Annotated in this window: 51 protein-coding genes, 1 tRNA gene and 1 pseudogene; 25 read left to right on the top strand and 28 right to left on the bottom strand. The window is 73.4% G+C overall.

The features are described from left to right. Positions 1-118 precede the first annotated feature (118 nt). Positions 119-556 (bottom strand): hypothetical protein, encoded by a 438-nt coding sequence (locus tag ACYVPE_RS09980; protein ID WP_461033103.1) that lies wholly within the window; start codon positions 554-556, stop codon positions 119-121. A 253-nt stretch (positions 557-809) separates the two neighbouring features. On the opposite strand from ACYVPE_RS09980, the gene ACYVPE_RS09975 reads away from it, so the two are divergent. Then, a complete protein-coding gene (locus ACYVPE_RS09975; protein ID WP_461033102.1) occupies positions 810-1,496 on the top strand; it encodes a TetR/AcrR family transcriptional regulator in 687 nt (228 codons plus the stop codon). A gap of 41 nt (positions 1,497-1,537) precedes the next feature. Here the strand turns inward: ACYVPE_RS09975 and ACYVPE_RS09970 are convergent, their stop codons facing one another. Further along, positions 1,538-1,738, bottom strand: a complete 201-nt coding sequence (locus ACYVPE_RS09970) for a hypothetical protein (protein WP_461033101.1) — start codon at positions 1,736-1,738, stop codon at positions 1,538-1,540. Positions 1,739-2,339: 601 nt separating this feature from the next. Here ACYVPE_RS09970 and ACYVPE_RS09965 point away from each other — a divergent pair. Beyond that, complete coding sequence (locus tag ACYVPE_RS09965) at positions 2,340-2,927, top strand: histidine phosphatase family protein (RefSeq protein ID WP_461033100.1); 588 nt, start codon at positions 2,340-2,342, stop codon at positions 2,925-2,927. A 7-nt stretch (positions 2,928-2,934) separates the two neighbouring features. Here ACYVPE_RS09965 and ACYVPE_RS09960 read toward each other — a convergent pair whose 3' ends face one another. Genes ACYVPE_RS09960 through ACYVPE_RS09950 form a run of 3 tightly spaced genes read right to left on the bottom strand, consistent with a single transcriptional unit; the run spans position 2,935 to position 6,232 of the window. Further along, the gene (locus ACYVPE_RS09960; RefSeq protein ID WP_461033099.1) at positions 2,935-4,512 is read right to left on the bottom strand and encodes a pyruvate, phosphate dikinase; all 1,578 of its coding nucleotides are present in this window, start codon (positions 4,510-4,512) and stop codon (positions 2,935-2,937) included. After that, complete coding sequence (locus ACYVPE_RS09955) at positions 4,509-5,135, bottom strand: transcriptional regulator (RefSeq protein ID WP_461033098.1); 627 nt, start codon at positions 5,133-5,135, stop codon at positions 4,509-4,511. The genes ACYVPE_RS09960 and ACYVPE_RS09955 overlap by 4 nt, the downstream gene beginning before the upstream one ends. Continuing rightward, the gene (locus tag ACYVPE_RS09950; RefSeq protein WP_461033097.1) at positions 5,132-6,232 is read right to left on the bottom strand and encodes a TetR/AcrR family transcriptional regulator; all 1,101 of its coding nucleotides are present in this window, start codon (positions 6,230-6,232) and stop codon (positions 5,132-5,134) included. The genes ACYVPE_RS09955 and ACYVPE_RS09950 overlap by 4 nt, the downstream gene beginning before the upstream one ends. A gap of 123 nt (positions 6,233-6,355) precedes the next feature. Here ACYVPE_RS09950 and ACYVPE_RS09945 point away from each other — a divergent pair, with 123 nt between their 5' ends. Further along, positions 6,356-7,354 carry an ATP-binding cassette domain-containing protein gene (locus tag ACYVPE_RS09945; RefSeq protein WP_461033096.1) on the top strand — a complete coding sequence of 333 codons (999 nt, stop codon included), beginning with the start codon at positions 6,356-6,358 and terminating at the stop codon, positions 7,352-7,354. Beyond that, positions 7,351-8,067 (top strand): ABC transporter permease, encoded by a 717-nt coding sequence (locus tag ACYVPE_RS09940; protein ID WP_461033095.1) that lies wholly within the window; start codon positions 7,351-7,353, stop codon positions 8,065-8,067. Before ACYVPE_RS09945 ends, ACYVPE_RS09940 begins: the two co-directional genes overlap by 4 nt. Here ACYVPE_RS09940 and ACYVPE_RS09935 read toward each other — a convergent pair. Continuing rightward, positions 8,049-8,993, bottom strand: a pseudogene (locus ACYVPE_RS09935) (LysR family transcriptional regulator). The gene ACYVPE_RS09940 and the pseudogene ACYVPE_RS09935 overlap by 19 nt on opposite strands. A 49-nt stretch (positions 8,994-9,042) precedes the next feature. Between ACYVPE_RS09935 and ACYVPE_RS09930 the strand changes: the two are divergent. Next, a complete protein-coding gene (locus ACYVPE_RS09930) occupies positions 9,043-10,185 on the top strand; it encodes an MFS transporter (protein ID WP_461033094.1) in 1,143 nt (380 codons plus the stop codon). Between the two features lie 24 nt (positions 10,186-10,209). Here ACYVPE_RS09930 and ACYVPE_RS09925 read toward each other — a convergent pair whose 3' ends face one another. Continuing rightward, positions 10,210-10,800, bottom strand: a complete 591-nt coding sequence (locus tag ACYVPE_RS09925) for a TetR/AcrR family transcriptional regulator (RefSeq protein ID WP_461033093.1) — start codon at positions 10,798-10,800, stop codon at positions 10,210-10,212. A 52-nt stretch (positions 10,801-10,852) separates the two neighbouring features. Between ACYVPE_RS09925 and ACYVPE_RS09920 the strand changes: the two genes are divergently transcribed. Genes ACYVPE_RS09920 through ACYVPE_RS09910 form a run of 3 tightly spaced genes read left to right on the top strand, consistent with a single transcriptional unit; the run spans position 10,853 to position 13,756 of the window. After that, entirely contained in the window at positions 10,853-11,617 is a 765-nt protein-coding gene (locus ACYVPE_RS09920; RefSeq protein WP_461033092.1) for an SDR family NAD(P)-dependent oxidoreductase, read from the top strand. A 55-nt stretch (positions 11,618-11,672) separates the two neighbouring features. Next, positions 11,673-12,224 (top strand): TetR/AcrR family transcriptional regulator, encoded by a 552-nt coding sequence (locus ACYVPE_RS09915; protein ID WP_461033091.1) that lies wholly within the window; start codon positions 11,673-11,675, stop codon positions 12,222-12,224. Then, positions 12,221-13,756: an MFS transporter gene (locus ACYVPE_RS09910; protein WP_461033090.1), complete on the top strand. Its 1,536-nt coding sequence runs from the start codon at positions 12,221-12,223 to the stop codon at positions 13,754-13,756. The genes ACYVPE_RS09915 and ACYVPE_RS09910 overlap by 4 nt, the downstream gene beginning before the upstream one ends. Before the next feature lie 40 nt (positions 13,757-13,796). On the opposite strand, the gene ACYVPE_RS09905 is transcribed toward ACYVPE_RS09910, so the two are convergent. Continuing rightward, positions 13,797-14,390, bottom strand: coding sequence for a TetR/AcrR family transcriptional regulator (locus tag ACYVPE_RS09905; RefSeq protein ID WP_461033089.1), 594 nt, complete (start codon positions 14,388-14,390; stop codon positions 13,797-13,799). A 111-nt stretch (positions 14,391-14,501) separates the two neighbouring features. On the opposite strand from ACYVPE_RS09905, the gene ACYVPE_RS09900 reads away from it, so the two are divergent. Continuing rightward, positions 14,502-15,509 carry an NADP-dependent oxidoreductase gene (locus ACYVPE_RS09900; RefSeq protein WP_461033088.1) on the top strand — a complete coding sequence of 336 codons (1,008 nt, stop codon included), beginning with the start codon at positions 14,502-14,504 and terminating at the stop codon, positions 15,507-15,509. A 120-nt stretch (positions 15,510-15,629) separates the two neighbouring features. Here ACYVPE_RS09900 and ACYVPE_RS09895 read toward each other — a convergent pair. The 7 genes from ACYVPE_RS09895 to galU form a co-directional block, all read right to left on the bottom strand. Continuing rightward, positions 15,630-15,703, bottom strand: a tRNA-Ala gene (locus ACYVPE_RS09895). 63 nt (positions 15,704-15,766) lie between these two features. Further along, entirely contained in the window at positions 15,767-16,699 is a 933-nt protein-coding gene (gene sepX, locus ACYVPE_RS09890; RefSeq protein ID WP_461033087.1) for a divisome protein SepX/GlpR, read from the bottom strand. Positions 16,700-16,852: 153 nt separating this feature from the next. After that, the gene (locus ACYVPE_RS09885) at positions 16,853-17,476 is read right to left on the bottom strand and encodes a GNAT family N-acetyltransferase (RefSeq protein ID WP_461033086.1); all 624 of its coding nucleotides are present in this window, start codon (positions 17,474-17,476) and stop codon (positions 16,853-16,855) included. Next, the gene (locus ACYVPE_RS09880; RefSeq protein ID WP_461033085.1) at positions 17,473-17,967 is read right to left on the bottom strand and encodes a MogA/MoaB family molybdenum cofactor biosynthesis protein; all 495 of its coding nucleotides are present in this window, start codon (positions 17,965-17,967) and stop codon (positions 17,473-17,475) included. Before ACYVPE_RS09880 ends, ACYVPE_RS09885 begins: the two co-directional genes overlap by 4 nt. Continuing rightward, positions 17,964-18,443, bottom strand: coding sequence for a cyclic pyranopterin monophosphate synthase MoaC (gene moaC, locus ACYVPE_RS09875; RefSeq protein WP_461033084.1), 480 nt, complete (start codon positions 18,441-18,443; stop codon positions 17,964-17,966). Before moaC ends, ACYVPE_RS09880 begins: the two co-directional genes overlap by 4 nt. Before the next feature lie 33 nt (positions 18,444-18,476). Beyond that, complete coding sequence (gene glp / locus ACYVPE_RS09870; protein ID WP_461033083.1) at positions 18,477-19,751, bottom strand: molybdotransferase-like divisome protein Glp; 1,275 nt, start codon at positions 19,749-19,751, stop codon at positions 18,477-18,479. A 13-nt stretch (positions 19,752-19,764) separates the two neighbouring features. Beyond that, positions 19,765-20,676, bottom strand: a complete 912-nt coding sequence (gene galU / locus ACYVPE_RS09865) for a UTP--glucose-1-phosphate uridylyltransferase GalU (RefSeq protein ID WP_461033082.1) — start codon at positions 20,674-20,676, stop codon at positions 19,765-19,767. Positions 20,677-20,828: 152 nt separating this feature from the next. Between galU and ACYVPE_RS09860 the strand changes: the two genes are divergently transcribed. After that, a complete protein-coding gene (locus ACYVPE_RS09860) occupies positions 20,829-21,449 on the top strand; it encodes a 5-formyltetrahydrofolate cyclo-ligase (protein WP_461033081.1) in 621 nt (206 codons plus the stop codon). Positions 21,450-21,521: 72 nt separating this feature from the next. Here ACYVPE_RS09860 and ACYVPE_RS09855 read toward each other — a convergent pair whose 3' ends face one another. Beyond that, positions 21,522-24,302: a penicillin acylase family protein gene (locus tag ACYVPE_RS09855; RefSeq protein WP_461033080.1), complete on the bottom strand. Its 2,781-nt coding sequence runs from the start codon at positions 24,300-24,302 to the stop codon at positions 21,522-21,524. A 235-nt stretch (positions 24,303-24,537) separates the two neighbouring features. Between ACYVPE_RS09855 and ACYVPE_RS09850 the strand changes: the two genes are divergently transcribed. The 3 genes from ACYVPE_RS09850 to ACYVPE_RS09840 all read left to right on the top strand — a co-directional run bounded on the left by ACYVPE_RS09850 (position 24,538) and on the right by ACYVPE_RS09840 (position 27,396). Further along, positions 24,538-26,073 carry a potassium/proton antiporter gene (locus ACYVPE_RS09850; protein ID WP_461033149.1) on the top strand — a complete coding sequence of 512 codons (1,536 nt, stop codon included), beginning with the start codon at positions 24,538-24,540 and terminating at the stop codon, positions 26,071-26,073. Between the two features lie 94 nt (positions 26,074-26,167). Further along, positions 26,168-26,557 carry an FmdB family zinc ribbon protein gene (locus ACYVPE_RS09845; RefSeq protein ID WP_461033079.1) on the top strand — a complete coding sequence of 130 codons (390 nt, stop codon included), beginning with the start codon at positions 26,168-26,170 and terminating at the stop codon, positions 26,555-26,557. Continuing rightward, positions 26,554-27,396 (top strand): S-methyl-5'-thioadenosine phosphorylase, encoded by an 843-nt coding sequence (locus ACYVPE_RS09840; protein ID WP_461033078.1) that lies wholly within the window; start codon positions 26,554-26,556, stop codon positions 27,394-27,396. The genes ACYVPE_RS09845 and ACYVPE_RS09840 overlap by 4 nt, the downstream gene beginning before the upstream one ends. A 60-nt stretch (positions 27,397-27,456) precedes the next feature. On the opposite strand, the gene ACYVPE_RS09835 is transcribed toward ACYVPE_RS09840, so the two are convergent. Beyond that, positions 27,457-27,975 (bottom strand): methylated-DNA--[protein]-cysteine S-methyltransferase, encoded by a 519-nt coding sequence (locus tag ACYVPE_RS09835; RefSeq protein WP_461033077.1) that lies wholly within the window; start codon positions 27,973-27,975, stop codon positions 27,457-27,459. Between the two features lie 160 nt (positions 27,976-28,135). Here ACYVPE_RS09835 and ACYVPE_RS09830 point away from each other — a divergent pair, with 160 nt between their 5' ends. Further along, positions 28,136-28,723, top strand: a complete 588-nt coding sequence (locus ACYVPE_RS09830) for a hypothetical protein (protein WP_461033076.1) — start codon at positions 28,136-28,138, stop codon at positions 28,721-28,723. A 150-nt stretch (positions 28,724-28,873) separates the two neighbouring features. Next, positions 28,874-29,404, top strand: coding sequence for a large conductance mechanosensitive channel protein MscL (gene mscL, locus ACYVPE_RS09825; protein ID WP_461033075.1), 531 nt, complete (start codon positions 28,874-28,876; stop codon positions 29,402-29,404). Between the two features lie 44 nt (positions 29,405-29,448). On the opposite strand, the gene ACYVPE_RS09820 is transcribed toward mscL, so the two are convergent. The 8 genes from ACYVPE_RS09820 to ACYVPE_RS09785 all read right to left on the bottom strand — a co-directional run bounded on the left by ACYVPE_RS09820 (position 29,449) and on the right by ACYVPE_RS09785 (position 39,105). Further along, entirely contained in the window at positions 29,449-30,120 is a 672-nt protein-coding gene (locus ACYVPE_RS09820) for an AMP-binding protein (protein WP_461033074.1), read from the bottom strand. Positions 30,121-30,318: 198 nt separating this feature from the next. After that, positions 30,319-31,275 (bottom strand): acyl-ACP desaturase, encoded by a 957-nt coding sequence (locus ACYVPE_RS09815; protein WP_461033073.1) that lies wholly within the window; start codon positions 31,273-31,275, stop codon positions 30,319-30,321. A gap of 153 nt (positions 31,276-31,428) precedes the next feature. Continuing rightward, on the bottom strand, positions 31,429-33,561 hold the full coding sequence (locus tag ACYVPE_RS09810) for a PTS fructose transporter subunit IIABC (RefSeq protein WP_461033072.1): 2,133 nt from the start codon (positions 33,559-33,561) through the stop codon (positions 31,429-31,431). Further along, positions 33,558-34,517, bottom strand: a complete 960-nt coding sequence (pfkB, locus tag ACYVPE_RS09805) for a 1-phosphofructokinase (protein ID WP_461033071.1) — start codon at positions 34,515-34,517, stop codon at positions 33,558-33,560. Before pfkB ends, ACYVPE_RS09810 begins: the two co-directional genes overlap by 4 nt. After that, the gene (locus ACYVPE_RS09800; RefSeq protein ID WP_461033070.1) at positions 34,514-35,275 is read right to left on the bottom strand and encodes a DeoR/GlpR family DNA-binding transcription regulator; all 762 of its coding nucleotides are present in this window, start codon (positions 35,273-35,275) and stop codon (positions 34,514-34,516) included. Before ACYVPE_RS09800 ends, pfkB begins: the two co-directional genes overlap by 4 nt. A gap of 226 nt (positions 35,276-35,501) precedes the next feature. Continuing rightward, positions 35,502-37,007, bottom strand: a complete 1,506-nt coding sequence (locus ACYVPE_RS09795) for an MFS transporter (protein WP_461033069.1) — start codon at positions 37,005-37,007, stop codon at positions 35,502-35,504. Positions 37,008-37,183: 176 nt separating this feature from the next. Beyond that, on the bottom strand, positions 37,184-37,831 hold the full coding sequence (locus ACYVPE_RS09790; RefSeq protein ID WP_461033148.1) for a TetR/AcrR family transcriptional regulator: 648 nt from the start codon (positions 37,829-37,831) through the stop codon (positions 37,184-37,186). A gap of 260 nt (positions 37,832-38,091) precedes the next feature. Then, positions 38,092-39,105 (bottom strand): sigma-70 family RNA polymerase sigma factor, encoded by a 1,014-nt coding sequence (locus ACYVPE_RS09785; protein WP_461033068.1) that lies wholly within the window; start codon positions 39,103-39,105, stop codon positions 38,092-38,094. A gap of 436 nt (positions 39,106-39,541) precedes the next feature. On the opposite strand from ACYVPE_RS09785, the gene ACYVPE_RS09780 reads away from it, so the two are divergent. From ACYVPE_RS09780 to ACYVPE_RS09770, 3 genes are all read left to right on the top strand, one after another. Then, the gene (locus tag ACYVPE_RS09780; RefSeq protein ID WP_461033067.1) at positions 39,542-40,813 is read left to right on the top strand and encodes a M6 family metalloprotease domain-containing protein; all 1,272 of its coding nucleotides are present in this window, start codon (positions 39,542-39,544) and stop codon (positions 40,811-40,813) included. 116 nt (positions 40,814-40,929) lie between these two features. Beyond that, positions 40,930-42,381, top strand: coding sequence for an FtsW/RodA/SpoVE family cell cycle protein (locus tag ACYVPE_RS09775; protein ID WP_461033147.1), 1,452 nt, complete (start codon positions 40,930-40,932; stop codon positions 42,379-42,381). Positions 42,382-42,421: 40 nt separating this feature from the next. Then, the gene (locus ACYVPE_RS09770; RefSeq protein ID WP_461033066.1) at positions 42,422-43,618 is read left to right on the top strand and encodes a M20 metallopeptidase family protein; all 1,197 of its coding nucleotides are present in this window, start codon (positions 42,422-42,424) and stop codon (positions 43,616-43,618) included. A gap of 734 nt (positions 43,619-44,352) precedes the next feature. Here the strand turns inward: ACYVPE_RS09770 and ACYVPE_RS09765 are convergent. Beyond that, complete coding sequence (locus ACYVPE_RS09765) at positions 44,353-45,714, bottom strand: family 4 glycosyl hydrolase (protein ID WP_461033065.1); 1,362 nt, start codon at positions 45,712-45,714, stop codon at positions 44,353-44,355. Positions 45,715-45,764: 50 nt separating this feature from the next. On the opposite strand from ACYVPE_RS09765, the gene ACYVPE_RS09760 reads away from it, so the two are divergent. The 7 genes from ACYVPE_RS09760 to era all read left to right on the top strand — a co-directional run bounded on the left by ACYVPE_RS09760 (position 45,765) and on the right by era (position 52,267). Then, positions 45,765-46,928 carry a carbohydrate kinase family protein gene (locus ACYVPE_RS09760; RefSeq protein ID WP_461033064.1) on the top strand — a complete coding sequence of 388 codons (1,164 nt, stop codon included), beginning with the start codon at positions 45,765-45,767 and terminating at the stop codon, positions 46,926-46,928. A gap of 162 nt (positions 46,929-47,090) precedes the next feature. Further along, positions 47,091-48,104 (top strand): PhoH family protein, encoded by a 1,014-nt coding sequence (locus tag ACYVPE_RS09755; RefSeq protein WP_461033063.1) that lies wholly within the window; start codon positions 47,091-47,093, stop codon positions 48,102-48,104. 12 nt (positions 48,105-48,116) lie between these two features. Then, entirely contained in the window at positions 48,117-48,614 is a 498-nt protein-coding gene (ybeY, locus tag ACYVPE_RS09750) for an rRNA maturation RNase YbeY (protein WP_461033062.1), read from the top strand. Beyond that, positions 48,611-49,945, top strand: coding sequence for a hemolysin family protein (locus ACYVPE_RS09745; protein WP_461033061.1), 1,335 nt, complete (start codon positions 48,611-48,613; stop codon positions 49,943-49,945). Before ybeY ends, ACYVPE_RS09745 begins: the two co-directional genes overlap by 4 nt. Before the next feature lie 218 nt (positions 49,946-50,163). Then, on the top strand, positions 50,164-50,886 hold the full coding sequence (locus ACYVPE_RS09740; RefSeq protein WP_461033060.1) for a hypothetical protein: 723 nt from the start codon (positions 50,164-50,166) through the stop codon (positions 50,884-50,886). A 68-nt stretch (positions 50,887-50,954) separates the two neighbouring features. Next, a complete protein-coding gene (locus tag ACYVPE_RS09735) occupies positions 50,955-51,302 on the top strand; it encodes a cytidine deaminase (RefSeq protein WP_461033059.1) in 348 nt (115 codons plus the stop codon). Continuing rightward, positions 51,299-52,267 (top strand): GTPase Era, encoded by a 969-nt coding sequence (gene era, locus ACYVPE_RS09730; protein ID WP_461033058.1) that lies wholly within the window; start codon positions 51,299-51,301, stop codon positions 52,265-52,267. The genes ACYVPE_RS09735 and era overlap by 4 nt, the downstream gene beginning before the upstream one ends. A gap of 76 nt (positions 52,268-52,343) precedes the next feature. On the opposite strand, the gene ACYVPE_RS09725 is transcribed toward era, so the two are convergent. Continuing rightward, positions 52,344-52,973, bottom strand: coding sequence for a TerB family tellurite resistance protein (locus ACYVPE_RS09725; RefSeq protein ID WP_461033057.1), 630 nt, complete (start codon positions 52,971-52,973; stop codon positions 52,344-52,346). A gap of 93 nt (positions 52,974-53,066) precedes the next feature. After that, the gene (gene leuA, locus ACYVPE_RS09720) at positions 53,067-54,827 is read right to left on the bottom strand and encodes a 2-isopropylmalate synthase (RefSeq protein WP_461033056.1); all 1,761 of its coding nucleotides are present in this window, start codon (positions 54,825-54,827) and stop codon (positions 53,067-53,069) included. Positions 54,828-55,455 lie beyond the last annotated feature (628 nt).

The raw sequence follows: 55,455 nt of genomic DNA, 5'->3' as shown, positions 1-55,455 counted from the left end.
GAGCGCGGCCGTGGCACACAGGGCCACGGCCAGCGCACGGCGTCGCCAACTCTCCATCACTCCCCCACCTTTCGGGAGTGATCATCATCCCATGGGCACATGCCGGGCCGGCTGGGGCCTAGGCGCAGATCAGCTCCCGCACGCCCTGGAACGCCTCGAACTCCGCCCGCTGCTCCACCGGGAGTTGGTAGAAGGCCGCGGTGATCTTCGGGACCGAGGGGATCACGGTGAGGCGGAACTTCTGGCCGTCCGTGGTCGCGACGTGGAAGCGGCCCTGGAGGTCGCGCTTCTTCACGTTGCCGCGGTTGGCGTCGGTGATCCGCACCGGCGAACCGGCGCTGACCGTGCCGCCGTCCTCGTCGACCGGGACGATCACCAACTCCGTGCCGCCCGGCTTGAAGCCCACCGCGTAGTTGTAGACCTTGGTGCTCTGGAACACGATGTAGTTCCGCTGCCGCATGTCCGACGCGTACACCTTGGTGTAGCTCGCTCCGTCCGGAACGGCGGCGTCGAAGGCGGCGTGGATCGCGGCCTTGAGTTCTTCCTTGCTCGCCACGGTGGGCTCCTTGCGATCGTGAAAAAGAGAGAACGCGCGGGGAGCAGGGCGCTTCGGCGGTCCTCGGACACAGGGCGGGAGGCCGTTTCGCCCGGCGAGGACCGCCGCCCCCCGACGCACGTTGACTGTACAGCCATCCAGTACACCGGGACAATGGGATGCGGGCATCATCACGCAGAGTGCCCGGGTCGGAAGCGGGACAATGGAAGCCGAGGGAGATCGAGAGCCGGGTCAGCGGGAATGGGGTAGCGGAGTGTCACCACGATCGGTGGAGACCAACGAGGAGATGCGGGCGCAGTCGCGGGAGCGGATCCTCGGCGCGGCCCTCGAGGTCTTCGCTGAGAAGGGCTACCACGACGCCACCATCTCCGACATCACCGCCCGCGCGGGCGTCTCGCGGGGGCTGATCACCTATTACTTCGCCGGGAAGCAAAGGCTGGTGGACGAGCTACTCGACCGCTACCTGGACGGGGTCGCCGCCGTCCTCGACGTCACCGGCACGCCCGACGAGCGCCTCGCCGGCATCATCGACCGGATCCTGTACGCGGCCGCCACCACCGTCGGCGTGCAGCGGATGGCGCTGAGCCTGGTCGTCGGCCCCGCCACCCACCCGCTCTTCGCCGCCGCCGAGGCGCGCGCCGAGCAGCGGCTGCTGTTCCTGGAGGACGGGCTCCGCGCCCTCTTCGCCGCCCGCGGCGCCGAGGACCCGGCGCTCGAGGAGGTGCTGCTCCGCAGCGTCCTGGAGGGCGTGATCTTCAAGACCGCCGTCTACACCGACCAGTATCCGACCGAGCGCATCCGCGAGCGCCTCTACACCCTGTACGACCTGCCGCGGCCGAAGTCGCCACTGCTGCACGCAGATCCACCCCCAGTCGGCCGCATGCGGGCGAGCCGGCCGACCGGCGAGGCGCGGTCGGGGGAGGCGTCGCCCCGGTCGTGACGACCGGGGCGACGCCGAAACCGACCAGCGTCGCGCGGCGGTCAGCCGCACCAGCCGAATTCCACCTGCGGGCTCTCGGCGATCTGCCCGTCGGGGGAGATTATCTCGCCCCGATAGGAGACGCATTCCCCGCCGGTCGGCGCGGAGATGGCCGCGAAGTGGCCGAAGGAACCCTGGTCGCGGAAGGTGCCCGAGGCTAAACCGATGAGGCGCGCCTCGGTGCTGCTCGCGACCCCGTGCATTGCGCCCTCTGAGGGTCACGACACAGTTTTCCTGGTAGACGTCGCTCCACAGCAGATATGCCGTGCCGAAGCGCGTACCGCCGCTGGTGGTGATGGCGCCCGAGTCCAGCGTGAGGTAGCTTCCGCTGCTCCAGCCGCAGCCGGTGGACGAGGTGGCGGCCTCGTTCAGGGTGTGCGCCGAGGCGGGGGTGACGGTGGCCACCAGGGCGACGGCGGCCAGCGGCAGGGCGACCGCGGCACGCGTGACGGTGCGTCGCATCCGGGATGTCATGGGAGATTCCCCTTTCTGTGTGAGAACTTCTGGGGGCTACCCGAGATCCCGGCGATCCGCACGGCAGCGGAAATTCTCGGCCAGGTGGAGTGGCGTTCTCGACGGCCTTTCGGAAGGTGTCGATCCGGTTGGAGCCGGCATTGCGCGGGGTGAACTCCCGGTAAATCGACGGCCGCTCGCGGGTGATAAGGATGGGGATGGGAGGAGCGGATTCCGGACTCTTTTCCACGGTTGGAGCGGCCGGAGCCCCGGCGTGGTTCCCTCCTCCCGAGTTAGGGTGATGTCGACATCCGAATGTGGCAAGCATCCGAATCTCGGGAGGCGGCGGCGATGGCGGCACGGCACCTGTACGTGGTGAGGCACGGCGCGGCAGACGCGTTCGGGGAGTTGACCGATGTCGGGCGGCGGCAGTCGGAGCTCCTCGGGGAGCGCCTGGCCGCGCTGCCGGTCGATGCCGTCTGGCACTCGCCGCTGCCGCGGGCGGTGCGCTCCGCGCGGATCATCGGGGAGCGCCTGCCGGGCGTTCCGGTGGGCGAGGCGGCCGAGTTGGTTGACCACGTGCCGCTGGTGCCGGCCGATCCGCCGCCGGCGTGGGCCGGGTTCTTCGACGGTTTCGACGCCGCGGAGGCGGCCGAGGGCGCGCGGCTCGCGGCCGCGCTGCTCGACCGGTTCGCGCGCCCCGCCGCCACCGAGACCCACGAGGTGCTGGTCACCCACGCCTACCAGGTGGCCTGGCTGGTGCGGCACGCGCTGGACGCGCCGCCCGCCAGGTGGTTGGGGCTGAGCTGCGGCAACACGGCGCTGACGGCGATCAGTTACCACTCCGACGCGGCGCCGACCCTGCTGCTCTACAACGACATGGGTCATCTGCCGGCCGACCTGCGGTGGACGGGGTTCGGCCCCGGCGTCCGCCCCTGAGCGAGAATCAGCCGCCGCGGAGCGCGGCATGGGCCGCGGCGAGCCGCCCGGCCTCGTCCCGCCCGGCCGCCTCCGCGTCGCCCGACACCCCGCCCGACACCTCGTCCGCCCAGGCGAGCAGGCGACGCAGGTGCGCGTCGGCCGCGCCCGTCGTGACGCGGGCGCGGCCGAGCACGACCTCGCCGCCGGTGCCGTCGATGGTGACGAGCGTGCCCTCGGCGACGGTGCGCCCGCCGAGCCTGGCCGCACCGCCGGCGGCCCCGAGCCCGAGGCCGGCCACGCCGACCACGGCCGGCTTGCCCAACGCCCTTGCCACGACGGCCGCGTGGCTGGCCGGGCCGCCGCGCGCGGTGACGATCCCCGCCGCCGCGGCCAGGCCCCGCATGTCGTGCGGTGACGTCTCGGGCCGCACGAGGACGACCGGCCCGGCGGCGGCCATCCGCACCGCCGCCTCGCTCGTGGTCGCGACCGCGCCGACCGCGACCCCGGGGCAGGCCCCGACGCCCCGCCCCAGGACGTCGGCCTCCGCGGACGCCGCGACGCGGGGCGTGCGGACGGCCCCGAGGTGCCGCGGCGAGATCCGGAGCAGCGCCTCGGCCCTGCTGATCACGCCCTCGTCGGCGAGGTCGGTCGCCAGCCGCACCGCCGCCGCGCCGACGAACCGGCCCGGCCTGGCCTGCAACAGCCACAACTCGCCGCTCTGGAAGGTGAACTCGACGTAGCAGGCGTCCCGGTGGTGTTCCTCGACGCGGCGCAGCGCGTCGAGCAGCCCGGCCCACACGGCCGGCTCCCGGCCGGCGAGTTCGCGCAGCGGCTGGGTGGGGGAGCGGCCGGAGACGACGTCGTCGCCCTGGTGCCCGAACAGGACGTCGCCGTACGGGGCGGGCTCCCCGGTGTTGGGGTCGCGGCTGAACGCGACCCCGGTGCCGCTGCGGTCGTCGCGGTTCCCGAACACCATCGCCTGCACGATCACGGCGGTGCCGAGGTCGTGCGGGATGTCGTGGAGTTCGCGGTAGGTTCGGGCGCGCGGCGCGTCCCAGGAGGCGAGGACGGCCGCCACGGCCAGCCGCAACTGCCCGACCGCGTCGTCGTCGGGAACCGCCGGGCCGGCACCGGCACTGACACCGGCACTGACACCGGCACCGACGCCGACGTCGGCGAGCGCGGCGGCGAAGGTGGACAGGAACGTGCGCCTGGCGTCCCGCGCGAACCGCGCGTCGCCGGTCTCGGCCGTCAGCCCCGCCGTGGCCTCGGGCGTCAGGCCGAGGTTGAGGATCGTGTTCATCATGCCGGGCATCGAGACGCTCGCCCCGGAGCGCACCGAGACGGCCAACGGCTTCCGCGCCGCGCCGAACCCGCGCCCCGTCGCGGCTTCCAACTCGCCCATGGCCGACGCCAGTTCGTCGTCGAGCCCGGCGGGCAGCCGGCCCGTGCGCCGGAACGCCAGGCACGCCTCGGTGGTGACGACGAACCCGGCCGGCACCGGCAGCCCGAGCCGGCGCAGCGTCACGAGGCCGTGCGCCTTGGCGCCGAGCGACGCCACGGGCTCGCCGACCGCCCCAGCGAGCGGGCGGATCCACCTCACCGCGGTATCCCCAGCGTCGCGAGCAGATCCTCGTGGAGCTCCGCCCACACCGTGTGGTACGAGGCGGTGTGGTCGGCCACATACGTCAACTCGCCCGCGGCGGCCCGGTCGAGCGCCTCGCCCAACCGGGCACGGTAGCGGGCGAATCGGGGCAGCGCGGCGGCCAACTCGGCGCAGACGGCGGCGACCCGGCGGTCCAGGTCGGCGAACCGGCCGAGCACCCGGGCGTCGTACGCCGCGTCGCCGTGGTCGTTGACCGCCAACACGCCGTCGACGGAGCGCAGTTGCCAGGCCGTGCAGAGGTCGAGCAGCTCCGGGTTGAGGACGAGGAAGCGCTCGTAGGCGGCGGTCACCGCCGCCCGGGCGCCGGCTCGCGTCAACGCGTCGGCGGTCCGCTCGGCGTCCGCGACGCGGCCGGCCTCCGTCAGCCCCCAGGCGCCGAACGGGCCCGCCTGGTAGGTGACGAGACCCGCGACGGCGAGGTCGATCAGCGCGGACTCGGCGTCCGAGGCGCCGAGGCCCGTGGTGGCGGCCACCCGGGCGACGCCGGCGTGGCCGCCGCAGCGCAGGGCGTGGAGCACCGCCGACTCGCCGTCGATCACCGGTGGTTCGGCCCGCGTCATGCCGTGGCCTCCCGTGACCTGGCGCCGTCCGCGCTGCTGATTGTGGTGGCGTATCCGGCGCTCCGCCCGCTCGCCCTGGCGACGATCGCGCCGCCCCTGATCCGTACGGCGGCCTCCGTCTCGTCGTCGACGCCGGTCAGCCCGACGGCCGTGGCCACCCGCGCCTCGTCGTCCACGACCAGCCGCAGCCGCCGCCACGCCTCGGGTGGGAAGACGCGGCGCAGGCAGCCGGCCAGGTCGCTGATCCTGAGCCGCACGAGGCCGCCGGTCTCGGCCGGTGCGTCGGTGACCACGACCACCGTGACCTGCTCGCCTGGCGCGGCCGCGCGGACGGCCTCCTCGGTGGCGGCCAGCCGGCCGGCGCCCAGCACCGTCACCAGGCCGTCGACCCCGAGGTCGACCTCGCCCCCGACGATCCGGTCCACCAGACCCGACGGCGGATCCCAGCCGTCCAGGCACGGTTCGGCCGGCGCGACATACGGCAGGTGCGGCGGTGCCCAGACGTCGCCGAGGTCCAGGCCGGCCAGGTGCTCGCAGGCGCGGGTCCGGTCGAAGGGGTCGCCGAAGCCCGGCGCCAGCTCGGCAAGCAGCCCCGAGCCGCCCAGCAGGGTCAGCACCAGCTCGGCGAGCCGCACCCGCCGCGGCGCGGCGCCCGGCTCGACGTCCTCCAAGCCCATCGCCAGCAACAGCGCCTCGAGCCTGGCGATCCCCGTCAGCACCGCCCGGCTCGGCCCGTCGTCGACGACGCCCACCAGCGAGCGCAGTTGCAGCCGGCCGCCCGCCGCCGAGTCGTCGACCAGCGGCAGCCGCTCCAGCCACGCCCTGGCGAACCGGCCGAGCGCGTCGGGCGGCGAGTCGGGGCGGGCGGCCGGCTCGCTCGGGTGGGCGCGCTCGACCATCTCGACCAGCACCGCCAGATACAGCGCGCGCTTGCCGGGGAAGTTCGAGTACACCGCGCCCCTGGTCAACTCCGCCCGCTCGGCGATCCGGTCGACCTTCGCCGGGCCGTAGCCGTACTCGATGAACTCCCGCCGCGCCGCGGCCAACACCGCGGCGCGCGTGCGCGCCTGCTGCTGCACCCGCGTCAGTCGAGCCATCACCGTTCCCTCCCGCTCGTTCCATCCGTTCCCGCCAGGACCGGGATTTAGGATACTCTCAAAATCCGGATGACGTCGTCATCTGAAACGGAGTGCATCCATCGGGAGGGAGAACCCGGACGCATGGACGACTACGCGTTCCGTACCGAAGGGCTGGTCAAGAGGTTCGGCGCGACCACGGCGCTCGCCGGCGTCGACCTCCACGCACGCGCCGGCACCGTGCTCGGCGTGCTGGGGCCGAACGGCGCCGGCAAGACCACGGCCATCCGCGTCCTGGCGACGCTGACCAGGCCCGACGCCGGCACCGCACGGGTCGGCGGCCACGACGTCGTCCGGGACGCCGCGCGGGTGCGCCGGCTGATCGGGCTGACCGGCCAGTACGCCACGCTGGACGAGGAGTTGACGGGCCTGGGCAACCTGGTGCTGCTCGGCAGACTGCTCGACCTGCGCAAACCCGACGCCGTCCGCCGCGCGACGGAACTGCTCGACCGGTTCGGCCTCGCCGACGCCGCGCGCCGGCCGGTGGCCGGCTACTCGGGCGGGATGCGCCGCCGGCTCGACCTCGCGGCCAGCCTCGTCGGCCGGCCCCGCGTCGTCTTCCTCGACGAGCCGTCCGTCGGCCTCGACCCCGGGCGGCGCGAGGAGCTGTGGCGGATCATCCGCGAGCTGACGGCGGACGGGGCGAGCGTGCTGCTGACCACGCAGTACCTGGAGGAGGCCGACGCGCTCGCCGACGAGATCGCGGTGATCGACGACGGGCGCGTCATCGCCCACGGCACCCCGCCGGACCTCAAGCAGATCGTCGGCGGCCAGGCGATCGCCGCCCGCCTCAGGGACCAGGACCGGGCCGACGAGGTGGCCCGGGTGCTCGCCGAGGTCTGCGGCCACCCGGTCGAACGCACCGGCCGGCACGGACTCGTGGTGCCCGTCGACGGCGACCTGACCGTCTTCGAGGTGGCCCGCCGCCTCGACGAACGGGGGATCGCGCTGGCCGAGTTCGCCCTGCGCCTGCCCAGCCTCGACGAGGTCTTCTTCGCCCTGACCGGCGCCCCACGCGACACACCGGAGCCTGCCGAGCCCCAGCCCCAGCCCCAGCCCCGGTCCCCGAGGAGCCGAGCATGACCCCCGCCCCAAGCCCCGCCCCCGCCCTGCCGCCGCTGCTCCGGCACAGCCTCGTCCTCGCCGGCCGCGGCCTCACCAAGTCGGCCCGCAACCCCGGCGCGCTCGTCAACGGGGTCGTCACCCCGACGCTCTTCCTGCTCCTCTTCGTCTACCTCTTCGGCGGCTCCGTCACCGGCTCGACCGACGCCTACCTGGACTACCTCTTCCCCGGCATCGTCGTCATGGGCGCGGGCCTCTCCGGCCTGCTCTCCAGCGGGCTGAGCATCAACATCGACATGCGGAAGGGCGTCTTCGACCGCTTCCGCAGCCTGCCGATCGCCCGGTCCGCGCCGCTGCTCGGCTCGGTTTTGGCCGACCTGGTCCGCTATGTCGTCGCCGTCGCCCTCGCGCTCGCCTTCGGCTTCTGCCTCAGCTGGGTCACGGTGCTCCTCGGCGTCCTCGTCAGGGACGAGAACGCGGTGATGGGCTTCGCGTTCCTCGCCGTCATCCCGCTGATGCTCGGCACCAGCCTCGCGGCCCCCGTCGACACCCTCCCCGGCTGGCTCGCGAGCTGGGCGAACGCCAACCCCGTCAGCCACGCCATGGACGCCGCCCGCGCCCTGCTCACCGGCACCCCGGCCGGCGACTCCGTCGCCTGGACCCTCGGCTGGTCGGCCGCCATCCTCGCCGTCTTCTGCCCGCTCGCCGTCGCCGCCTACGGCCGCGAACGCTGAGGCCCAGGCGCCGCTCCCGCGACCGCCCCGGTGACGAATCCGGCCAGCGCGCGGACCGGCGCCGGGACGTGGCCGCGGCGCGCCACCAGGCCGAGCACCGAGTCGGGCAACCCGGTCACCGGCACGAAGACGACGTCCGCGCGGACGTGGTACTCCGCCATGGGCCGGCACAGCAGCATCGCGCCCTGCCGCGCGGCCACCAGGCTCAACCCCTCCTACAGGGTGCGGGCCCGCGGCCCTGGCCGCGCCGTGGGGGCCTGGGCGCGCCGCCAGTATTCGGGCGCCGGCTCGGCGGGGGCGACGAGCGCCGCGTCGGCCAGGTCGTCCGCCGTCACCGAGGCCCGGTCGGCGAGGGGATGGCGCACCGGGACGGCGAGCAGCTGCCGCTGCCCGGGAAAGCCGGCCAGCAGCTCGAGATCCGGCTCCGCCACGGGCAGCAGCACCACCGCCGCGTCCACCTCGGCGCGGCGCACCGCCCCGAAGGGATCGGCCAGCGGGATCTCGGTCAACTCGACCCTGGCGTCCTGGCCGGCCGCCTCCAAGGCCGCGATGGCGCGCAGCAGCGGGGCCTCCGCCGTGCCCTGGAAGCCGATCCGCACGGCGCCGGCCAGGCCGTTGGCCGCCGCCCTGGCGGACTCGACCGTGCCGTGCAACGCCTCGTAGGCGGGGCGCAGTTCGGCGAGGAAACGCTCGCCGAACGGGGTCAGCGCCACCCGCCGGCTGCTGCGTTCGACGAGCCGGGCGCCGATCCGCCGCTCCAGGGCGCGCAGCAGCTGGCTGACCCGGCTCTGCGAGACGTAGAGACGCTCCCCGGCGCGGCCGAAGTGCAGTTCCTCGGCGAGCATCAGGAAACACTCCAGCTCACGGATCTCCAACCCGCGCACGACGCCCCTCTTCTCCCGCACCGATCGATGAGCCACGCTCATGCAGCGATGAGACCTTCGGCGTTGTTCCCGGCCCCTGCGGTGCCGAGCCTTGAGGGCATGTGCGACTCCTCCACTCGGGCCCGTCCCGGTCGTCGCGGCGGCCACCTTCGCCGTCGTCACCTCGGAGATGCTGCCCGTGGGGCTGCTCACCCCGATCGCCTCGGGACTCGGCGTCTCGGACGGGACGGCCGGTCTCGCCGTCACCCTGCCGGGGCTCGTCGCGGCCGTCGCGGCGCCCCTGCTGCCGCCCGCGGTGCGGCGGACGGACCGCAGGACGGTGCTGGTGGCGTTGCTCGTGCTGCTCGCGGCGGCGAACGCGCTCGCCGCGCTGGCCCCCGGGCTGCCGGTGCTGCTGGCCGCGCGGGTCCTGGTGGGGGTGTGCATCGGCGGCGTGTGGGCGGTCGCCGCGAGCCTGGCCGTGAACCTGGTGGCGCCCGACCGGGTGGGACGCGCGACGGCGGTGATCTTCAGCGGCATCGCGGTGGCCTCGGTCCTGGGGGTGCCCGCCGGCACGATGCTGGGCGAACTCGTCGGCTGGCGCGCCTCGTTCGCCGCCACCGCCGTGCTCGCGCTGGCGGTGGCCGGCCTGCTGCGCCTGGCCCTGCCGCCGCTCCCCACCGTGGCGCCGATCCCGCTGCGCGCCCTCGTCCGACTGCCGCGCACCCCCGCGGTGCGCACCGGGCTGCTGGTCGTCCTGCTGCTGGTCACCGGCCACTTCGCCGCGTACACCTATGTACGTCCGGTGCTGGAGCGGGCGGACGGGCTGGCGGCCGCGGCGATCGGCGCGCTGCTGCTGGCCTACGGGGTCGCCGGCGTCCTCGGCAACTTCCTCGCCGGCACGGCGGCGGCCCGCGATCCGCGGCGGACGCTGCGGGCGATCTCCGCGGCGCTCGCGGCGACGGTCCTGCTGCTCGCGACGACCGGCGGCGGCGTGGTGGCCTCCGCGGCACTGGCGGTGGCGTGGGGGCTGGCGTACGGCGGAGTGTCGGTCACCATGCAGAACTGGCTGATGGCGGCCGCCGCCGACGCGCGCGAGGCCGTCTCGTCGCTCTTCGCCGGCGTCTTCAACCTGGCCATCGGCGCGGGCGCCCTGCTCGGCGGCCGTGCGGTCGAACTGTCGGGACCCGCCGGCCCACTCTGGCTCGGCGGCACCCTCGTCGCCGCCGCACTCCTGGTGACGGCCATCCCCTAGGTCCTGTCCTGTCGCCCGCGCCGCCTATGTCGGGCCGAAGGACGCGGCGAGCGCCCGCTCGATCAGCTCGGGCAGCGGCGTCCGCCCGCCCTCCTCGGCCCAGCGGGTCAGCGCGGTGTGCAGCGCGGCCAGGCAGGCGCTGGTCGCCGCGTGCGCGCGGAACGCGGCGTCGGGGTCGGCCGGGTCGACCCCGAGGGCGTCGACGACGGCCTGTTGCAGCGCGTACTGGCTGTCCAGGTGCCTGGCCCGCAACGCCGGCGTCGCGACCATCAGCCTGAGGCAGTCCAACAGGAACCGCTCCCCCTCCCCGTCGGTCAACGCCGTTCCCGCCTCGACGAGCGCGCCCCCGACGCGCCGCACCACGGGTTCCGTGGCGGCGGACGCGGCGACCCGCTCGGCGACGAGCCGCGCCGGCTGCTCGACGAGGACGAGGTCCTCCTTGGTGGGGAAATGCCGGTACACGGTCATCGCCGAGACCCCGGCGGCCGCGGCGACGTCGGCCACCGTCACCTCGTCGTAGCCGCGGTCGGTGAACAGCCGCACCGCGCGCGCCTGGATCATCCGCCGGGTCTCGGACCGCTGCCGCTCCCGCAGGCTCGGTCGCCGCTCACTCATGTGATAGACACTACCGCAATGTTAGTGACTCACATGAACTGGAGCGGACAGCATGAGCACACTGACCGACAGGACGGCACTGGTGACGGGCGCGTCCCGCGGCATCGGAGCGGCGATCGCGACCCGGCTGGCGGCCGAAGGGGCCACGGTCATCGCGCACTTCAACGGCGACGAGCGCGGGGCGGCGGCGACGGTCGACCGGATAGCCGGCGCGGGCGGCACCGCCCGCGCGGTCCGGGCCGAACTCGGGGTGGACGGCGACGTGGAGACCCTCTTCGCCGGCGTCGAGGCCGCCCTGGCCGGCCGCCCGCTTGACATCCTCGTCAACAACGCGGCGGCCCCACCGGCCGGCCCGCTCGGCACCACGACCCGGGCCGAGTTCGACCACCTCTTCGCGGTCAACGTGTGCGCGCCCTACTTCACCGTCCAGCACGCGCTGCCCCTCATCCCCGACGGCGGCCGGATCGTCACGATCTCCTCGGTGGCCACCCGGATGGCCAACCCCGCCCAGACCTCCTTCGCCATGACGAAGGCCGCGGTCGAGACGATGAGCAGAACCCTGGCCAACCAACTCGGCCCCCGCGGCATCACCGTCAACGCCGTCGCCCCCGGCGCCACCAGAACCCCGACCAACGGCGCCGTCTTCGACGTGCCAGGACTCGTCGACCAGATCACCGCCCTGACCGCCCTCGACCGCCTCGGCGGCCCCGACGACATCGCCGACGTCGTCGCCTTCCTCGCCTCCGACGCCGCCCGCTGGATCACCGGCCAGACCATCGACGCCACCGGCGGCCTCTTCCTCGGCCCCCGCGGCTGAGCGAGCCCATGACCCTCGTGAGACATCGATGTCTCATGAGGTATACCCTTGTCTCATGGCTGTTGATCGTGATCTCGTGCTGCGCACCGCCGCGGCGCTGCTGTCCCGCAAGGCCACGGCGACCATGGACGAGGTCGCCCAGGCCGCGGGGATCAGTCGGGCGACGCTGCACCGCCACTTCGCCGGGCGTGACGCCCTCGTGCGCGCCCTGGAGGCACTCGCCATCGCCGAGTGCGAGGCCGCCCTGGACGCGGCGCGGCTCGACGAGGGGCCGGCCGCCGAAGCGGTGCGCCGCCTGGTCGGCGGAATCGAGCCCTCCGCCGGCCTGCTCGCCTTCCTCTACACCGAGAACCAGCTCTTCGAGGGCACCGGGCAGCACGAGGGCTGGGACAGGATGGACGCCCGGTTGAACGCGCTGTTCCGGCGCGGCCAGGAGGGCGGCGAGTTCCGCATCGACCTCAGCGCCGTCTGGCTCACCGAGGCGCTCTACGGCCTGTTCGCCTCCGCGGCCTGGGCGGTGAGCGACGGTCGGGTGGCCCGCAACGACTTCACCCACCTGATCGTCGAGCTGCTGCTCGGCGGCGCGTCTCGGAGAGAGGCGTCATGACCAGCACCATCAGGCCGACCGCCGACACCACGGGGGCGGTCAACCGCCCCGGCCGCTGGGTGGCGCTCGCCGTCCTCGTCCTCGCCGTGCTGCTGGTCGCCGTCGACGCGACCGTCCTCGGTCTCGCCACCCCGTACCTCAGCGAGGACCTGAGCCCGTCGAGCACCCAACTGCTGTGGATCGGCGACGTCTACTCCTTCGTGATCGCCGGACTGCTCATCTCCATGGGCAGCCTCGGCGACCGCGTCGGCCGCAAGCGCGTCCTGCTCCTGGGCGCCACGGCGTTCGGCGCGATATCCGTGGTCAACGCCTACGCGTCGACGCCCGAGCTGATGATCCTGGCCCGCGCCCTGCTCGGCGTGGCCGGCGCCACCCTGATGCCCGCCACCCTCGCCCTGATCCGCAACCTCTTCCACGACCCGCGCGAACGCAGCGTCGCCATCGGCATCTGGGGCGCCGCCGCCTCCGCCGGCATGGCGATCGGCCCGATCGTGGGCGGTTTCCTGCTCGAGCACTTCTGGTGGGGCTCGGTCTTCCTGATCAACCTGCCCGTGATGGCCGTCCTCGTCCTCCTCGGCGTCAAGCTGCTGCCGGAGTCCCGCAACCCGAACCCCGGCCCGTGGGACCTCGTCAGCGTCGTCCTCTCGCTGGTCGGCATGGTCGGCACGGTGTACGCGATCAAGGAGACCGCCGCGCACGGCCTCGCCTTCGGCTCGATCGCCGCGGGTCTTGTGGGGGCCGCCGCCCTCTACGCGTTCGTCCGGCGGCAGCGGATCCTGCCGACCCCGCTGCTCGACACCCGGCTCTTCCGCAGCCGCGGCTTCAGCGGCGCGGTCCTGGCCGACCTGATGACCATCCTGGGCCTGGCCGGCCTGATCTTCTTCCTCTCCCAGTACCTGCAACTGGTCCAGGACAGAGGGCCGCTCGAGGCCGGCATCGCGGAACTGCCCGCCGCCGTCGGCGCGGTGACCGCCGGCCTGCTCGCCGGGCGCGCGGCCCGGCGGTTCTCGGTCCGTGCCACCGTCTCCGGCGGGCTGGCCGCGGTCGGCGTGGCGCTCGCCGCGCTCACCGTCATCGACCAGTCCACCGGCTATCCGCTGCTCGGCACCGCGCTGCTGGTCGTCGGTCTCGGCTCGGGACTCTCCTTCACCGTCACCGCCGACGTCATCCTCTCCAGCGTCCCCAAGGAGCGGGCGGGCGCGGCGTCCGCGGTCTCCGAGACGGCGTACGAGCTCGGCACCGCCCTCGGCATCGCGCTGCTCGGCTCCCTGGTGACCGGCGTCTACCGGAACTTCACCGGCCCGGCCGGCGCCCCCGACGCGGCCCACGAGTCGTTGGGCGGAGCCGTGGAGGCCGCCTCCCACCTGCCTCCCGACACGGCGGCCGAGCTGCTGGCCGCCGCCCGCCAGTCCTTCGTCGACGGCCTGGGGCTCGCCGCCGGCGCCGGCGCCGCGGTACTGCTGGCCACCGCCGTCGCGGCCTGGTTCCTGCTGCGCGGCCAGCGGCTGGACGACGAGCCCGTCGCACACTGAAGCGCCGGAGTCCTTTCCGCTCGCGCGGGGGCTCCAGCGCTCAGTCGTGGGCGAGCGGTCGGCGTTCCCCCTCCGCGTCGCCGCTCGCCGCGCCGGTCAGGATCGTGCCCGCGACGACGTCGAAGAGATGGCAGGCGCGTGGCGCGAGCGAAGGTTGGTCGCCGAGCCAGGCGAGCGCCGCCACCAGCGCGAACACGTCGGTGCCATCGATGTCGGTCCGCGCCGTGCCCGCGGCCTGGGCGCGGGCGAGGAGCCGCGCGCCGGCCGCGCGCAGGGTGACGCACGAGGCGTGGAGCGCCGAGTCCGGATCGTCGATGGCGGCTGCCATGAGCACGGTCACGCCCCGGTACGCGGTCGTCCACGCGGTGCACTCGCGCAGCCACGAGACGAGGGCGTCCTCCGGTGAGCTCGACCTCTCCAGCTCGCCCGCCTTCGCCGTCAGCTCGTCGAAGCTCGTACGGAGCAGGGCTTCGAGCAGCGCCTCGCGCGTCGGGAAGTGCCGCAGGAGCGTCGCGAGCCCGACCCCGGCCCGGCGCGCGATGTCGCGCAGGGACACGTCGACGCCCTGCTCGGCGAGGGCCGTGTCCGCTACCGCGAGCAGGTGGTCGCGGTTCTTCCTCGCGTCGGCTCGCATCGGCCCCTCTTGACGATCCGGATCAGTGGTCCATATATTCGGATCAGCGGTCCGGATATATGGACCGCCGATCCGGATAAGCGTATCCCGCGCCGCTGGCAGGAGAGAACGATGCCGACACACACCATGAGGGCGGTCCGACTCCACGAGCACGGAGGCCCCGAGGTCCTGCGTGCGGACGAGGTGCCGATCCCCGAACCGGGGCCGGGCGAGGTGCTCGTCCGCGTGCACGCGGTCGGCGTCAATCCGCCGGACTGGTACCTGCGCCGCGGGCTGACCAGGGTGCCAGGCTCGGAGGTGACGGTCCGGCTGCCGGTGATCCCGGGGACGGACGTGTCGGGCGTCGTCGAGGCCGTCGCCGCGGACGTGCGCGATCTCGCCGTGGGGGACGAGGTCTTCGGCCTGCTGCGGTTCCCCGGTTTCGACGGCGGCGCGTACGCCGAGTACGTGGCCGCGCCCGCGTCGGACCTCGCCCGCAAGCCGGCCGGCGTCGATCACGTGCACGCCGCCGGGGCGCCGATGGCCGGGCTCACCGCCTGGCAGTTCCTGATCGAGCTCGGACACGACCACCCCTCACCCTTCCAGGAGGCACCGCACCGCCCGCCGGCCCTCGACGCCGACACGACGGTCCTCGTCAACGGCGCCGCAGGCGGTGTGGGGCACTTCGCACTCCAACTGGCGAAGTGGCAGGGCGCACAGGTCGTCGCGGTGGCCTCCGGCGCGCACGAATCGTTCCTGCGCGGGCTCGGCGCCGACCGGTTCATCGACTACACCAGGAGCCGCCCCGAGGACCTGGTGCGCGACGTCGACGTCGTCCTCGACACCGTCGGCGGCCCCGACAGCCGTCGCCTCCTGCGCACGCTCAGGCGCGGCGGTTCCCAGCTCCCCGTGTTTCCCGGGGACTTCGACGCGGCGGAGACCGCGAGGCTGGGCGTCACGGTCTCGATCACCCAGGTCCGTTCGAACGGCGCGCAACTCGCCGAACTGGGACGGCTGATCGACGCGGGCACGGTCCGGGTCGCGATCGACAGCACGTTCGCGCTCGCGCAGGCCCGCGCGGCACACGAACGCGCCGCCCGCGGTCATATCCAGGGCAAGATCGTCCTCACGGTCGCTTAGGGCCTTGAAGGACGAACTGCCTCGAACAAACCCCGGAAACGCCGAAATCCCGCCCGATCAACCGATCGGGCGGGATCTCGTCTGTCCGTTCCACCTGGTATTGGGAACGGCCCTTGCCGGTGGACCTGAGGGGATTTGAACCCCTGACCCCCTCGTTGCGAACGAGATGCGCTACCAGGCTGCGCTACAGGCCCTTGCGACTCCGAAACTGTAGCACTCGGGGAGGGGCGGGTAGAAATCCGTTCCTGGGGTGAGGGTCACTCCCCGGCGGCGCGGCGGTGGCGCTCGTCCTCGGGGTCGGCGTACTGGTCGAAGAGGGGGGTCCGCTGCGCGCCCGGCTGGGGGGTGGGGGCGGCGGTCTGGGGGGAGGCGGCCGTGGTGGAGCGGGCCGCGGACCAGGTGTCGGGGGCGTCGAGGTCGATGCCGCGGTTGGTGCGCGGGGCGACCGGCGCGTTGACGTAGGTGGGCAGCGGGACCGGCGCCGGGTCCCAGCTCTGCGGCTCGTCGTCGAGCGTCGGCTGGCGGCGGCGCTGCTGGTCGACCCACTCGGCGTGGTCGGTCTGCTCGACGATCGCCTTGGACGGCTTCTCCGGCATCGCCGCCGAGCTGGCCTGGGTGCGCTGGCGGAGCCGGCGGGCGGCCTCCTCGGCGCGGCGGCGGTCGATGGCGACGGCGGTGCGCTTGGCCTCGGCGCGGCGCACGTGGACGACGTACGCGGTGAGCAGCACGGCCGGCACGGCGGGCAGCCAGAGGAACCGGGAGCCGGCGGTGACGGTGACGATGCCGCCGAGCGTGAAGGCCAGCAGCAGGATCATGGTGGTTCGCCGGCGGCGGGCGAGGACCTTGGCGCGGCCGCTCGGCGCCACGGCGGCCGGTGCGGGCGCCGGCCCCTGGGCCGGGTCCTGGGTCGGCGAGGCGAGGTGGGCGTCGGTGATGGGCTCGGCGAAGGAGCGGACGTCCGCGTGGACGTCCGGCTGCGCCGGCGGGGCGTCGTCGGCGACCGGCTCCGGCGTGTCCCCCTCCGTCGACTGCTCCGACGCGCGCTTGCGCGTCAGCAGCCGGATGGCGGTGCTGAAGCGTTCCGTCGGCCGGGCCTCGTTGAGCTCGTCCTGCCTGCGGAGCCACATCGGCACGAGATACGCGGCCCAGGCCCCGACGATCATTGCGAAGATGAGGCCACTGCTGCTCACGCTCACACCGTAGAGGGGTTTGTGCGAGTCCATCTGCCAAATGGCTCGGTGTGTCGCACGATCAGGCCGTCATCCCGGGTATTTCTTCGGATTGTTACCCGGGTGGTCGCGGCCGGTCGGCGCCTCCCGATAACGGGTATTCGAATACCTGTTTTATTTCTGGGGAGTTCGCTGCGCCTCGTGCCAGCGGGTCAGCAGGCCCTCGGGGGCCTCCTCGGCCGTGAGGGCGAAGACGAGGTGGTCGCGCCAGGCGCCGTCGATGTGCAGATAGCGGGGGCGCAGGCCCTCCTCGCGGAAGCCGAGTTTCTCCACCACGCGCCGGCTCGGGACGTTCTCCGGCCGAATGCAGATCTCGACGCGGTGGAGTCCGAGACCGAGGAAACAGTGGTCGGCGGCCAGTGCCACGGCGGTCGGCATGATGCCGCGGCCGGCGGCCGCGCGGTCGATCCAGTAGCCGATATGGCCGGAACACATGGAGCCCCAGGTGATGCCGGCCACCGTCAACTGCCCCACCAGACGCCCCCGATGGGTGACGACGAACGGCAGCATCCGGCCGGACTGGGCCTCGTTGCGGAGATGACGGACCATCTGCCGGAACGTCGGCCGGCGCGGCGGCACATGGCCGGGCGGCGGGGGCGGGATGGTGGCTTCCCAGGGGCGCAGCCAGTCGCGGTTGCGCTGGTTGATCTCGCGCCAGGCGCGGTGGTCGCGCTGCCGAATGGGCCTCAGGCCGACATGTTCGTCGACCAGTTCGACGGGCCAGGAGTGGAAGTTCATCTCTGGTGGTCGCCGCCGCGCAGCTGGTCGACGGCGTGCCGCAGCAGCGGGCGCAGCACGGCCAGGCCGTCCCGCACCCCGCCGGGCGAGCCCGGCAGGTTGACGATCAGGGTGCGGCCGGCGACGCCGGCCAGGCCGCGGGAGAGCGCGGCCGTCGGCACCTTGGCCTGGCCGGCGGCGCGGATGGCCTCGGGGATGCCGGGGATCTCGCGGTCGAGCACCGCCCTTGTCATCTCGGGGGTGCGGTCGGTCGGGCTGAGGCCGGTGCCGCCGGTGGTCAGCACGACGTCGTAGCCGGCGGTCACGGCCTCGCGCAGGGCGGCCTCTACGGGCTCGCCGTCCGGGACGACGACCGGGCCCTCGACGGCGAAGTCGAGTTCGGCCAGGGCCTCGACCAGCAGCGGGCCCGTGGTGTCGGAGTAGACGCCGGCGGCCGCGCGGTTCGAGGCGGTGACGGCGAGGGCCCGGTAGGGGGTGGGCGCGGTCGTCATCGGGGGCGGCTCCAGTCGCCCGAGGCGCCGCCGGTCTTTTCCTCGACCCTGATGTCGGTGATGACGGCGGCCTTGTCCACGGCCTTGACCATGTCCACGACGGTGAGCGCGGCGACGCTCACCGCCGTCAGCGCCTCCATCTCCACGCCCGTGCGGTCGCTGGTGCGCACCGTGGCGGCGATCTCCACGGCGTCGTCGGCGACGCCGAGTTCGACCTGGACGCCGGAGATCGCCAGCGGGTGGCAGAGCGGGATCAGCTCGGGGGTGCGCTTGGCGCCCATGATCCCGGCGATCCTGGCGGTGGCGAGCGCGTCGCCCTTGGGCACGCCGCCGTCCCGCAGCAGCCCGACGACCTCGGGCGACACCAGCACCCGCCCGGTGGCCCGGGCGGTGCGCGCGGTGACGGCCTTGCCTGACACGTCGACCATTCGGGCGGCGCCTTGGGCGTCGATGTGGGTGAGATGAGGGGCGCTCATGAGCAGCTACGGTACTCCCCCGCGGAAGAGGCCCTAGCCGAGCAGCACCACCGTCAGCTCGGCCCCCGGGGCGACCTCGGTCACCTGCTCGGGGATCTCGACCAGCGAGTCGGCGCGGGCCAGGGCGGCCAGCAGGTGGGAGCTCGCGCCGCCGATCGGGGTGACCGTGCCGAGGTGTTCGCCGGCGGCCGGCGGGGTGTGGACGCCGCGCAGGAACTGCCGGCGGCCGGGCGGCGAGGAGAGCGGTCCTGGCGTAACCAGCCGGGCCTGGACCCGGGGCCGGTGCAGCGCGTCGGGCGCCAGTCCTGCCATGGCGCGGAGCGCGGGCCTGACGAACAACTCGAAGGAGACGTAGGAGCTGACCGGATTGCCGGGGAGGGCGAACAGCGGGACCCCGCTCGGGCCGAGCAGGCCGAACCCCTGCGGCTTGCCCGGCTGCATGGCGAGCCGGCGGAACTCGATCCCGGACTCCCGCTCCAGCGCCTCCTTGACCACATCGTAGGCGCCGACACTGACACCGCCGCTGGTGACGACGAGGTCGGCCCGCACCAACTGGTCGTCGAGGACGGCGCGCAGCGTGGCCGCGTCGTCGGCGACGGCGGCCACCCGGTAGGCGACGGCGCCGGCGGCCTGGGCGGCGGCGGTGAGCGAGAAGCTGTTGGAGTCGTGGATCCGGCCGGGCTCGAGCGGCTCGCCAGGGGGCGTCAACTCGCTGCCGGTGGAGAGGACGACGACCCGCGGCCGCGGGTGGACCGGCACGGCCGCGCGGCCGAGTGCCGCCAGGAGACCGACCTGGGGCGGGCCGAGCACGGTGCCCGCGGCCAGCGCCAGCGTGCCGGCCACCGCGTCGCTGCCGCGGCGGCGGATGTGCTGGCCGGCCGCGGCCGGCCGGTGGACCCGGACCTCGGGTCCGTGCGGGGCCGAGGTCATGGCCTCGGCCGGGCCGCCACCGGCCCCGCCGTCCGTCCACTCGACGGGCACCACGGCCTGGGCGCCGGGCGGGACGGGGGCGCCGGTCATGATCCTGGCGGCCTGCCCTGGGCCCACCGTGGGCAGGTTGCCGCTGCCCGCCGCGATGTCGCCGACGACGCCCAGCACGGCGGGGAACTCCTCGGTGGCGCCCTCCACGTCGGCGAGCCGCACCGCGTAGCCGTCCATCGAGCTGTTGTCGAACGGCGGCAGCGCGGCCGGTACCGTGACGTCCTCGGTGAGCACGCACCCGACGGCGTCGAGCAGCGGCAGCTCGATGGGGGCGAGCGGCCGCACCGCGCGCAGGACGTCCGCCAGATGTTCGTCGACTGACCACATGGCGGACAGTGTGTCAGTCAACCGCCGGCATCTCCTCGGCCACGTAGGTGCGCAGCCAGGCGCGGAACTCGGGCCCGAGGTCGGGGCGTTCGCAGGCGAGCCGGACGATGGAGCGCAGGTAGTCGGCGCGGTCGCCGGTGTCGTAGCGGCGGCCCTTGAAGACGACGCCGTGCACCGGGCCACCCGGGGTGTCCTCCGCGGTCATCGTCTGCAGGGCGTCGGTGAGCTGGATCTCGCCGCCGCGCCCGGGCGGGGTCTTGGCGAGCACCTCGAAGACGCCGGGGCCGAAGACGTACCGGCCGATGACCGCGTAGTTGCTCGGGGCGTCCTCGTTGTTCGGCTTCTCGACCAGGCCCGTGACCCGCATGACGCCGTCGGTGACGGGGGCGACGGCGGCGCAGCCGTAGAGGTGGATCTGCTCGGGGTCGACCTCCATCAGCGCGATCACGCTGCCGCCGCGCTCGGCCTGGACCTCGATCATGGTGGTGAGCAGCGGGTCGCGCGGGTCGATCAGGTCGTCGCCGAGGAGGACGGCGAACGGCTGGTCGCCGACGTGCGGCGCCGCGCAGGCCACCGCGTGGCCGAGGCCCTTGGGGTCGCCCTGGCGTACGTAGTGCAGGGTGGCCAGCTCGGTGGAGGCCTGCACGCGGGAGAGCCGCTCCTCGTCGCCCTTGCGGCGGAGCGCGTCCTCCAGCTCGTAGTTGCGGTCGAAGTGGTCCTCGACCGGGCGCTTGTTCCGCCCCGTGATCATGAGCACGTCGGTGAGGCCGGCGGCCGTCGCCTCCTCCACCACGTACTGGATCGCCGGCTGGTCCACGACCGGCAGCATCTCCTTGGGCGTGGCCTTGGTGGCGGGGAGAAAGCGGGTGCCGAGCCCAGCGACGGGGATGACGGCCTTGCTGAGTCGGGGGCGTGGTGACGTCATGCGGTCACCTTATCCATCTAGTGTGCCCGGACCGAGCACTTTATAGATGAACGTCACGTTATGAGCAGTTTTGCATTACCGCTGAATGCGTGTGAATGGGACTGATTGGGTACGGTCGCGGAGACTTGTGAAGGGCGAGTGGGCGGGAGCCGATGGGAGACAGCGCGGAGATCGCGGCGCAGAAGCGTGAGGTCAGGCGCGACCTGCTGGCGGTGCGCGCCGCCATGGCGGACGACGAGGTCGCGCAGGCGGCGCACCAGCTGGCCGAGCGCGCCCTCGAACTGCCGGAGCTGGCCGAGGCGCGCACCGTCGCGGCGTACGTGTCGGTCGGTCACGAGCCGGGCACCGCCGAGCTGCTGGCCACGCTGCGGGCCCGCGGGGTGCGGGTGCTGCTGCCGGTGCTGCTCGCCGACGACGACCTGGACTGGGCGGAGTACGAGGGCGCCGGCCGGCTCGTCGAGGCGGAGCACGCCGGCCGGATCCGGCTGTTGCAGCCGGGCGGCCGCCGCCTCGGCCGGGATGCGGTGACCGAGGCGGACGTCGTGCTGCTGCCCGGCCTGGCCGTCGACGGGCGCGGGGTGCGGATGGGCCGCGGCGGCGGCAGCTACGACCGGGTGCTGGCCCGGATCACCGCCGCCGGCGCGCGGCCGGCGCTCGTGGTGCTCGTCTACGGCCACGAGCTGGTGGACGCGGTGCCGTGGGAGCGGCACGACCGGCCCGTGCAGGCGGCCGTCACGCCGGAGGGCGCGCACCGCTTCACCCCGCTCGACTGAACCGTTCACCTGGGCTGATCCGTTCACACCCGGCCCCTCACCCGGCCCGTCACCCGGCCCGCCGCGCCGCCGTCACCCGCCGGTGTTCGCCGGCCGCAGGGTCAGCGTGTTCTCGGCCCCCTCCTGCACCGCCTCCGCGCCGTAGGCCCAGGGCAGGTACTCGCCGTCGGCCCAGAGCTCGGTCTGGTCGGTGTAGTTGGGGTGGAAGGCGTGGCCCGAGGCGCCCGACAGGTTGATCCACTGGGACTCGTCGAAGTTGTCGAGGCTGACGATCATCCGCATCGACGGCACCCAGGTGATGTCGTAGCCGCCGGCCGCGTTCCAGCCGCTGGCGTCCACCGCGTCCGAGCCGCCCGACAGGTTCCACGGGCCCCGGTTCAGCAGCCACTGGACCGGGCCAGGGCCCTCGGTGCCGAGGGTCTGGTTGTTGAGCATCAGCCGGTGCAGCCGGCCCCAGCTCCAGGTGTCGATGTCCTTGCCGAGCTCGGCGGTCAGCTCCCAGCGGGCGTCCCGCATGGCGCGGCCGAGCAGCTCGTCGCGGTTCTCCGTGGCGCTCTGGGTGCGGCTGGCGGGCGTCCGCCACCACTCGTTCTCCGGGTCCTCGAGCAGGCTGCCGACGACCTCGAACCAGCGGTCGCCGCCGTCCGGCTGCGCGGTCGCGGGGGAGCGCTCGCCGCACTCGTTGACCAGCCGGGTGCCGCCGTCGAGGTCCTCGATCGGCTGCGACTCGTCGGCCGGCCGCACCAGGAGGCACTGGCCCTCGACGCGCAGCTCCTTGGGGAGCTTGTTGCCGAACGCGAGCTGCAGCAGGTTGCGCCAGACGGCGTTGTAGTAGGCGGCGCCAGGCGAGTCGGCGTCCTGGCTGAAGTCCCAGCCGACCAGCAGCTCCTGGGCCTCGCGGACGTAGGGGTCGGAGATCTCGACGTCCAGCAGGTAGGGCACCAGGTTGCGGGCCATCTCGTTGCTGTTGTCCAGCTGGATGGACTGCATGTCGCCCATCGAGATCCGGCCGCCGTCGCTGATGGTCTCCTCGATCAGGTCGGTGATCCGCTGGCTGCGGGTGCCGTAGCTCCAGTCGTCGGTGAGGGCGTACGGGTAGGCGTCCTCGTCTATCACGGCCTGGTTGGCGGTGACGATGTAGCCGCGCTCCGGGTTGAACTCAGAGGGCAGCTGATCGAACGGGATGAAGTCCTCCGCCCAGTCGTAGGACGAGTCCCAGCCGGGCGCCGGGTAGCGGCCGTCGCCCTCGTTGCGGATCGGGATGGCGCCGGGCGCCTGGTAGCCGATGTTGCCTGAAGTGTCGGCGTAGATCAGGTTCTGCGAGGGGACGGCGAAGTCCGCGGCGGCGGCCCGGAACTCGTCCCAGTCGGTCGCCGCGTTGAGGCCGAAGACGGCGTCCATGGTGCGGGAGGGGGTGAGGGCGGTCCAGTCGAGTGAGACGGCGTAGCCCTCGCCGCGGTCGGGGGCCGCGGTGTCGACCGGGGCGCTCTCGCCGACGCCGGCCAGCTGCTCGTCGCGGTCGGAGATGACGGGGCGGCCGTTGACGGTTCTGACCGTGATCTCGCGGGTCTCGCCACCGGCGACGCGAAGCTCCTCGGTGCGGGACTCGTACGGCTCCTCGCGGCCGTCGATCACGTGGTTGCCGTTGGTGAGCTTCTCGAGGCGCAGGTCGGTCACGTCGGCGCCGAGGTTGGTCAGGCCCCAGGAGATGTTCTGGTTGTGGCCGATGACGACGCCCGGCATCCCGGAGAACGTGAAGCCGCTGACGTCGAACGGACATTCGGCGCTCAGCTCGTTGCAGTGCAGGCCCATCTGGTACCAGATGCCGGGCAGCGAGGGCGCGAGGTGCGGGTCGTTGGCCAGCAGCGGCATGCCGGTGGTCGTGTAGGCGCCGGAGACCACCCAGGAGTTGGAGCCGATGCCGCTGCCGTCCGGGCCGAGCAGGCTGGGGATCTCGTCCAGCGTGCGGGTGAGGGCGCCGAGCTGCGTCGACACCTCGCCGTAGGCGTCCTCGACGCCGGTGCCGCCGTCAACCTCGGTACCCGTGCCGCCGTCGACCCCGGTGCCGGTGCCGGTGCCCGTGCCGGTGCCCGTGCCGTCCTCGACGGGCGTGAAGTTCTCGGCGTCGGCCAGGTCGCTGGCGTTCTCCGTGACGATCGGGGCGTTCCGGTCGTAGGGGTAGGCCGGGTACAGCTCCTCGACCTGCTCGGGTTCGAGGCGCTGGGCCAGCAGGGCGCGGTCGATCTCCTCCTGCATGTTCCCGCGCAGGTCCCAGGCCATCGCCTTCAACCAGGCCACCGAGTCCACCGGCTCCCAGGGCTCGGGCTGGTAGTCGTTGACGAGGCCGAGCGCCGCGTACTCCACCGAGAGCTCGGCGCCGTCGCGCTCCGCCAGGTAGGCGTTGACGCCCGCCGTGTACGCCTCCAGATAGTCCTTGGTCTCGTCGGACAGCTGCTCGTCCCACTCCTGCTGGGCCACCTCGTGCCAGCCGAGGGTGCGCAGGAAGGCGTCCGTCTCCAGCTGGTCGGCGCCGAACATCTCGGAGAGGCGGCCGGCCGTCATGTGCCGGCGCACGTCCATCTCGTAGAAACGGTCCTGCGCCTGGACGTAACCCTGGGCGCGGAACAGGTCCTCCGGGGTGTCCGCGTACAGCTGCGGTATGCCGTTGGCGTCGCGCACGACGGTGACCTCGGAGGTCAGTCCTTCGATCGCGATCTCCCCCGACGTCTGCGGGTAGGACGCCCGCACGGTGCTGATGCTCCAGTAGGCGCCGTAGCCGACACCGGCCACGAGCAGCATGCAGAGCGCGATCACGAGCAGACGACCGCGTCGCCTGGGCTTCTTGGCGGGCATGTCTGTCCTTCACAGGGCAGCTGAGCGATGGGAAGCAACCATAGACATACGGCCACTGAGGTGAGCCTACGGGGAGTCAGCAGCCCGGGCCGCCGCGTTCATATGATGGTAAATTCGGTGCAAAGCTGACGATTTGGTGTCGCTGTAGGGTGCACCCGGCTCGCGACGTGGTGACGCGAGAACGTGGTGACCCGCGAGCGCGACGCGCGCGAGAACGCGGTGACCCGAGAACGAGCTGGCACGGATCGGAAAAGCGAGGGCCCAGGCACTGACTGTCGACCGCCTCAACGAGCTGCTGCTCGGCTTCTCCCTCGTCCTGCTGGTGGCGGTCGCCGCGGTCCGGCTGACCTCGCGCAGCGGGCTCCCCTCGCTGCTGCTCTACCTGGCGATCGGGGTGGCGCTGGGGAAGGACGGCCTGGGCGTCGAGTTCCACGACGTCGAACTCACCCAGGTGCTCGGGTACGCGGCGCTGGTCGTCATCCTCGCGGAGGGCGGGCTCGGTACCCGCTGGCACGACGTCAGGCCGGCGCTCTCCACCGCGGCCGTCCTCGCCACGGTGGGCGTCGCCGTCAGCGTCACGGTCACGGCGCTCGCCGCCCACTTCCTCGTCGGGCTCTCCTGGCAGGCCGCGCTGATCATGGGGGCCGTCGTCTCCTCGACCGACGCCGCCGCCGTGTTCTCGGTGCTCCGCCGGGTGCCGCTGCCCCGCCGGCTCACCGGGGCGCTCGAGGCGGAGTCCGGCTTCAACGACGCCCCGGTCGTCATCCTGGTGGTGGCCTTCTCCGAGCACTACGGCGAATCCGGCTGGTACGTGCTGCTGCTCGAGATGGCCTTCGAGCTCGCCGTCGGCCTGGCCGTCGGACTGCTCATCGGCCGCCTCGGGGCGCTGGCGCTCCGCGGGATCGCGCTGCCCGCCTCCGGCCTCTACCCGATCGCCGTGCTCGCGTTCGCCGTGCTCGCCTACGCCGCCGCCGCGCTGCTCCACGGCAGCGGCTTCCTCGCCGTCTACCTGGCCTCCCTGGTGCTCGGCAACGCGGCGCTGCCGCACCGGCCGGCCACCAGGGGGTTCGCGGACGCGGTGGCCTGGGTCGCCCAGATCGGCCTCTTCGTGCTGCTCGGGCTGCTGGTCGACCCGGACGCGCTGTGGAACGACGTGGGCCCGGCGCTGATCATCGGCGGGGTGCTCACCTTCGTGGCCAGGCCGCTCTCCGTGGTGCTCTGCCTGACGCCGTTCCGCCGGCCCTGGCGGGAACAGGCGCTGCTGTCCTGGGCGGGGCTGCGGGGCGCGGTGCCCATCGTGCTGGCGATCATCCCGGTGGTGGCGCACGCGCCGGACAGCGACCGGATCTTCAGCATCGTGTTCGTGCTGGTGGTCGTCTACACGCTGGCCCAGGGCCCGACGCTGCCCTGGCTGGCGCGGCGGCTGCGGATCGGGGAGGGCGAGAAGACGGTCGACGTGGACATCGAGTCCGCCCCGCTCGACCGGCTGCGCGGGCACCTGCTCTCGGTGTCGATCCCGGCGGCGTCGCGGATGCACGGCGTGGAGGTCGCGGAGCTGCGGCTCCCGCCGCAGGCGGCGGTCACGCTGGTGGTCAGGGACGGCGCCAGCTTCGTCCCCGGGCCCACCACGGTGCTGCGCCGGGGCGACGAACTGCTCGTGGTGACGACGGACGAGGTGCGCGAGGCGGTGGAGCGGCGGCTGGTCGCGGTGGGGCGGGGCGGCAAGCTGGCCGGCTGGCTCCACCCGGAGGCCGGGCCGTCCGCGGCGTGAGCGGCCGTGGGGGCGCCAGTGGACTTCGGACCCCGGAATGTTGCACGATGGACCGTCGTTAGCACTCCATGACCATGAGTGCCAGGAGGAGTTCGTGCCGACTTATCAGTATCAGTGCACCGAGTGCCGCGAGGGCCTCGAAGTGGTGCAGAAGTTCACCGACGACGCACTGACGGTGTGCCCCAGCTGCCAGGGGCGGCTGAAGAAGGTGTTCTCAGCGGTCGGCATCGTGTTCAAGGGCTCCGGCTTCTATCGCAACGACAGCCGCAGCGCCTCGTCGTCCAGCAGCCCGGCGTCGTCGTCCGCCAAGTCGGACAAGCCGGCTGACAAGGGTGGCAAGGCCGAGAAGAGCGGTGGTTCGGGCTCCGACTCGTCGTCCTCGTCCTCGTCGTCGTCCTCCTCGGGCGGCTCGTCCTCGTCGTCCGCCGCGTCCTCCTCGGCCGGCTCGTCGAAGAGCGCCGGCAGCACCGCGTCCGCCGCATGACGGGCCCGCGGGCCGAGATCGGGGTCATCAGCGGCTCCGGTTTCTACTCGTTCCTCGACGACGTGACCGAGGTCACGGTCGACACCCCGTACGGCGCGCCGAGCGACTCGCTGTTCGTCGGCACCGTCGGGGGGCGCGAGGTGGCGTTCCTGCCCCGGCACGGGCGCGATCACCGCCTCCCGCCGCACCGCATCAACTACCGCGCGAACCTGTGGGCGCTGCGCGCCCTGGGCGCGCGCCAGGTGCTCGGCCCGTGCGCCGTGGGCGGGCTGCGGCCGGAGTACGGCCCCGGCACGCTGCTGATCCCCGACCAGCTCGTGGACCGCACCAGGAGCCGGGTCAACACCTTCTTCGACGGCGAGCCGCGGCCGGACGGCGCGCGGCCCAAGGTCGTGCACGTCTCGCTGGCCGACCCGTACTGCCCGGCCGGGCGGAAGGCGGCGCTCGCCGCCGCCGCGGGGCGCGGCTGGGAGGCCGTCGACGGCGGCGCGATGTGCGTCATCGAGGGCCCGCGCTTCTCCACCCGGGCCGAGTCGCGCTGGCACGCGGCGCAGGGCTGGTCGGTGGTCGGCATGACCGGCCACCCGGAGGCGGCGCTCGCCCGTGAGCTGGAGCTCTGCTACACGTCGCTCGCGCTGGTCACCGACCTGGACGCGGGCGCCGAGGCCGGCGAGGGGGTCTCGCACGCCGAGGTGCTCGCGGTCTTCGCGCAGAACGTGGACCGGCTGCGGGACGTCCTCTTCGACGTGGTGGCCGGCCTGCCGGCGGGCGACGCCCGCGACTGCGACTGCGGGGCGGCCCTGGCCGGCCAGGACCCGGGGATCGAGCTTCCGGCGTAGCCGCCGGGACTGGCGGTCCGTGGTTGGGCGGTCGGTCCCTGGCCGGGTGGGCGGGCGTTGTCAGAACGCCGTCCGCTGGCCGGACTCCAGGGACAGCAGCAGCCGCTTGCGGGCCACTCCGCCGAGGCCGAAGCCGGTCAGGTCGCCCGAGGCGGCCAGCACCCGGTGGCACGGCACGATGATCGGCACCGGGTTGGCGCCGTTGGCCGCGCCGACCGCGCGGGCCGCGGTGGGGCGGCCAAGCTCCCTGGCCAGCTCCCCGTAGCTCAGCGTCGTGCCGTAGGGGATGGTGACCAGCCGCTCCCAGACGGTGCGCTGGAACGGCGTGCCGCCGGTGGCGATCCGCAGCTCGAACCGGGTGCGGCCGCCGGCGAAGTACGCGGTGAGCTGGTCGGCGACGTCGCGGAACGCGGCCGGGGCGGGGGTCGACTCCGGCTCGGGGCGGCGGTCGGCCAGCAGGTCGATCCTGCTGAGGACGCCCTCGGCGTCGCCGCGGAGCAGCAGCTCGCCGAGTGGGGACGGGATGACGGTGTGGTGCGGGTGGGACCCGGGGGCCAGGGGCAGGAAGCTGATCGACACCCGACCCACTCTCGGGCCTGCCGGCCGCGTGTGCTGGCGGATTTCGGACATGGACGCCGGCCGCTCCGGCTTTCACCCTCTGGGGTGACGAGGTTATCCACAGGCGTCGGGTTGTCCACAGGCTTGAGCGGGATGCGTCGTGGCGGATCACGCTGGGCGCATGAACTCACTTCAGGCTCCGCCCCGTTCGACCACCACCCAGCCCGCGACCTCGCTGCCGGCCCTCGGCGGTCAGGCCGTGCCCGAGTTCGCGCCCGTGCGGCCCAGGGGCGGCCGGCACCGGCTGCGCCGGGCGCTGCGGCGCCGGCGCCGGCCGGTCGCGCTGTCGCTGGCGCTCGCGTCGGCCGTGCTGGCTCTCGCCCTGCCCTGGTCGCGGGAGCCGGCGGAAGCGGGGGCCGCCGCTGAGGCCGAGGCGGCGAGCGGGGCCAGGGAGGGCCCCGCGCCCGGCCCCGTCGAGCGAGATCCGGCGGAGCGGGTGGCGGCCCCGGTCCGGATCGCCGATGCGGCGGCGGTCGGGCTGCTCGGGCCAGGAGACCGGGTGGACGTGCTGGCCGCCGACGCCAAGGGCGCGGCCCGGGTCGTCGCCCGGCGGGCGCTGGTGGCCGAGGTGCCGGGCGGCGGGGCCGCGGCGCCCGAACACGGCGGCGCGGGCCAGGGCGCCCTGGTGGTGCTCACGGTCTCCCCTGACACGGCGGCGAAGCTGGCGGGCGCGGCCGCCCAGGCCGAACTGGTGATCGTCCGATGGTGAGTCCTATTACCGCCGAGGGGGCATCCGACTGGACAGGCTCCCCACCACTGATGCAGCGTGTGGCGCGCAATGTGTGTCGGATCGGCCGGGCCGTCAGCACGGGCCGGGTCGGAGAGAGGTGGAGCGGTGAGCGAGGGGAGGCAGGGCGTCGTGGCAGGAGCCGCGGGCGTCCTCGGCGGATTCAGGGACTTCCTGATGCGCGGGAACGTGTTGGAACTGGCGGTCGCGGTCGTGATCGGCGCGGCCTTCACCAACATCGTGAACGCGATGGTGGAAGGCGTGATCAACCCGGTCATCGGTGCCTTCGGCACCCAGGACCTCAGCGCCTACGAGCTCTGCCTGCGTGGCGAGTGCTCGGGCGGCGGCGGGGTCGCGATCCGCTGGGGTTCGGTGATCAGCGCCTCGCTGACGTTCCTGATCACGGCCGCCGTCGTCTACTTCCTGATGATTCTGCCGCTGACCAGGTTCATGGCCCGGCTGAAGGGCGGGCAGCAGGAGGCCGAGGCGGCCGCGCCGACGCCGACCGAGCTGGATCTGCTCATCGAGATCCGGGACGAGCTGATCGCCAGGCGCACCGGCCGTCCCATGGCCACCGTGGGCGCGCAGCGCTCCGGCGACCCGGAGCCGCCGGCGGCCCCGGCCGAAGGCCAGGACCGTGGGGACGGGCTCGCCAAGGAGTAGCCGGGGCAGCTGGGGCCGCCGTGGGGCGCGCGCCCCGGCGGGCGTCACAGGTGGTGCGGCGGCTTCTCGTTCACGAAGCGGGCCAGATCGCGGGCCACGTCCTGCGGCGAGTGGTCGCCCCACCCGTCGTCGCTGTCGTCCGCCGAGCGGTGCTGGAGCGGGTCGTCGAAGACCAGCCGGTCGGCCGGCGGCTCCTCCCGGTGCTCTCCGGGGGGCGGGCTGCTGCTCATGTCCTCAGGGTAAGGCCCGGTCGGCAGCCGTCTGCCGGCCAGCCCCTCGTGCCACCACAGGTCGCGGTCGGGCGTCCAGGGCACCGGCCGGGCGAACTGCGGCACCACCACCACGGAGCGCACCTCGGGGCAGCCGGTCAGGGCCCGGTCGAGACCGGCCTTGACCTGGATGGGGCGCCCCTCGGCCGCGTAGGAGTCGGCGGTGACCACCACGCCCGCGCCGGAGCTGGCTATTCGGTGCCGCACGTAGCCCTCGTGGTCGCCGATCGGCAGCGTGATGCGCTGGGCGTCGACGCGGATGCAGGCCAGAGTGATCACCACCGACTCCAGGCACATGGGCAACAGCACCGCCACGGGATCGCCGCCGCGCACCCCGAGTCTGGTCAGCATGAGGGCGGCTTGCTCACCCTGCCGCAGCAGTTGGGCATGGTTGAGCACATCGGCCGGGCGGAACCCGCCGCCCTTGCCGTGTTGATCTCCGGACATGAGAGGCAGCCTCGTTGCCCGGGATTGATGTCCGATAAACGTCCGCTGGACGGGCGAGTGCCGGCGTTTCGCGGGCGGCCGGCGCGGCGCCCCGGGAGCCGGTGGGGGCGTGCGACCGGTGACCCCGAAGCGTCCGCGCGCGTCCGGGGGCACCGGCCCTTCCATGCTCCCGCCCCCGTCGTGTGCACGGCAACCGGGTCAGGCCCGTGCGGCGGTCCCTGCCGGCAGCCTGGCGATCCGCTCCTGGAGGCGGGCGAAGCGGATGGCCTGCTCGGCGGAGCGGTCGAGCAGGCTGGACAGCCGGTTCCTCGCCCGCTCCCCCTCGGGGCCGAGCCCGGTCGCCTCGAAGACCCGCAGGAAGCGCACGACGGGCAGCAGCACCTCGTCGTGGTGCGTCACGGGGGTGTAGATGCCGGACCTCGCCATCGATCGGGCGAGTCGGCCGAAGCCGGGGGCGCCGTGCCCGGGGCGCCTGATGCTGTCCACCACGTCGGCGAGTGCCCGCACCGTCCGGTCGGGGTCGAGCTCCATCGCCGCCGCCAGCACCGTCCGGTAGAACAGCATGTGGCGGTTCTCGTCCCGCGCGATGCGGTGGAGTATCGCCTCGCAGGCGGGCTCGCCGCACAGCCGGCGGATGTTGCGGTAGGAGATCCGGGTGCCGAGCTCCTGGAGCGTCACGTAGACCAGCGAGGCCAGCACGTCGCCCCGGTAGTCGATCTCGTAGCCGCTCTGCACGTGGGCCGCCCGGTCGCGTTCCAGCGCCACGGGGTCGGCGGAGCGGGTGACGAGCAGGTAGTCCCGGATGGCCATCCCGTGCCGGCCCTCCTCCACGGTCCACCGGTGCACCCAGGTCCCCCAGGCGCCGTCCAGCGAGAACAGCTCGGCGATCACCCGGTGGTAGCTCGGCAGGTTGTCCTCGCTGAGCAGGTTGTGCACGAGGCCGTCCCTGGCCGCGTCGCTCAGCCGCTGCTGCCCGGGCTCCCAGGCCAGGCCGCCGAGCACCCCGTCGAAGTCGGCCCCCTCGCTCCACGGGACGTACTCGTGCGGGTACCAGTCCTCCGCGTTCCGCAGGTGCGTGTCCAGCGCCCTGGCGACGACGGGTTCCAGATCCGAGAGCAGGCGGGCGTCCTCGCGGGATCCCGGGCGCTGATCCATGTTTCTCCCCACGCGCGTGCGGCCGGTCGCCGGCCGCCCTGGCACAGGGCTATCACCGCGCGCCGCCGCCCGGCCGGGCCGATGACCCGGCCGGGTGACGGCGGCCACCCGATTTCACCTGTACCGGTCTACCCGGGGCGCCCCGGGCCCCGGTCAGGCCGCGGTCGTGGCCGCCACGCGTTCCTCGGTCGGCTTCGGCGCCGGGGCGGCGGCCCCGCCGTCGCCGGCTTTGCCGTCGGGCCCGCCGGCCCGGCGCCCCTTCAGCAGCACCACGAGTGTCGTGGTGACGAGCGTGCCGGCGGCGATGGCCAGCAGGTACGCCACCGGGCTGCCGACCAGCGGCACCACGAAGACGCCGCCGTGCGGGGCCCGCAGTGTGCTGCCGAACGCCATCGACAGCGCGCCGGTGACCGCGCCGCCGGCCATCGCCGAGGGGATGACCCGCAGCGGGTCGGCCGCGGCGAACGGGATGGCGCCCTCGCTGATGAAGGACGCGCCGAGCACCCAGGCGGCCTTGCCGTTCTCCCGCTCGGTCGGCGTGAACAGCCGCCCGCGCACGGTGGTGGCCAGGGCCATGCCCAGCGGCGGAACCATGCCGGCGGCCATCACGGTCGCCATGATCTCCAGGCTGGCCTTGGTGGGGTCGGCCACCGCGATGCCGCCGGTGGCGAAGGCGTAGGCCACCTTGTTGACCGGGCCGCCCAGGTCGAAGCACATCATCAGGCCGAGCAGCACGCCGAGCAGCACGGCGTTGGTGCCGCTGAGGTCGCCGAGCCAGTCGGTCAGTGCCTCCTGGGCCTGCGCGATCGGCTTGCCCACCACGATGAACATCAGGAAGCCGACCACCGCCGCGGAGATCAGCGGGATCACCACCACCGGCATGATGCCGCGCAGCACCGGCGGGATGCGCACCCGCTGGATGCCCATCACCACCGCGCCGGCCAGCAGGCCGGCGGCGAGGCCGCCGAGGAAGCCGGCGTTGATGGTGACGGCGATGGCGCCGCCCACGAAGCCGGGCACGAGCCCTGGTCGGTCGGCCATGCCGTAGGCGATGTATCCGGCGAGCACGGGGATCAGGAAGCCGAAGGCGGCGCCGCCGATCTGGAACATCAGGGCGGCCCAGCTGTCGGCCTCGGTCCACACGAAGTGGTCGGCGACGGAGGGCGCCCCGTTGATCTCGTAGCCGCCGATCGCGAAGGCCAGGGCGATCAGCAGGCCGCCGGCCGCGACGAACGGCACCATGTAACTGACACCGGTCATCAGCCACTTGCGCAGCCGGGTGCCGAAGTGGTCACCGGGCTCCCCGGTCCGGTCCAGCGGCGCCCGCGGTGCGTCGTCCGGCGCGGTGACCTCGCCACGGGCCGCCTTCTCCCGGGCCTCGGCGAGGAGTTCGGCCGGCCGGCTGATGGCGGCCTTGACGCCGACGTCCACGGTGGGCTTCCCGGCGAACCGGTGCTTCTCCCTGACCTCGACGTCGTGCGCGAGGATCACCGCGTCGGCGGCGGCGACGATCTCCGGCGCGAGCCGCTCGAACCCGGCCGAGCCCTGGGTCTCGACGGTGATCTCCACGCCCTCGTCGGCGGCCACGCGTTCCAACGACTCGGCGGCCATGTAGGTGTGCGCGATCCCGGTCGGGCAGGAGGTGACGGCGACCACCCTGAACGGGCCCTCCTGCGGGTCCTCCTGCCGGAGGGATCGGTCACCGCCGGCCGCCGCGGCGCCTTCGGCGTCCCGGCCGGCGGCCGCCGAGGCCGGGGCGGCGTCGCTGCCGGCGCGGGGCACATCATCGGCTCCTGCGCCACCAGCCACCGCGGTCCCGCCTTCGGCGGGCGCTGGGGGCTCCGCCTCGTCCGCGGCTATCAGCGCGGCGGCCTCCTCGGCGGTCGTCGCCGCCCGCAGGGCCGCCGTGAACTCGGGCCGCATCAGTTGGCGGGCCAGGGCGGAGAGGATCGTCAGGTGGTCCTCGTCCGCGCCGGCGGGGGCGGCGATCAGGAAGATCAGGTCGGCGGGGCCGTCGGCCGCGCCGAAGTCGATGCCGTGGGCGGCGCGTCCGAAGGCCAGGCTCGGCTCGGTGACGTGCGCGCTACGGCAGTGCGGGATGCCGATGCCGCCGTCCAGGCCGGTCGGCATCTGCTCCTCGCGGGCCGCCACGTCGGCCAGGAAACCGTCGAGGTCGGTCAGGCGGCCGGCGGCGGCGAGCCGCTCGGCCAGCGCGCGGGACGCCGCCTCCCTGGTGGTGGCGGTCAGGTCGAGGTCGACCAGATCCGGGGTGATCAACTGGCTCATCGCACGGCTCCATTGGCGGGGCGGGGGAGGGGGAGGTCGAGGGGTGGGTCGGTGGTCACGGTGACCGCGTCGGGACGCAGGTCGGCCGGGGTGGGCATCGAGCTGCCCGGCAGCTGCTCGGCGGCCGCGCCGTGCGCCAGCACGGCGGCGAGCGCCGCCGGGCCGCGGCCGGCGGCGCTGAGGAACCCGGCGAGGGAGGCGTCGCCCGCGCCGACTTCGCCGAGCACGGCGTCGACCGGCGCGGTGCCGAAGTACAGCCCGGAGTCGTCGACGAGCAGCTGGCCAGCCGCGCCCAGGCTGGCGAGCACGGCGCCCGCGCCGGCCTCGCGCAGCTCCTCGGCGGCCTTGGCGGCCTCGCCGACGGTGGCCAGGTCCCGGCCCACCGCGGCGGCCAGCTCCTCGGCGTTGGGCTTGATCACGTCCGGCCGCTCGGCGAGCGCCCGCAGCAGCGCGGGGCCCGAGGTGTCCAGCGCGATCCGGGCGCCGGCCCGATGGGTGCGGGCCACGAGCCGCGCGTACCAGGCGTCGTCGAGCCCGCGCGGCAGGCTGCCGCAGCAGGCCGTCCAGGCGGCGGCCGCGGCGTGCTCGCCGGCGGCCTCGAGCAGCGCCTCGCTCTCGGCCGCGGTCAGCCGGGGGCCGGCCGCGTTGAGCTTGGTGAGGGTGCCGTCCGGCTCGACGGCCGAGATGTTGACCCGGGTGCGGCCGGCGATCGGCACGGCCGCCACCTCGATGCCCTGCCCGGTCAGCAGCTGCGCGAGCAGGGCGCCCTCCGGGCCGCCGAGCGGCACCACGGCGGTGGTGCGGTGGCTGGCCGCGGCCACCGCGCGGGAGACGTTGACGCCCTTGCCGCCCGGGTCGACGCGGTCGCCGCCGGCGCGCAGCACGGCGCCGCGCTCCAGCGCCGGGATCTCGTAGGCCCGGTCCAGGCTCGGGTTGGGGGTGACGGTGAGGATCACGCGCGTCGCACCTCCGTGCCGGTCGCCTCGATGGCGCGGGCGTCGGCGTCCCCGAGCCCGGGGTCGGTGATCAGCACGTCGACCTGGCGCAGCGCGCCGAACCTGGCGAAGTGCTCCTGGCCGAACTTCCGGGAGTCGGCGAGCAGCACCACGCGGCGGGCGGCGCCGATCAGCGTCCGCTTCACCGCGGCCTCGGCGAGGTCGGGGGTGGTGAGCCCGGATTCGGGGCCGAAACCGTTGGTGGCGAGGAAGACCACGTCGGCCGTGATCTCGCCGTAGGTGCGCAGCGCCCAGGCGTCGACGGCGGCCCGGGTGCGGTGCCTGACCCGGCCGCCGACCACGTGCAGTTCGATGCCCGGGTGGTCGGCGAGCCGGGCGGCCAGCGGCAGCGCGTGGGTGACGACGGTGAGCGCGGAGTCCAACGGCAGGGCGGCGGCGAGCGCCGCCGTGGTGGTGCCGGCGTCGAGGATCACGCTGCCCTCTTCTGGCAGTTCGGCGAGGGCGGCGAGCGCGATGCGCTCCTTCTCGGCGACGGCCGTCGCCTCGCGCTCGGTGAGGTCGGGTTCGAAGTCGAGCCGGCCCACGGGGATCGCGCCGCCGTGCACCCGGCGCAGCACGCCGGCCTTCACCAGGGTCTTCAGGTCGCGCCTGATCGTCTCGGCGGTGACCTGGAACTCGTCGGCGAGGGCGAGGACCTCGGCCCGGCCGCGCTCCCTGGCGAGCCGGAGGATCGCCTGCTGCCGCTCGGGTGCGTACATCTGTGTTTCTGTCCGATCTCTGCCCGGATGTCTGCGGTTGAGGTCGGATGTTACGCCCGTGGTGCGACAAAGTAAACAGATCCGGAAACAGGTCGGGCGTAACCGGGCTTCCGCGGCTTCCCGGGATTCCCCGAAACGGCCACCGGCCCCGCGGCTGATGCCGCGGGGCCGGTGGCCGATCCCAGAGGACCGTAAGGAGGGGACGGAGCCCGGGGAACCGGACGGCTCAGTGCGCCATCACCGGAACCGGGTCCGCCTCGCCCAGACCCTTCTCGCCCTCGGGGCTGGCCTGCGGGCCCTTGCTGTTGATCAGCAGGCCGGCGACCACAGCGGCGCCCACCAGGATGCCGAAGGCCCACCAGATCGCGGAGGTGAAGCCCTCCACCATCGCGGCCGGGTCGATCGGGAGCACCCCGTTCTCCTCCGCGTACGCGGTGGTGGCGCTGGTGGCGATCGTGTTCAGTGCCGCGATGCCGATCGCGCCGCCCACCTGCTGCGACACGTTCACCATGGCCGACGCCACACCGGCGTCGGTCGGGCGCACGCCCGCCGTGGACAGGCTCATGGCCGGCATGAACGACGTGCCCATGCCCAGGCCGAGCAGCACCATGGCCGGCATCAGCAGCCCGGCGTAGGAGCTGTCCAGGCTCATCTGGGTCAGCAGCAGCATGCCGAGCGAGGCGGTCAGCAGGCCGGGCACCATCAGGTTGCGCGGGGCCACCCGCGTCACGAAGCGGGCGCCGATCTGCGTCGAGCCGATCACCATGCCCACCACCATCGGCAGGAACGCGAAGCCGGTCTTGACCGGGGAGTATCCGCGCACCACCTGGAGGTAGTAGGTCAGGAACAGGAACAGACCGAACATGCCGATGATCGCCAGGCCGAGCGCGAGGTACGCGCCGCCCCGGTTCCGGTCGGTGATGACCCGCAGCGGCAGCAGCGGCGCCTTCGTGCGGTTCTCGACGAGGACGAACAGCGCGAGCAGCACCGCGGAGAGGACGAACATCGTCACCGTGACGCTTTCGCCCCAGCCCTCGTGCTCGGCCCGGGTGAACCCGTAGACCAGGGCGACGAGGCCGGTGGAGGCGAGGATCACGCCGGGGATGTCGAGACGCGAGTGGTTGCGGGCCGACTCGGGCTCGCGGATCACCATGACGGCGCCGATGGCGGCGACCACGGCGAACGGGATGTTCACGTAGAACGTCCAGCGCCAGTCCAGGTACTCGGTGAGCGTGCCGCCGAGCAGCAGGCCGACGGCCGCGCCGGCACCGGCGATGGCGCCGTAGACGCCGAACGCCTTGGCGCGCTCCTTGGTGTCCGTGAAGAGCACGGTCAGCAGCGAGAGCGCGGCGGGCGCGAGCAGCGCGCCGAAGACGCCCTGCAGGGCGCGGGAGCCGAACAGCATGGCCTGGTTGGTGGCCGCGCCGCCCAGGGCGGAGGCGAGCGCGAAGCCGATCAGGCCGACGACGAAGGTGCGCTGCCGGCCCCACAGGTCGGCTATGCGGCCGCCGAAGAGCAGCAGTCCACCGAAGGCCAGCGCGTAGGAGGTGATCACCCACTGCGTGTTGGCCTGGCTGATGTCGAGGTCCTGCTGGGCCCACGGCAGCGCGATGTTCACCACGGTGCCGTCGAGGACGACCATCAGCTGCGCGATGGCGATGAATATCAGCGCCGTCCAGCGCCTCGGGTCGGGAACGCTGTCAGCGGGGCTGACAGCGGCTTGGGGTGGCATAGGGGTGGTACCTCACGGTTGGTTGATGCGGTGGCTTGGTGCGGTGATTTATCGCGGTAAATGGCTCCCAAGGGCGCGCCTTCACCGAGGCAGACCCGGATGGGAGGGGAAACTCATCGCCGCGCCGCTGCGGCGGTTGCTCTGGTCCGGGCGGCGTCAGCCGCGCGGCGCTTGGGTCAGCAGAACTCGTCCTTGAGGTCCCCGAGGGTCCTCGGCGGGCCCGGCAGCTCGCTGCGTGCCGGAGTGCGGAGCCCGTCGAGGAAGATCTCCAGATGGCGCATGGCCAGGTCGTCACTGCCCCCGCAGGCCGATCCCGGCAGCGGCAGGGTGAGCCGGACGATCGCGATCATCAGGTCTCCAGGGCCCACGTCGGGCCGTAGTTGTCCCGACGCGTGGGCCCGCTGGATCAGCCGCTCGGTCACCTCGTGCATCCGGCGCTTGCTGGCCTTGAGGAGCGGGTCCTCGTGGTCGACCTCGGTGGCGAGCAGCGGCGAGAGGCCGCCCACCCGCTCCCGGACCCCGCTGAGCACGAGGCCGCGCAGGGCCTCGAAGGGGTCGGACTCCTCGGTCAGGGACTTCTCGACCAGGTCGATGATCCGTTGGTTCACATAGAGCAGGACATGGAGTAGGAGCGACTTCCGGTCGGGAAAGTGACGGTACAGGGTGGCATTGCCGACTCCGGCGCGTCGAGCGATTTCGTCCAGGGGCGCGTCCACCCCGTGGCGGACGAAGGTCTCTCGGGCCGCGACGAGGATGCGCTCACGGTTGCGCAGGGCGTCGGCGCGCAGGCGTGGCGCGCTGGCGTTGGCGATGGTGCTCACGATGCCGCTCCCTGGAACCCCGTGTGCGAACGCCGGTCGGCGCCGCGGTGAACAACCGGGGATCCGCTCCCCGGTTGCGTCGGACAATGGTTCAAACGGAGAAGCCCTCCCCGGTTATTTCGCGGCCCGGTGTGTTCTGGGTCACACGAGGGGGGAGGGGGGAAGCCCGAGGGTTTCCGCGCGTCACAAAGCCTCGGCGCCGCCCTCGGCGCCGAGGCTCACGGTCTCTCGCTGTTCAGCTCCCGGCCGGTGCGCGGCCGCCGTCACGCCGCCGCGTCGAAGCCCGAGTCGTTGGCCATCTTCTTCAGCTCGAGGAGCGCGTGCTTCTCGATCTGGCGGATCCGCTCCCGGGTGAGGCCGTGCTGCTTGCCCACCTCGGTGAGCGTGCGCTCCCGGCCGTCCTCGATGCCGTACCGCGCCCTGATGATGGCCGCGGTGCGCGGGTCGAGGCGGCCGATCAGGTCTTCCAGACCCTCCCGGCGCATCATCACCAGCACCGACTGCTCAGGCGTGGACGCCGAGGTGTCCTCGAGGAGGTCACCGAACTGCGTCTCGCCCTCGTCGTCCACCGACATGTTCAGGCTGACCGGATCGCGAGCCCAGTCCAACACGTCCTGGACGCGCTCCGGCGTCGAGCCCAGCTCCTTCGCCACCTCCGTGGGCTCCGGCTCGCGGCCGTGCTCACGGTTGAACTCCCGCTGCACCCGCCGGATCCGGCCGAGCTCCTCGACCAGGTGGACGGGCAGCCGGATGGTGCGCGACTGGTCGGCTATCGACCGCGTGATGGCCTGCCTGATCCACCACGTCGCGTACGTCGAGAACTTGAATCCCTTGCTGTAGTCGAACTTCTCCACGGCCCGGACCAGGCCGGCGTTGCCCTCCTGGATCAGGTCGAGCAGCGGCAGCCCGCTCCTCGGGTACCGCCGCGCGACCGCCACGACCAGCCGCAGGTTGGAACGGATGAACACATCCTTGGCGCGCTCGCCGGCCCGGACGAGCTCCTTCAGCTCGTCCTCCGAGGCCGACGCCGCGGCGCCACCCCGGACCGGCTCCTCCTCGCCCGCGAGAATGTGCTCCGCATACAGACCGGCTTCGATCGCGAGGGAGAGCTCGACCTCCTTCGCCGCGTCAAGCAGCGGGGTGCGGGCTATCTCATCCAGATACATCCCGACCAGGTCGCGCTCCGTGGCATCGCTGCCTGCGCTGGACCGGACACTGCCCGTCGTCTCGACACTGCCATCGGTGTCCGAACGCCGGGCGACGGCACGGGTTGCCATACGCGTGCTCCCTTGCGAAGTGATCAGTTTCCACTCGAACCGCTCAAAAACGGAGGTCCTTGTCGGACCAGGACCGGGACGCCCCCTTGCCTCCCGCATCCGTAACGAATCAACGACGGGAATCCGGACAGAATTCCCAAGCGGTGCATCTTTTTATCGGCGATGCAGTACCCTGCCCCACTGCCCCAGCCCCCCAGGTCGTCGTGGGACATCGCTCCCACATCCCTCAAGACGAACAACGCCCCCGCAAAGTTGCGCCTGACGCCACCCCGCCCCCCGGGCACCCCCCGCGCCGAACACGCGCTCCACGCACGCGCCCCCTCCGGCCTCCAGCACCCCGAGCGCGTCATCCGCCCCGCCGGACCCCTCGGGTACCCGCCACCCGAACGCGTCACTCCACGGGCGCCCCGCCGATTCGCGGTCCCATCGTGGACGCATGCCGCACATACCCGGCCGCCGGGCCGCGCTCGCCGCCGGAGGGTCACTCGCCCTCCTCCTCGGCAGCACGCCCGGCACCGCGGTCATCCCGCTCACCGGCACCCCCGCGGCGGGCGCGACCACGGCCACCGACTGCGCCCCGGAGGCGCACCCCAGCCTGGCCGAGGGGCTGACCGAGACCATCGGCGCCACCCCCGGATTCGCACCCGCGACCGGTGACGTCACGGCCCTCACCGTCTTCGTCGACTTCCCCGACAGCGAGGCCGACATCAGCACCCGCGAACGGTTCGACGAGTTCTTCCCGGCCACCGCCGACCACTTCGCCGCCAGCTCCTACGGCCGCCTCGCCTACCGCGCCGTCCCCCTGCACCACTGGCTGCGGATGTCACAGCCCTTCGAGGACTACGGCATAGACCGGGGCGCCGGCTGGCGCCCCGACGACGACCAGGGCTACAACCGCCTCCTCCGCGAGATAGTCGACGCCCTCGAGGACGACCCCGACTTCACCGGCTTCGCCGACTACGACCTGCTCAACGTCCTCGCCACCCCCGACGCGGGCCCCCCGGCCACCGAACAGGTGCTGTCCGTCACCTTCCCCGGACGCCCCCTGGTCGCCACCGCCGACGGCGGCGAGCTGCGCAACGTCAGCTTCATCTGGTCACACCAGCCGGGTGACCCCTACCGCGTCCTGGTCCACGAGAACGGCCACGTCTTCGGCCTCCCCGACCTCTACTGGACCGACACCGCCCCCGCCCCCGCGCCGCTCGCCGGCCACTGGGACGTGATGGAGCAGGACTGGGGCCCCGGCAACGACTTCCTCGCCTGGCACAAGTGGAAGCTCGGCTGGCTCGCCGCCGACCAGGTCGACTGCGTCGCGGCACACGCCACCACCGAACACGTTCTCACCCCTCTCAGCACCCCCGGCACCGAGGGCACCCGCCTGGTGGCCGTCCGCACCGGCGACCACGAGGCGCTCGCCATCGAGGTGCGCGCCCCCGGCGGCCTCGACGACGTCGTCTGCCGCCCCGGCGTCCTGATCTCCCGCATCAGCACCGAGACGGGCAGCGGCCTCGGCCCCGTCCGCGTCGCCGACGCCACCCCCGAGAGCCCCGGCTGCCAGCCGAACCCCGACCCGCAGGTGACCGCCGAGCTCACCGACGCCCCCTTCGTCCCGGGCGAGACCTTCCGCGACCCCGAGGCCCGGGTCAGCGTCCACATCCTCGACGCCGACCCCGACGGGCGGCACCGGATACGCGTCACCCGCTGGTGACGCGGGCCCCCGCCACGGGTAGGTTGCCGGTCAGCGCCGCGCGCGGCGACGGAACCCGACGTGGGCTCGGGGAGCTGCGGGTGCGGGCGAGGGGCCCGGGGGAGGGCGAGCGGGAGATGCGGCAACGCGGGTTCGTCGTGGACGCCGAGGTCCGGCGGTGGATCGCGCACCGCCGCAACACGGAGCTCGGCCTGCTCCTCCTCGCCCTCTTCATCGTCGTCTTCGGCCACGCCGCCGTCGGCCTCGCCCTCGACGACCGGCCACCCTCCGGCCTCCCCGGCTACGCCGGCGGCCTCGCCGCCGTCGCCCTCCTCGCCCACCTCGCCGTCCGCGCCCTCGCCCGCTACGCCGACCCGCTGCTGCTGCCGACCACCGTGCTGCTCACCGGCCTCGGCCTGGTGCTCATGGACCGGCTCGACCGCTCCTACGCCCTCCACTACCCGGCCAGCGACTACCAGTCCCAGCCCGTCGCCCCCGACCAGGTCACCTGGACCGTGCTCGCCGTCGTCCTGCTCGTCGCCACCCTGGTCGTGCTCCGCCACCACCGGCTGCTCCAGCGCTACACCTACCTCGGCATGGCCGTCGCCCTGCTCCTGCTGATGGCCCCCGCGTTCTTCGGCGCCGACCAGTTCGGCGCCAAGCGGTGGATCAACGTCGGCGGCCTCTCGCTCCAGCCCGGCGAGTTCGTCAAGGTCATGATCGTCGTGTTCTTCGCCAGCTACCTGATGGCCAACCGCGACGCCCTCGCCCTCGTCGGCCGCCGCTTCCTCGGCCTCGCCCTGCCCCGCGGCCGCAACGCGGGACCGGTGCTCGTGGTGTGGGGCGTCAGCCTGGTCGTGCTGTTCTACGAGCGCGACCTGGGCACCTCGCTGATCTTCTTCGGCGTCTTCATCGTCATGCTCTACATCGCCACCGAGCGCATCAGCTGGGTGGTGCTCGGCGGGCTGATGGCCGCCGCCGGCACGCTCTTCGTCGCCACCACCCAGCCGCACGTCAAGGCCCGCGTCCAGGCGTGGCTCGACCCGATGGCGATCTACCTGCCCCCGGAGGAGCGCCCGCCCGGGCTGATCTCCGACCAGTCGGCCGAGGCCCTGTTCAGTTTCGGCGCGGGACACCTCACCGGCACCGGCCTCGGCCAGGGCAACTCGTACCTCGTCGGCTTCGCCGGCCGCAGCGACTTCATCCTCGCCACCGTCGGCGAGGAACTCGGTCTGGCCGGGATGACGCTGGTCATCCTGCTCTACGTGCTGCTCATCCAGCGCGGCCTCGCCACCGCCATCGCCGTCACCGACCCGTTCGGCAAACTGCTCGCCGCCGGCCTGGCCACCGTGCTCGCACTCCAGGTCTTCGTGGTCGCCGGCGGCGTGACGGGCCTGATCCCGCTCACCGGCAAGGCGCTGCCGTTCCTCTCCCAGGGCGGCTCGTCCACGGTCGCCAACTGGCTGCTGGTCGCCCTCCTGATCCGGATCAGCGACAGCGCGGGCAAGGCGTCGACCGAACCCGAGGGCCACGCCACGATCATCACCCCACGCATCCACGCCAACCCGGCCCGCCCCGAGATCTTCTGACCCATTGCCCGCGCGCGCCCCGGCGGGGTATGCAGCAACGATGAACCTCCTCGACGACGCGAACGCCCTCGCCGACGACCTCACCCACCTCCGCCGCCGACTCCACGCCGTCCCCGAGGTCGGCCTCGACCTCCCCCGCACCCAGGAGACGGTGCTCGCGGCCCTCGACGGCCTGCCGCTCGACGTCACCACCGGCGACTCCCTCACCTCCGTCACCGCCGTGCTGCGCGGCGCCACCCCGGGACCGACCGTGCTGCTGCGCGGCGACATGGACGCGCTGCCCGTCGCCGAACGCACCGGGCTGCCGTTCGCCGCCCCCGAGGAGCGGATGCACGCCTGCGGCCACGACCTGCACACGACCATGCTGGCCGGCGCGGCCCGGCTGCTCGCCGCCCACCGGGACCGGCTCGCCGGCGACGTGGTGTTCATGTTCCAGCCGGGCGAGGAGGGCTACGACGGCGCCGGCCGGATGCTCGCCGAGGGCGTCCTGGACGCGACGGGGCAGCGGCCGGTCGCCGCCTACGCCCTGCACGTCATGTCCCACACCTACCCGACCGGCGTCTTCACCGGCCGCGGCGGCCCGCTGCTCGCCTCGTCCAACGTGCTGAACGTGACGGTGCGCGGCGCCGGCGGCCACGGCTCGCTGCCGCACCGCGCCAAGGACCCGATCCCGGCGGCGTGCGAGATGGTCACCGCGCTCCAGACGTACGCCACCCGCGCCTTCGACATCTTCGACCCGGTGGTGATCACGGTCGGCACCTTCCGGGCCGGCACGGCGACCAACATCATCCCGGACACCGCCACCTTCTCGGCCACCGTCCGCTCCTTCTCGGCGGCCTCCCTCGCCCGGCTCAGGGAAGGCACCGTCGCCGTCTGCCAGGGCATAGCCGCGGCGCACGGCCTGGAGGTGACGGCCGAGTTCAACGAGCAGTACCCCGTCACCGTCAACGACGCCGCGGAGGCCGCGTTCGCGGCGGACACGGTCCGCGAGGCGATGGGCGAGGAACGGTACGCGCCGCTGGAGAACCCCATCCCGGGCGCGGAGGACTTCTCCCGGGTCGTCGACGAGATCCCCGGCGCGATGGTCTTCCTCGGCGCCACGCCGACGGGCGCCGCGCCCGAATCCGCCCCGGCCAACCACTCGCCGCTCGCGACCTTCGACGAATCGGTGTTGCCGGCGGGGGCGGCGCTCTACGCCGAACTGGCCGTCAGGCGGTTGACCACGGCCGTGGGTTAGCCGCGCGCGGGGTTTTCCCCACCCACCCGCCCTTCGGTGCGGCTGCGCCTGGGGCCGGGCGCCGCCGGCGCCGCCGGCGCCGCCGGCGCTCCGCGCGGCGACGTCGCGGCCGGGTGACCGGCGGTCCGGGCCCAGCCCGCTCGCCCCCCCGGGGTCTCCCCCGCGGGGAGCGCGTTCTGGCGCTTCGCGCCGAGTCTCCGTGCCGCGCGGGCCGGCCCTCCGGGCCCGGCAGGTTGGGTTCCCCGCCCGTCCACCCGCGCCCGGCAGGGCCAACGGCGGCGGAGCCGCATCGTTGCGCCCTGCGGCCCCGGGCGGTACAGCCGCCGACCGCGCGGAGTGCAACAAGGGCGAGTGGGTGGGGAGTTCCCAGCCCTGCGCGGGCGGCCGGCGGCGCAGCCGTCAACCGCGCGTTGCGCGAAGAGGGCGGGTGGGTGGGCGCCCTCCCGCGACGCGCTCCCGGTGCGCAGCGCGCACGAAAGGGCCGGTGGGCGGGGGGCCCCAGCCCCACACACGGGGCCCCGCGGCGCAGACGCCGACCGCGCGGAGCGCGAGAAAGGGCGGGTGGGTGGGGAAAACCCCGCGCGAAGCGCGGGACACCCACCCCCCGGCGCACCCGCCCCGCCCCGCCCCGCGGCGCACCCGCCCCACGGCACAGCCGCCGCAGGCCGGTCCGGCCCGCCAGGGCCCACCCGCGCGAAGCGCGGAAGAACGGGCGGGCGGGTGGGGGAAAACCCTCAGGAGGGCCAGCCCGACGCGGCGATGATCCGGGAGGCCACGCCCGTCGAGTCGACCAGCGGATGCAGCGCCAACGCGCGCACCCCCGCCGCGCGCGACCGCGTCGTCGCCGCCTCGATCGTGGCCCGTTCGACGGCCTTGACCTGGAGCATCAGGCCGATCTCCGCGAGCCCCGGCAGCACGCACGGCACCGGATGCGCCCCGTGCGCGTCCACCTCGCAGACGGTCTCGATGATCGCGTCGTCCGGCAGCGCCGGCACCGAGCCGCCGTTGCGGACGTTGAGGATCAGCCGGGTGCGGCGGTCGCCGGCGATGGCGTGCATCAGGTCGAGGGCGACCCGCTCGTAACCGCCGCCCGCCAGGTCGCACGCGTCGCGGGCGCCCCCGCCGCTGGCCGCGCGGGACTCCGCGCCGTACGTCTCCTCGCGCTCCAGGCGGGTGCGTTCCCACGCCGCCAGCGCCAGCTCGGGCGTCGCCGCCCGCGCCGCCTCGTCGAAGAACGCGCCCTGCTGCCGGTCGAGGAACTCGCCCCTGGTCTCGGCCGCCTCGCGGGCGGCGGTCAGCGTCTCGCGGGCCGCGTAGTAGTAGTGCAGGTACTCGTTGGGCAGGGCGCCGAGCGACCGCAGCCAGTCGGCGCCGAAGAGCCGGCCCTCCTCGAACGAGGCGAGCGCCGCGTCGTCGGCGAGCAGCCCGGGCAGCAGGTCGCGGCCGCGCAGCGTCAACGACAGCAGCCAGCCCAGGTGGTTGAGCCCGATGTAGCCGTAGCCGACGGCCGCCGGGTCGGCGCCGGCCGCCCGGGCCGCGCGTCGTACCAGGCCGACGGGGGAGTCGCAGATGCCGATCACCCGGTGTCCCAGCCGGCTGGCCATGGCCTCCGTCACCATCCCGGCCGGGTTGGTGAAGTTGATCAGCCAGGCGTCGGGGGCGACCGCCCGCATCCGGTCCGCGATCCGCAGCGCCACCGGCACCGTCCGCAGCCCGTAGAGCACGCCGCCGGCGCCCACCGTCTCCTGGCCCAACACGCCCTCGGCGAGCGGCACCCGCTCGTCCCGCACCCGGCCGGCCGTGCCGCCCACCCGCATCGCGCAGAACACGAAGTCGGCGCCGCGCAGCGCGTCGTCGAGGTCGGTCGCGATCCGCACCGCGGGCGCGTCCTCGACGCCCACGGCCTGCGCCGCCAGCACCGAGGCGATCGCCCTGGCCCGCACCGGATCCGAATCGAACAGCGTCACCTCGGACAGCGTCACCTCGGAAGGGCGTTCCCTCACCCGATCAGGTGTATCGCCCGGGCTGACTGTCAGTAGTGCCCGGTATACCAGGGGAACGCGGAATCCGCCGCCGCCGATGATCGTGAGCCTCATGGCCCGGAACGTACCGTAGAGGAGAAGGCCACCATGCCCGGGAGCACAGCGTGACGCACGTGACCGACAACGACCAGCCCCGGCCGGCCAGCGCGTTCGACCCCCTCGCCGGGCAACGCGCCCCGACCGACCCCGACTACGACGTCTACCTGACCGGCACGGTCTTCCTCGACATCGTCTTCACCGGCCTCGAATCGGCGCCCGTGCGCGGCACCGAGTCCTGGGCACGCGGCATGGGTTCGAGCCCCGGCGGGGTGGCCAACATGGCCACCGCGCTCGCCAGGCTCGGGCTCCGCACCTCGCTCGCCGCCGCCTTCGGCGACGACAAGTACGGCGAGTACTGCTGGGAGACGCTGGAGCGCGGCGAGGGCATCGACCTCTCCCGCTCCCGCACCGTCCCCGGCTGGCACTCCCCGGTCACCGTGTCCATGGCCTACGAGGGCGAGCGCACCATGGTCTCGCACGGCCACGAGGCGCCACCCCCGTGGGGCCCGCCGACCGGCCCACCCATCGACGAGGCCGCGCCGCCCGTCGTCCCCGCCGTGCCGCCGCCCCCCAGGGCCCGCTCCTGCGTCGCCTCGCTGCGCCCCGGGCAGCCCCAGGAGTGGATCGGCGAGGCGGCCGCCGCCGGCGCCCTGGTCTTCGGCGACGTCGGCTGGGACGACACCGGGGCGTGGGAGCTGGCCGAACTGCCCGACCTGGCGCACTGCGAGGCGTTCCTGCCCAACGCCGCCGAGGCGATGCGCTACACCCGCACCGAGTGCCCGAGGGCCGCCGCCCGCGCCCTCACGGAGCGGGTGCCGCTGGCCGTCGTCACCATGGGCGCCGAGGGCGCCTACGCGGCGGACGGGCGCACCGGCGAGACCGCCGAGGTGCCCGCCATCGTCGTCGAGGCCCTCGACACCACAGGCGCCGGGGACGTCTTCGTGGCCGGCTTCGTCACCGGCACCCTGGCCGGCTGGCCGCTGGCCGACCGGCTGGCGCTCGCCGGGCTCACCGCCGCCCTCTCCGTCCAGGAGTTCGGCGGCTCGCTCTCCGCGCCCGGCTGGGGCGAGGTCGCCGCCTGGTGGCGGCGGGTCCACACGCTCACCCCACCGATCCGCCGGCTCGCCCCCGAGCTCAGCCGCTACGCCTTCCTGTCCGAGCTGCTGCCCGGGCCCGCCCCCACCTGGCCCCGCCGCCGCGCCGTGCCCACCCTCGGCTTCCGTGGGTGAGGGCCCGTGAGCACGCTGTCAAGACCATCGCGAACAGCGCCGATCGCACTGGGTAATTTCCTGGGGATACGCCCGCCGGGCGTCGTACCCTGGCCTTCGGAAGTCCCGTACCGCACCGCTGTCAGTTCAGAGAGGGATGAGCAGGCCGGCTAGCGGCCACCCATGACGCAGACACCCACACACCAGCCGGCGGCCCGAGCCGCCGAGGCTACCGCCCGGTTCACCGTCCCGGCGAAGCACCCGATGGTCACGGTCCTGGGCTCCGGAGACGCGCTGCTGCGCGTCATCGAGAAGGCGTTCCCCGCCACCGACATCCACGTCCGTGGCAACGAGATCCGTGCCACCGGCGACGAGGCCGAAGTCCAGCTCGTGCAGCGCCTGTTCGACGAGATGATGCTGGTGCTGCGCACCGGCCAGCCGCTCACCGAGGACGCCGTCGAGCGCTCCATCGCCATGCTGCGCGGCTCCGAGGGCGACGGCGACGCCAGCCCGGCCCAGGTGCTCACCCAGAACATCCTGTCCAACCGCGGCAAGACGATCCGCCCCAAGACCCTCAACCAGAAGCGCTACGTCGACGCCATCGACACGCACACCATCGTCTTCGGCATCGGCCCCGCCGGCACCGGCAAGACGTACCTGGCCATGGCCAAGGCCGTGCAGGCGCTCCAGTCCAAGCGGGTCAACCGGATCATCCTCACCCGGCCGGCCGTCGAGGCCGGCGAGCGGCTCGGCTTCCTGCCCGGCACGCTCTACGAGAAGATCGACCCCTACCTGCGGCCGCTCTACGACGCGCTGCACGACATGCTCGACCCCGACTCCATCCCGCGGCTGCTCAGCGCCGGCACCATCGAGGTCGCCCCGCTCGCCTACATGCGCGGCCGCACCCTCAACGACGCGTTCATCATCCTGGACGAGGCGCAGAACACGAACCCCGAGCAGATGAAGATGTTCCTCACCAGGCTCGGCTTCGAATCCAAGATCGTGATCACCGGCGACGTCACCCAGGTCGACCTGCCCGGCGGCACGAAGAGCGGCCTCCGCCAGGTCCAGGACATCCTGGACGGCGTCGACGACGTCCACTTCTCCCGGCTCACCAGCCAGGACGTGGTCCGCCACAAGCTGGTCGGCCGCATCGTGGACGCCTATGAACGCTTCGACGACCGGAACGGAAAGTAGCCGCCGCACATCATGGCGATCGAGGTCAACAACGAGTCCGGCCTGGAGATCGACGAACGGGCCGTTCTCGACATCGCCAGGTACGCCCTGGCCAGAATGCGCATCCACCCGCTCTCCGAACTGTCGGTGATCGCGGTCGACGAGGCCGCCATGGAGCAGCTCCACCTCCAGTGGATGGACCTGCCGGGCCCCACCGACGTGATGTCCTTCCCGATGGACGAGCTCCGCCCGCCGATCAAGGACGACGAGGAGCCCGTGCAGGGCCTCCTCGGGGACGTCGTCCTCTGCCCCCAGGTGGCGATCCGACAGGGCGCCGCCGCCCCCACCAGGCACTCCATGGACGCGGAACTCCAACTCCTCACCGTGCACGGCGTGCTGCACCTCCTCGGCTACGACCACGAGGAGCCCGACGAGAAGGTGGAGATGTTCGGCCTCCAGAAGGCCATCGTCGACGGCTGGCGCGCCGAGCACGGCCTGACCGGCCCCTCACCGGCCCCCACCACGACATGACCACCATCACGCTGCTCTCCGTCATCGGCCTGCTGGCGCTGGCCTGGCTGTCCTCCTGCGCGGAGGCCGGCCTGGCCGTCGTCACCAGCTTCCGCGCCGAGGAGGCCAAGCGCGCCGGCCGCCGCGGCGCCGCCCGGCTCGCCGTCCTCGCCGCCGACCCCACCCGCTACCTCAACCTGGCCCTGCTGCTCCGCGTCTGCAGCGAGATGGCGGCCGCCGTCCTGGTGGCCTACGCCTGCCTCCAGGAGTTCGACCGGATATGGCAGGCACTGGCCGTCGCGTTCGGCGTCATGGTGCTGCTGTCCTTCGTCGCCATCGGCGTCTCGCCGCGCACCATCGGCCGCCAGCACCCGCTGACGACCACCACCGTCGCCGCCTACGTGCTGATGCCGCTCGGCCGGGTCCTCGGCCCCGTCACCCAGCTGCTGATCCTGCTGGGCAACGCGCTCACCCCCGGCAAGGGCTTCCGCCGCGGCCCGTTCGCCTCCGAGGCCGAACTGCGCGCCATGGTCGACCTGGCGGAGCGGGAGTCCCTCATCGAGGACGAGGAGCGCCGCATGGTGCACTCCGTCTTCGAACTCGGCGACACCCTGGTGCGCGAGGTGATGGTCCCGCGCACCGACCTGATCTCCATGGACCGCCACAAGACCATCCGCCAGGGCCTCGCGCTGGCGCTGCGCTCCGGCTTCTCCCGGATCCCGGTCACCGGCGAGAGCGACGACGACATCGTCGGCGTCGTCTACCTCAAGGACCTCTCCCGCGCGGTGCACATCAAGCGGGAGGCCGAGGCCGAGCTCGTCGAGACGCTGATGCGGCCCGCCACCTTCGTGCCCGACACGAAGAACGCGGGCGACCTGCTGCGGGAGATGCAGCGGGACCACATCCACGTCGCGGTCGTCATCGACGAGTACGGCGGCACGGCGGGCCTGGTCACCATCGAGGACATCCTCGAGGAGATCGTCGGCGAGATCACCGACGAGTACGACACCGAGCTGCCACCCGTCGAGGACCTGGGCGACAACATCCACCGCGTCACCGCCCGCCTCGACCTCGGCGCACTCGGCGAGCTGTACGGGTTGCGGCTCGACGACGAGGACGTCGAGACGGTCGGCGGCCTGCTCGCCAAGGCCCTCGGCCGCGTCCCGATCGCCGGCGCGAGCGCCGAGGTGTCGGTCACGGCCGAGCAGGCCACGAGGGAGGACCAGAAGCTCCCGAGCGCGCTCCGCCTGACCGCGGAACCCCCCGTCGGCCGCCGCAACCGCATCGACCGCGTCCTGGTCCAACCCGTCCCCACCACCACCCACCCCGCGGAGCCGCCCGACTCGGCCTGAGGGTTTCCCCCACCCACCCGCGCTTCGTCCGCGCTTCGCGCGGGAGGAGGCAGGCCCTGGCGGGCCCGCCTGCCGACGGCCACGCCTCTGGTCAGCCAGGGGCCGGCCTTCGGCGGCTGCGGCACCCGCGGCAGGGGCCGTCGGGCAAGGCCGCCCGCCCAGGGTCCGTCACTCCAACGGCCCCACGACGGTGGCCGCCGCGCCGTTCCGGTGGCGCCATGGGAGCCATGTACTCGCATCTGCGGATAGCCGTCGTCGCCGCCGTGGTCCTGGCGGCCACCGCCGTCGTGCCGGGCCGGCCACCGGCCGGCGGCGCGCTCTCCGAGAAGGAGCTCCGCGCCGCGCTGCTCGACGCCGTCGACTTCCCCGAGGGCTGGGCGAGCGACAGCGCCCGCTCGGCCCGCGAGCGCGGCTTCGGCGTGCCGGAGCCGACCGAGCGCGAGTGCCGGGAGCTGTTCGACAGCGCCGAGGACACCAAGGCCAGCGCCGGCTTCGCCAAGACCCGCAGCGGGCCCTTCGTCACCACGGTCGTCGCGTCCCACGAGGACGAGGACGCCGCCCGCGGCGCGCTCGACGGGCTGCGCGAGGCCACGTCCGAGTGCGCCACCATCCACACCCGCGAGGGCTCGCCGGGCGGCGACTCGTCCATCGCGTACCAGGCGGCCGCGCTGGACGTCGACGAGGTCGGCGAGGACAGCACCGCCATCCGGTTCAACCGGCAGGCCGAGGAGGGCGAGAGCGGCGAGACCAAGGTCGTCGCCGACCTCGTCGTCGCCCGCGTCGGCGCCCACCTGGTGCGGGTGGCGCAGGCCGGCCGCGACGACAGCGGCACCGGCGACGTCGCGGACATCGCCGACCGGGCCGTGCGCAAGCTGGAACAGGTCTGCGACGGCCGTTCGCCCGCGCCCCGCCAGGACCAGCCGGGCACCACGGACCTCTGACCTCCGACCTCCGACCGCACGCCGCACTTCGGCCGGTTCCCCCGAACGGCCCCGTTAAGCTCGGGGGCATGACAGACGCCGTTGACCCCGAGGACACCAAGATCATCACTCTGGCGCGCAGCGCCAGGGCCCGCAACGGCGTGCCCGAGGGAGCGGCGGTCAGGGACGAGACCGGCCGCACCTACGTGGCCACCACCGTCGCCCTCGACTCGCTGCGGCTGAGCGCGCTGCGCGCCGCCGTGGTGCTGGCGGCGTCCAGCGGCGCCGCCTCCCTGGAGGCCGCGGCCGTCGTCACGGCCGCCGACGCGCTGCCCACCGACGACCTCGCCGCCGTCCGCGACCTCGGCGGCGCCGGCACCCCTGTCCTGCTGGCTGGCCCGGACGGCGGGCTTCGTGCGACGATCCCCGCGTCATGAGCACCCCTGAGTTTCCCGATTCCCTCGGCGACGCCTTCGCCGCCGTCCCGGACGACTACCGTTCCGGCTTCGCCTGCTTCGTCGGCCGCCCCAACGCCGGCAAGTCGACGCTGACCAACGCACTGGTCGGCACCAAGGTCGCGATCACCTCCAACCGCCCACAGACCACCCGGCACAGCGTCCGCGGCATCGTGCACCGCCCGGACGCCCAGCTGGTGCTGGTCGACACCCCCGGGCTGCACAAGCCGCGCACCCTGCTCGGCCAGCGGCTCAACGACGTCGTCCGCGCCACCTGGGCCGAGGTCGACGCGATCGGCTTCTGCCTGCCCGCGAACGAGAAGATCGGCCCTGGCGACCGCTACATCGCCCGCGAACTGGCCGGAATCCACCGCACCCCCAAGATCGCCGTGGTCACCAAGACCGACCTGGTGACCTCCGAGGAGCTGGTCGAACAGCTCATCGCCGTCGACCAGTTGGGCAAGGAGATCGGCCTCGAGTGGGCGCAGATCGTGCCCGTCTCGGCCGTCGCCGACCAGCAGGTGTCACTGCTCGCCGACCTGCTGGTGCCGCTGCTGCCCGAGGGCCCGCCGCTCTACCCGGAGGGCGACCTCACGGACGAGCCGGAGCAGGTCATGATCGCCGAGCTGATCAGGGAGGCCGCGCTGGAGGGCGTGCGGGACGAGCTGCCGCACTCCATCGCCGTCGTCGTCGAGGAGATGCTGCCCCGCGAGGACCGGCCGGCGGACCGCCCGCTGCTCGACATCCACGCCAACCTCTTCATCGAGCGGACCAGCCAGAAGGGCATCGTGATCGGCCCCAAGGGCCAGCGGCTGCGGGAGGTCGGCACCAAGGCCCGCAAGCAGATCGAGGCGCTGCTCGGCACGCCCGTCTTCCTCGACCTGCACGTGAAGGTAGCCAAGGACTGGCAGCGTGACCCCAAGCAGCTGCGCCGCCTCGGCTTCTGACGCCGGCGGCCAGTCGCCAGACGGCCGGAAGCCCGGCGGCCGGGAGCCCGGCGGCCGGTCGTCAGGCGGCCGGTCGTCAGGACTGCGCCGCCAGCAGCCGCTCGGTGTCCGTGACCGGCAGCTCGAGCGCCTCGCCGATCGTCGTCAGCAGTTCGTGCTCGGCCGCGTTGTAGGGGCCGTCGCTTAAAGCGACACGCGCCCCGTGCAGCAGCAGGTTCTCGCGGCCGGGCACCGACAGGTGGGGGGTGAGGGCGGCCAGCGCCTCCCACATCTCCTCGTCGAGCCGCGCCGGCTGCCGGCAGGCCATCGCCGCCCGCAGCGTCAGCAGCCGCTCCTCCGTACAGTCGGGGAAGCCCGCGGCCCGGACGGACGCCACCGCGCCGCGGCGGGCGACGGCCGACGAGCCGCCGTCCGCCGCCAGCAGCGCCAGGGCGATCGCGTGCACCGCGTCCCTCAGCAGGGCCGCGAGCCGGGTGGTCGTCGGCCGGGCCAGCGTCTCCAAGGGAAAGTGGCCACGGCACGACGCGCACTCGACGACGGGATCCGCCGCACCGCGCGGCAGCACCGGCACACCGAGCAGCGTCAGCCGCCGCCGGCCCGCAAGCCGCTGGTAACAGCGGTCCCCGCCACACGCGGCGCAGAAGAAGTCGCCGTCGTCGATCACCCGCCAAGCCGTGCGGACGCCTGCCACCCTGGAGCGCACCACGCCGTACCTCCGTCACCCACTGGCAACATTGCCGTTCGCGTGATGTTAGCCACACTTCAGGGCGGGCGTCAGTACTCCGTAGCACAAAGAACGTCAGCGAGCGGCCCGGTTCACCGCGGATACCACGGCCTTCAGCGAGGCACGGACGATGTTGCCGTCGATGCCCACGCCCCACAGCACCCGGTCACCGACCGCGCACTCGATGTACGCCGCGGCCTTCGCGCCGGCGCCCTCGCTCATCGTGTGCTCGACGTAGTCCAGCAGCCGCACGTCGTCGGCGACCACGCCAGCCGAGCCCAGCGCGTCGAAGAAGGCGGCCAGCGGACCGTTGCCCGTGCCCGTCAGCACCGTGTCGACGCCGTCCACCACGGCCTCCACGGTCAGCGCGTCCGCGCCCTCTGACGACGTCGACGCGTGCGCGTCGCGCAGCGCGATCCGGCCCCAGCCGGTGACGCCCGGCAGGTACTCGTCGGAGAAGGTCTCCCAGATCTGCGCCGGCGTGACCTCGCCGCCCTCCGCGTCCGTCTTCTCCTGGATGATCCGCGAGAACTCCACCTGCATCCGACGCGGCAGGTCCAGCTTGTGGTCGTTCTTCAGCACGTACGCCACGCCGCCCTTGCCGGACTGCGAGTTGACCCGGATCACCGCCTCGTAGGAGCGGCCCACGTCCTTCGGGTCGATCGGCAGGTACGGCACGTCCCAGGTCAGCTCGTCCACGCCGACGCCGGCCGCCGCGGCCTCGTCGGCCATCGCCTCGAAGCCCTTCTTGATGGCGTCCTGGTGGGAGCCGGAGAAGGAGGTGTAGACCAGGTCGCCCACGTAGGGGTGGCGCGGCGAGATCTCCATCTGGTTGCAGTACTCCCAGGTACGGCGGACCTCGTCGATGTTCGAGAAGTCGATCTGCGGGTCGACGCCCTGCGAGAACAGGTTCATGCCCAGCGTCACCAGGTCGACGTTGCCGGTGCGCTCGCCCTGCCCGAACAGACAGCCCTCCACCCGGTCGGCGCCGGCCATCAACGCCAGCTCGGCGGCCGCGACCGCCGTGCCGCGGTCGTTGTGCGGGTGCGTGGACAGACACACGAACTCGCGGCGCGACAGGTTCCGCGACATCCACTCGAACCGGTCGGCGTGCGTCGAAGGCGTCGAACGCTCCACGGTCGCCGGCAGGTTCAGGATGATCTCGCGGCCGGACTCCGGCTGCCACACGTCCATCACCGCCTCGCAGACCTCCAGCGCGAAGTCCAGCTCGGTGTCGGTGAAGATCTCCGGGCTGTACTGGTAACCGAACACCGTCCGGTCGTCCAGCAGCTTCTCGGCGCACTTCAACACCATGCGGGTGCCGTCCACCGCGATCCCCCGCACGTCGTCCCGGCTGCCGCGGAAGACGACCCGGCGGAAGGTGGGCGCGGTCGCGTTGTACAGGTGCACGGTGGCCCGCGGAGCGCCGACCAGCGCCTCCACGGTGCGCTCGATCAGCTCCTCACGCGCCTGGGTCAGCACGGAGATCGTGACGTCCTCGGGGATCGCGCCCTCTTCGATGATCGACCGCACGAAGTCGAAGTCGGTCTGACCTGAGGCCGGGAAGCCGACCTCGATCTCCTTGTAGCCCATCCGTACCAGCAGGTCGAACATCGCCCGCTTGCGAACCGGGGACATCGGGTCGATCAGGGCCTGGTTGCCGTCCCGCAGATCCGTCGACAGCCAGCGCGGCGCGGCGGTGACGCGACGGGTCGGCCAGACCCGGTCGGCGATCTCGACGGCCTCGAACGGCCGATACCGATGGATGGGCATGCCGGACGCCTGCTGGCGGACGGTGGCATTGGTCAGCGGGGTCGGCTTGCCGGTGGCGCTCATGGTGGCGGTCTCCTGCGACGGCTCGTGGATCGGGGATCTTGATCGGGGATCGTGATCGGAAAGGCCGACGGGCAGCACCAGACTCCGCGGGGAGGGGGTCGGCCTGGTGACGTGACTGACGTGACTACAGACCCTCGCCGCGGCGGCTAAGGAGAAGGATCCCGAAACGCATCGCCTGGCCAGCCTAACGCGGGCGGACGAGTCCGCCACGCCCGTATCACCATCCGAGACGGCTCTCCCCCCACCCACCCGCCCTTTACGTTCCGCGCTCCGCGCGAGGGCGGCGCGCGCTGCGCGCGGCCGTGCTGGCCTGCGGCCGTGCCGCGCCCACCCTCCCCCAGCCGCCAGGCTGGGGGAGGGTGGCCTTGCGCGGCAGCGGGCCTGCGGCCCGGCGGCGAAGCCGCCGAAGGCCGGGCCCGCGTGCCCCTAGCGGGGCGCAACCGCCAAGGGCCGGGCCAACGGGCCCGCCCCCTGGCGGGGCGCAGCCCCGCGAGGCCCGGGCCCGTGGCCCGGAGGGCCGGGCGGCGAAGCCGCCCTCGGCCCCCGGCCGGGGCCCCCACCGCGCGGAGCGCGGAAAGGGGCGGGTGGGTGGGGAAAACCCCGCGCGAAGCGCGGGGCACCCACCCCC

Source organism: Streptomyces mayteni, from assembly GCF_054783955.1.
This window is presented reverse-complemented; position numbering and strand designations above follow the sequence as displayed.

What these genes read in the sequence shown, in the direction of transcription:
- ACYVPE_RS09860 (WP_461033081.1), top strand. Translation starts at nt 20,829, where the DNA reads ATGGGAGACAGCGCGGAGATCGCGGCGCAGAAGCGTGAGGTCAGGCGC.
- ACYVPE_RS09745 (WP_461033061.1), top strand. Translation starts at nt 48,611, where the DNA reads ATGACCACCATCACGCTGCTCTCCGTCATCGGCCTGCTGGCGCTGGCC.
- ACYVPE_RS09765 (WP_461033065.1), bottom strand. Translation starts at nt 45,714, where the DNA reads ATGAGGCTCACGATCATCGGCGGCGGCGGATTCCGCGTTCCCCTGGTA.
- ACYVPE_RS09795 (WP_461033069.1), bottom strand. Translation starts at nt 37,007, where the DNA reads ATGCCACCCCAAGCCGCTGTCAGCCCCGCTGACAGCGTTCCCGACCCG.
- moaC (WP_461033084.1), bottom strand. Translation starts at nt 18,443, where the DNA reads ATGAGCGCCCCTCATCTCACCCACATCGACGCCCAAGGCGCCGCCCGA.
- ACYVPE_RS09810 (WP_461033072.1), bottom strand. Translation starts at nt 33,561, where the DNA reads ATGAGCCAGTTGATCACCCCGGATCTGGTCGACCTCGACCTGACCGCC.
- glp (WP_461033083.1), bottom strand. Translation starts at nt 19,751, where the DNA reads ATGTGGTCAGTCGACGAACATCTGGCGGACGTCCTGCGCGCGGTGCGG.
- ACYVPE_RS09770 (WP_461033066.1), top strand. Translation starts at nt 42,422, where the DNA reads ATGAACCTCCTCGACGACGCGAACGCCCTCGCCGACGACCTCACCCAC.
- ACYVPE_RS09910 (WP_461033090.1), top strand. Translation starts at nt 12,221, where the DNA reads ATGACCAGCACCATCAGGCCGACCGCCGACACCACGGGGGCGGTCAAC.
- galU (WP_461033082.1), bottom strand. Translation starts at nt 20,676, where the DNA reads ATGACGTCACCACGCCCCCGACTCAGCAAGGCCGTCATCCCCGTCGCT.
- ACYVPE_RS09925 (WP_461033093.1), bottom strand. Translation starts at nt 10,800, where the DNA reads ATGAGTGAGCGGCGACCGAGCCTGCGGGAGCGGCAGCGGTCCGAGACC.
- ACYVPE_RS09830 (WP_461033076.1), top strand. Translation starts at nt 28,136, where the DNA reads ATGAACTCACTTCAGGCTCCGCCCCGTTCGACCACCACCCAGCCCGCG.
- ACYVPE_RS09965 (WP_461033100.1), top strand. Translation starts at nt 2,340, where the DNA reads ATGGCGGCACGGCACCTGTACGTGGTGAGGCACGGCGCGGCAGACGCG.
- ACYVPE_RS09945 (WP_461033096.1), top strand. Translation starts at nt 6,356, where the DNA reads ATGGACGACTACGCGTTCCGTACCGAAGGGCTGGTCAAGAGGTTCGGC.
- ACYVPE_RS09885 (WP_461033086.1), bottom strand. Translation starts at nt 17,476, where the DNA reads ATGAACTTCCACTCCTGGCCCGTCGAACTGGTCGACGAACATGTCGGC.
- ybeY (WP_461033062.1), top strand. Translation starts at nt 48,117, where the DNA reads ATGGCGATCGAGGTCAACAACGAGTCCGGCCTGGAGATCGACGAACGG.
- ACYVPE_RS09920 (WP_461033092.1), top strand. Translation starts at nt 10,853, where the DNA reads ATGAGCACACTGACCGACAGGACGGCACTGGTGACGGGCGCGTCCCGC.
- ACYVPE_RS09970 (WP_461033101.1), bottom strand. Translation starts at nt 1,738, where the DNA reads ATGCACGGGGTCGCGAGCAGCACCGAGGCGCGCCTCATCGGTTTAGCC.
- era (WP_461033058.1), top strand. Translation starts at nt 51,299, where the DNA reads ATGAGCACCCCTGAGTTTCCCGATTCCCTCGGCGACGCCTTCGCCGCC.
- ACYVPE_RS09740 (WP_461033060.1), top strand. Translation starts at nt 50,164, where the DNA reads ATGGGAGCCATGTACTCGCATCTGCGGATAGCCGTCGTCGCCGCCGTG.
- ACYVPE_RS09735 (WP_461033059.1), top strand. Translation starts at nt 50,955, where the DNA reads ATGACAGACGCCGTTGACCCCGAGGACACCAAGATCATCACTCTGGCG.
- ACYVPE_RS09900 (WP_461033088.1), top strand. Translation starts at nt 14,502, where the DNA reads ATGCCGACACACACCATGAGGGCGGTCCGACTCCACGAGCACGGAGGC.
- ACYVPE_RS09915 (WP_461033091.1), top strand. Translation starts at nt 11,673, where the DNA reads ATGGCTGTTGATCGTGATCTCGTGCTGCGCACCGCCGCGGCGCTGCTG.
- ACYVPE_RS09955 (WP_461033098.1), bottom strand. Translation starts at nt 5,135, where the DNA reads ATGACGCGGGCCGAACCACCGGTGATCGACGGCGAGTCGGCGGTGCTC.
- ACYVPE_RS09780 (WP_461033067.1), top strand. Translation starts at nt 39,542, where the DNA reads ATGCCGCACATACCCGGCCGCCGGGCCGCGCTCGCCGCCGGAGGGTCA.
- ACYVPE_RS09800 (WP_461033070.1), bottom strand. Translation starts at nt 35,275, where the DNA reads ATGTACGCACCCGAGCGGCAGCAGGCGATCCTCCGGCTCGCCAGGGAG.
- ACYVPE_RS09775 (WP_461033147.1), top strand. Translation starts at nt 40,930, where the DNA reads ATGCGGCAACGCGGGTTCGTCGTGGACGCCGAGGTCCGGCGGTGGATC.
- ACYVPE_RS09840 (WP_461033078.1), top strand. Translation starts at nt 26,554, where the DNA reads ATGACGGGCCCGCGGGCCGAGATCGGGGTCATCAGCGGCTCCGGTTTC.
- ACYVPE_RS09820 (WP_461033074.1), bottom strand. Translation starts at nt 30,120, where the DNA reads ATGTCCGGAGATCAACACGGCAAGGGCGGCGGGTTCCGCCCGGCCGAT.
- ACYVPE_RS09785 (WP_461033068.1), bottom strand. Translation starts at nt 39,105, where the DNA reads ATGGCAACCCGTGCCGTCGCCCGGCGTTCGGACACCGATGGCAGTGTC.
- ACYVPE_RS09880 (WP_461033085.1), bottom strand. Translation starts at nt 17,967, where the DNA reads ATGACGACCGCGCCCACCCCCTACCGGGCCCTCGCCGTCACCGCCTCG.
- ACYVPE_RS09815 (WP_461033073.1), bottom strand. Translation starts at nt 31,275, where the DNA reads ATGGATCAGCGCCCGGGATCCCGCGAGGACGCCCGCCTGCTCTCGGAT.
- ACYVPE_RS09950 (WP_461033097.1), bottom strand. Translation starts at nt 6,232, where the DNA reads ATGGCTCGACTGACGCGGGTGCAGCAGCAGGCGCGCACGCGCGCCGCG.
- leuA (WP_461033056.1), bottom strand. Translation starts at nt 54,827, where the DNA reads ATGAGCGCCACCGGCAAGCCGACCCCGCTGACCAATGCCACCGTCCGC.
- ACYVPE_RS09855 (WP_461033080.1), bottom strand. Translation starts at nt 24,302, where the DNA reads ATGCCCGCCAAGAAGCCCAGGCGACGCGGTCGTCTGCTCGTGATCGCG.
- ACYVPE_RS09940 (WP_461033095.1), top strand. Translation starts at nt 7,351, where the DNA reads ATGACCCCCGCCCCAAGCCCCGCCCCCGCCCTGCCGCCGCTGCTCCGG.
- ACYVPE_RS09755 (WP_461033063.1), top strand. Translation starts at nt 47,091, where the DNA reads ATGACGCAGACACCCACACACCAGCCGGCGGCCCGAGCCGCCGAGGCT.
- ACYVPE_RS09905 (WP_461033089.1), bottom strand. Translation starts at nt 14,390, where the DNA reads ATGCGAGCCGACGCGAGGAAGAACCGCGACCACCTGCTCGCGGTAGCG.